The organism is Actinomadura vinacea (genome assembly GCF_039532545.1).
GTDB lineage: Bacteria > Actinomycetota > Actinomycetes > Streptosporangiales > Streptosporangiaceae > Spirillospora > Spirillospora vinacea.
This window is the reverse complement of sequence record NZ_BAAARW010000020.1, coordinates 511127-566442: the sequence shown is the minus strand read 5'-3', so window position 1 is coordinate 566442 and position 55316 is coordinate 511127. Positions and strand designations below refer to the sequence as shown.

At 70.2% G+C, this 55316-nt stretch carries 59 protein-coding genes and 2 pseudogenes (2 of these 61 running past the window's edge); 34 read left to right on the top strand and 27 right to left on the bottom strand.

What is annotated here, in order from left to right; translation table 11 throughout:
- Together ABD340_RS27015 and ABD340_RS27010 are read right to left on the bottom strand one after the other, a co-directional pair.
- Window positions 1-670, bottom strand: partial view of an alpha/beta hydrolase gene (locus ABD340_RS27015; RefSeq protein ID WP_344592605.1) — the 5' portion only. 245 nt of this gene lie to the left of the window's left edge; 670 of the gene's 915 nt are visible here — the first part of the coding sequence; it begins with the start codon at window positions 668-670; the stop codon falls past the left edge of the window.
- Window positions 667-1236, bottom strand: a complete 570-nt coding sequence (locus ABD340_RS27010; RefSeq protein WP_344592603.1) for a hypothetical protein — start codon at window positions 1234-1236, stop codon at window positions 667-669. The genes ABD340_RS27015 and ABD340_RS27010 overlap by 4 nt, the downstream gene beginning before the upstream one ends.
- 95 nt (window positions 1237-1331) lie before the next feature.
- On the opposite strand from ABD340_RS27010, the gene ABD340_RS27005 reads away from it, so the two are divergent.
- Entirely contained in the window at window positions 1332-2303 is a 972-nt protein-coding gene (locus tag ABD340_RS27005; RefSeq protein ID WP_344592601.1) for a GlxA family transcriptional regulator, read from the top strand.
- A 74-nt stretch (window positions 2304-2377) separates the two neighbouring features.
- On the opposite strand, the pseudogene ABD340_RS48080 reads toward ABD340_RS27005, so the two are convergent.
- Window positions 2378-2704 (bottom strand): annotated as a pseudogene (locus ABD340_RS48080) (ATP-binding protein); the annotation flags it as partial.
- 163 nt (window positions 2705-2867) lie between these two features.
- On the opposite strand from ABD340_RS48080, the gene ABD340_RS27000 reads away from it, so the two are divergent.
- The 4 genes from ABD340_RS27000 to ABD340_RS26985 all read left to right on the top strand — a co-directional run bounded on the left by ABD340_RS27000 (window position 2868) and on the right by ABD340_RS26985 (window position 5746).
- On the top strand, window positions 2868-3662 hold the full coding sequence (locus tag ABD340_RS27000; RefSeq protein WP_344592600.1) for a helix-turn-helix domain-containing protein: 795 nt from the start codon (window positions 2868-2870) through the stop codon (window positions 3660-3662).
- Window positions 3599-3832, top strand: coding sequence for a DUF397 domain-containing protein (locus ABD340_RS26995; protein WP_344592599.1), 234 nt, complete (start codon window positions 3599-3601; stop codon window positions 3830-3832). The genes ABD340_RS27000 and ABD340_RS26995 overlap by 64 nt, the downstream gene beginning before the upstream one ends.
- A 128-nt stretch (window positions 3833-3960) precedes the next feature.
- A complete protein-coding gene (locus ABD340_RS26990; RefSeq protein WP_344592598.1) occupies window positions 3961-4146 on the top strand; it encodes a DUF397 domain-containing protein in 186 nt (61 codons plus the stop codon).
- Window positions 4147-4372: 226 nt separating this feature from the next.
- A complete protein-coding gene (locus tag ABD340_RS26985; protein WP_344592597.1) occupies window positions 4373-5746 on the top strand; it encodes an outer membrane protein assembly factor BamB family protein in 1374 nt (457 codons plus the stop codon).
- On the opposite strand, the gene ABD340_RS26980 is transcribed toward ABD340_RS26985, so the two are convergent.
- Window positions 5730-7247 (bottom strand): MFS transporter, encoded by a 1518-nt coding sequence (locus ABD340_RS26980; RefSeq protein WP_344592595.1) that lies wholly within the window; start codon window positions 7245-7247, stop codon window positions 5730-5732. The genes ABD340_RS26985 and ABD340_RS26980 overlap by 17 nt on opposite strands.
- 103 nt (window positions 7248-7350) lie before the next feature.
- Between ABD340_RS26980 and ABD340_RS26975 the strand changes: the two genes are divergently transcribed.
- Both ABD340_RS26975 and ABD340_RS26970 read left to right on the top strand, forming a co-directional pair.
- Window positions 7351-8235, top strand: coding sequence for a helix-turn-helix transcriptional regulator (locus ABD340_RS26975; RefSeq protein WP_344592594.1), 885 nt, complete (start codon window positions 7351-7353; stop codon window positions 8233-8235).
- Window positions 8236-8360: 125 nt separating this feature from the next.
- Window positions 8361-8924 (top strand): dihydrofolate reductase family protein, encoded by a 564-nt coding sequence (locus ABD340_RS26970; protein ID WP_344592593.1) that lies wholly within the window; start codon window positions 8361-8363, stop codon window positions 8922-8924.
- Between the two features lie 66 nt (window positions 8925-8990).
- Here ABD340_RS26970 and ABD340_RS26965 read toward each other — a convergent pair whose 3' ends face one another.
- The 5 genes from ABD340_RS26965 to ABD340_RS26945 all read right to left on the bottom strand — a co-directional run bounded on the left by ABD340_RS26965 (window position 8991) and on the right by ABD340_RS26945 (window position 12582).
- The gene (locus ABD340_RS26965) at window positions 8991-9284 is read right to left on the bottom strand and encodes a VOC family protein (RefSeq protein ID WP_344592592.1); all 294 of its coding nucleotides are present in this window, start codon (window positions 9282-9284) and stop codon (window positions 8991-8993) included.
- A 366-nt stretch (window positions 9285-9650) separates the two neighbouring features.
- Window positions 9651-10511: a glycerophosphodiester phosphodiesterase gene (locus tag ABD340_RS26960; RefSeq protein ID WP_344592591.1), complete on the bottom strand. Its 861-nt coding sequence runs from the start codon at window positions 10509-10511 to the stop codon at window positions 9651-9653.
- 179 nt (window positions 10512-10690) lie between these two features.
- Window positions 10691-11143 (bottom strand): hypothetical protein, encoded by a 453-nt coding sequence (locus ABD340_RS26955; RefSeq protein ID WP_344592589.1) that lies wholly within the window; start codon window positions 11141-11143, stop codon window positions 10691-10693.
- Between the two features lie 131 nt (window positions 11144-11274).
- Entirely contained in the window at window positions 11275-12039 is a 765-nt protein-coding gene (locus ABD340_RS26950) for a peptidoglycan recognition protein family protein (protein WP_344592587.1), read from the bottom strand.
- Between the two features lie 150 nt (window positions 12040-12189).
- Window positions 12190-12582, bottom strand: coding sequence for a nuclear transport factor 2 family protein (locus tag ABD340_RS26945; protein WP_344592586.1), 393 nt, complete (start codon window positions 12580-12582; stop codon window positions 12190-12192).
- A gap of 149 nt (window positions 12583-12731) precedes the next feature.
- On the opposite strand from ABD340_RS26945, the gene ABD340_RS26940 reads away from it, so the two are divergent.
- On the top strand, window positions 12732-14270 hold the full coding sequence (locus tag ABD340_RS26940) for an FAD-binding oxidoreductase (RefSeq protein ID WP_344592584.1): 1539 nt from the start codon (window positions 12732-12734) through the stop codon (window positions 14268-14270).
- A gap of 278 nt (window positions 14271-14548) precedes the next feature.
- On the opposite strand, the gene ABD340_RS26935 is transcribed toward ABD340_RS26940, so the two are convergent.
- Window positions 14549-15112 carry a helix-turn-helix domain-containing protein gene (locus ABD340_RS26935; protein WP_344592583.1) on the bottom strand — a complete coding sequence of 188 codons (564 nt, stop codon included), beginning with the start codon at window positions 15110-15112 and terminating at the stop codon, window positions 14549-14551.
- A 179-nt stretch (window positions 15113-15291) separates the two neighbouring features.
- On the opposite strand from ABD340_RS26935, the gene ABD340_RS26930 reads away from it, so the two are divergent.
- A complete protein-coding gene (locus tag ABD340_RS26930; protein WP_344592582.1) occupies window positions 15292-15528 on the top strand; it encodes a hypothetical protein in 237 nt (78 codons plus the stop codon).
- Between the two features lie 248 nt (window positions 15529-15776).
- Here ABD340_RS26930 and ABD340_RS26925 read toward each other — a convergent pair whose 3' ends face one another.
- From ABD340_RS26925 to ABD340_RS26910, 4 genes are all read right to left on the bottom strand, one after another.
- Window positions 15777-16541 carry a class I SAM-dependent methyltransferase gene (locus tag ABD340_RS26925; RefSeq protein WP_344592581.1) on the bottom strand — a complete coding sequence of 255 codons (765 nt, stop codon included), beginning with the start codon at window positions 16539-16541 and terminating at the stop codon, window positions 15777-15779.
- Between the two features lie 73 nt (window positions 16542-16614).
- The gene (locus ABD340_RS26920; RefSeq protein ID WP_344592579.1) at window positions 16615-17661 is read right to left on the bottom strand and encodes a hypothetical protein; all 1047 of its coding nucleotides are present in this window, start codon (window positions 17659-17661) and stop codon (window positions 16615-16617) included.
- 212 nt (window positions 17662-17873) lie between these two features.
- On the bottom strand, window positions 17874-18674 hold the full coding sequence (locus ABD340_RS26915; protein WP_344592578.1) for an SAM-dependent methyltransferase: 801 nt from the start codon (window positions 18672-18674) through the stop codon (window positions 17874-17876).
- Window positions 18671-19306 carry an ATP-binding protein gene (locus ABD340_RS26910; protein ID WP_344592576.1) on the bottom strand — a complete coding sequence of 212 codons (636 nt, stop codon included), beginning with the start codon at window positions 19304-19306 and terminating at the stop codon, window positions 18671-18673. Before ABD340_RS26910 ends, ABD340_RS26915 begins: the two co-directional genes overlap by 4 nt.
- Before the next feature lie 411 nt (window positions 19307-19717).
- On the opposite strand from ABD340_RS26910, the gene ABD340_RS26905 reads away from it, so the two are divergent.
- The 18 genes from ABD340_RS26905 to ABD340_RS26820 all read left to right on the top strand — a co-directional run bounded on the left by ABD340_RS26905 (window position 19718) and on the right by ABD340_RS26820 (window position 36939).
- Entirely contained in the window at window positions 19718-20281 is a 564-nt protein-coding gene (locus tag ABD340_RS26905; protein WP_344592575.1) for a hypothetical protein, read from the top strand.
- A 257-nt stretch (window positions 20282-20538) separates the two neighbouring features.
- The gene (locus ABD340_RS26900; protein ID WP_344592573.1) at window positions 20539-22173 is read left to right on the top strand and encodes a phytoene desaturase family protein; all 1635 of its coding nucleotides are present in this window, start codon (window positions 20539-20541) and stop codon (window positions 22171-22173) included.
- Window positions 22170-22967, top strand: coding sequence for a fatty acid desaturase family protein (locus ABD340_RS26895; protein ID WP_344592572.1), 798 nt, complete (start codon window positions 22170-22172; stop codon window positions 22965-22967). The genes ABD340_RS26900 and ABD340_RS26895 overlap by 4 nt, the downstream gene beginning before the upstream one ends.
- A gap of 5 nt (window positions 22968-22972) precedes the next feature.
- Window positions 22973-23638, top strand: coding sequence for a TetR family transcriptional regulator (locus ABD340_RS26890; RefSeq protein ID WP_344592571.1), 666 nt, complete (start codon window positions 22973-22975; stop codon window positions 23636-23638).
- 563 nt (window positions 23639-24201) lie between these two features.
- The gene (locus tag ABD340_RS26885) at window positions 24202-24459 is read left to right on the top strand and encodes an acyl carrier protein (protein WP_344592569.1); all 258 of its coding nucleotides are present in this window, start codon (window positions 24202-24204) and stop codon (window positions 24457-24459) included.
- Window positions 24456-25097, top strand: a complete 642-nt coding sequence (locus ABD340_RS26880) for an SGNH/GDSL hydrolase family protein (RefSeq protein WP_344592567.1) — start codon at window positions 24456-24458, stop codon at window positions 25095-25097. The genes ABD340_RS26885 and ABD340_RS26880 overlap by 4 nt, the downstream gene beginning before the upstream one ends.
- Before the next feature lie 17 nt (window positions 25098-25114).
- Window positions 25115-25999 carry an SGNH/GDSL hydrolase family protein gene (locus ABD340_RS26875; protein WP_344592566.1) on the top strand — a complete coding sequence of 295 codons (885 nt, stop codon included), beginning with the start codon at window positions 25115-25117 and terminating at the stop codon, window positions 25997-25999.
- Complete coding sequence (locus ABD340_RS26870; RefSeq protein ID WP_344592564.1) at window positions 25996-26445, top strand: nuclear transport factor 2 family protein; 450 nt, start codon at window positions 25996-25998, stop codon at window positions 26443-26445. The genes ABD340_RS26875 and ABD340_RS26870 overlap by 4 nt, the downstream gene beginning before the upstream one ends.
- 81 nt (window positions 26446-26526) lie before the next feature.
- On the top strand, window positions 26527-28299 hold the full coding sequence (locus ABD340_RS26865) for an acyl-CoA dehydrogenase family protein (RefSeq protein WP_344592563.1): 1773 nt from the start codon (window positions 26527-26529) through the stop codon (window positions 28297-28299).
- Window positions 28300-28304: 5 nt separating this feature from the next.
- Window positions 28305-30158 (top strand): fatty acyl-AMP ligase, encoded by a 1854-nt coding sequence (locus ABD340_RS26860; protein WP_344592562.1) that lies wholly within the window; start codon window positions 28305-28307, stop codon window positions 30156-30158.
- Window positions 30159-30358: 200 nt separating this feature from the next.
- A complete protein-coding gene (locus tag ABD340_RS26855; RefSeq protein WP_344592560.1) occupies window positions 30359-30940 on the top strand; it encodes a PadR family transcriptional regulator in 582 nt (193 codons plus the stop codon).
- A 108-nt stretch (window positions 30941-31048) separates the two neighbouring features.
- On the top strand, window positions 31049-31576 hold the full coding sequence (locus tag ABD340_RS26850; protein WP_344592559.1) for an ATP-binding protein: 528 nt from the start codon (window positions 31049-31051) through the stop codon (window positions 31574-31576).
- Between the two features lie 142 nt (window positions 31577-31718).
- The gene (locus ABD340_RS26845; protein WP_344592558.1) at window positions 31719-32075 is read left to right on the top strand and encodes a hypothetical protein; all 357 of its coding nucleotides are present in this window, start codon (window positions 31719-31721) and stop codon (window positions 32073-32075) included.
- A 75-nt stretch (window positions 32076-32150) separates the two neighbouring features.
- The gene (locus ABD340_RS26840; protein WP_344592556.1) at window positions 32151-34661 is read left to right on the top strand and encodes a sensor histidine kinase; all 2511 of its coding nucleotides are present in this window, start codon (window positions 32151-32153) and stop codon (window positions 34659-34661) included.
- Window positions 34658-35062 carry a roadblock/LC7 domain-containing protein gene (locus ABD340_RS26835; RefSeq protein ID WP_344592554.1) on the top strand — a complete coding sequence of 135 codons (405 nt, stop codon included), beginning with the start codon at window positions 34658-34660 and terminating at the stop codon, window positions 35060-35062. Before ABD340_RS26840 ends, ABD340_RS26835 begins: the two co-directional genes overlap by 4 nt.
- Before the next feature lie 6 nt (window positions 35063-35068).
- Window positions 35069-35473, top strand: coding sequence for a DUF742 domain-containing protein (locus ABD340_RS26830; RefSeq protein WP_344592552.1), 405 nt, complete (start codon window positions 35069-35071; stop codon window positions 35471-35473).
- Entirely contained in the window at window positions 35454-36071 is a 618-nt protein-coding gene (locus tag ABD340_RS26825) for a GTP-binding protein (protein WP_344592550.1), read from the top strand. Before ABD340_RS26830 ends, ABD340_RS26825 begins: the two co-directional genes overlap by 20 nt.
- A 76-nt stretch (window positions 36072-36147) precedes the next feature.
- A complete protein-coding gene (locus ABD340_RS26820) occupies window positions 36148-36939 on the top strand; it encodes an alpha/beta fold hydrolase (protein WP_344592548.1) in 792 nt (263 codons plus the stop codon).
- Window positions 36940-36960: 21 nt separating this feature from the next.
- Here the strand turns inward: ABD340_RS26820 and ABD340_RS26815 are convergent, their stop codons facing one another.
- The 7 genes from ABD340_RS26815 to ABD340_RS26785 all read right to left on the bottom strand — a co-directional run bounded on the left by ABD340_RS26815 (window position 36961) and on the right by ABD340_RS26785 (window position 44777).
- Window positions 36961-37563: a hypothetical protein gene (locus ABD340_RS26815; RefSeq protein WP_344592547.1), complete on the bottom strand. Its 603-nt coding sequence runs from the start codon at window positions 37561-37563 to the stop codon at window positions 36961-36963.
- A 1-nt stretch (window position 37564) separates the two neighbouring features.
- Window positions 37565-38116, bottom strand: a complete 552-nt coding sequence (locus tag ABD340_RS26810) for a hypothetical protein (protein ID WP_344592546.1) — start codon at window positions 38114-38116, stop codon at window positions 37565-37567.
- 290 nt (window positions 38117-38406) lie between these two features.
- Entirely contained in the window at window positions 38407-39642 is a 1236-nt protein-coding gene (locus tag ABD340_RS26805; protein WP_344592544.1) for an aminotransferase class III-fold pyridoxal phosphate-dependent enzyme, read from the bottom strand.
- Window positions 39639-40673: a transketolase family protein gene (locus tag ABD340_RS26800; RefSeq protein ID WP_344592543.1), complete on the bottom strand. Its 1035-nt coding sequence runs from the start codon at window positions 40671-40673 to the stop codon at window positions 39639-39641. Before ABD340_RS26800 ends, ABD340_RS26805 begins: the two co-directional genes overlap by 4 nt.
- Complete coding sequence (locus ABD340_RS26795) at window positions 40670-41539, bottom strand: transketolase (RefSeq protein ID WP_344592542.1); 870 nt, start codon at window positions 41537-41539, stop codon at window positions 40670-40672. The genes ABD340_RS26800 and ABD340_RS26795 overlap by 4 nt, the downstream gene beginning before the upstream one ends.
- A gap of 20 nt (window positions 41540-41559) precedes the next feature.
- Window positions 41560-43731, bottom strand: coding sequence for a N,N-dimethylformamidase beta subunit family domain-containing protein (locus ABD340_RS26790; RefSeq protein ID WP_344592540.1), 2172 nt, complete (start codon window positions 43729-43731; stop codon window positions 41560-41562).
- Window positions 43728-44777: an ABC transporter substrate-binding protein gene (locus ABD340_RS26785; RefSeq protein WP_344592539.1), complete on the bottom strand. Its 1050-nt coding sequence runs from the start codon at window positions 44775-44777 to the stop codon at window positions 43728-43730. The genes ABD340_RS26790 and ABD340_RS26785 overlap by 4 nt, the downstream gene beginning before the upstream one ends.
- Window positions 44778-45067: 290 nt before the next feature.
- Between ABD340_RS26785 and ABD340_RS26780 the strand changes: the two genes are divergently transcribed.
- From ABD340_RS26780 to ABD340_RS26755, 6 genes are read left to right on the top strand one after another with little or no spacing between them, the layout of a single operon-like run.
- Window positions 45068-45985, top strand: coding sequence for an ABC transporter permease (locus tag ABD340_RS26780; protein WP_344592537.1), 918 nt, complete (start codon window positions 45068-45070; stop codon window positions 45983-45985).
- On the top strand, window positions 45982-46773 hold the full coding sequence (locus ABD340_RS26775) for an ABC transporter permease (protein WP_344592535.1): 792 nt from the start codon (window positions 45982-45984) through the stop codon (window positions 46771-46773). The genes ABD340_RS26780 and ABD340_RS26775 overlap by 4 nt, the downstream gene beginning before the upstream one ends.
- Window positions 46766-47902, top strand: coding sequence for an ABC transporter ATP-binding protein (locus ABD340_RS26770; protein WP_344592534.1), 1137 nt, complete (start codon window positions 46766-46768; stop codon window positions 47900-47902). The genes ABD340_RS26775 and ABD340_RS26770 overlap by 8 nt, the downstream gene beginning before the upstream one ends.
- Window positions 47899-48546, top strand: a complete 648-nt coding sequence (locus tag ABD340_RS26765) for a class II aldolase/adducin family protein (protein ID WP_344592533.1) — start codon at window positions 47899-47901, stop codon at window positions 48544-48546. Before ABD340_RS26770 ends, ABD340_RS26765 begins: the two co-directional genes overlap by 4 nt.
- Window positions 48543-49526, top strand: coding sequence for a carbohydrate kinase family protein (locus ABD340_RS26760; RefSeq protein ID WP_344592532.1), 984 nt, complete (start codon window positions 48543-48545; stop codon window positions 49524-49526). The genes ABD340_RS26765 and ABD340_RS26760 overlap by 4 nt, the downstream gene beginning before the upstream one ends.
- An 11-nt stretch (window positions 49527-49537) precedes the next feature.
- The gene (locus ABD340_RS26755) at window positions 49538-50320 is read left to right on the top strand and encodes an IclR family transcriptional regulator (RefSeq protein WP_344592531.1); all 783 of its coding nucleotides are present in this window, start codon (window positions 49538-49540) and stop codon (window positions 50318-50320) included.
- Window positions 50321-50383: 63 nt separating this feature from the next.
- Here the strand turns inward: ABD340_RS26755 and ABD340_RS26750 are convergent, their stop codons facing one another.
- Entirely contained in the window at window positions 50384-51778 is a 1395-nt protein-coding gene (locus ABD340_RS26750; RefSeq protein WP_344592530.1) for an MFS transporter, read from the bottom strand.
- A 79-nt stretch (window positions 51779-51857) separates the two neighbouring features.
- On the opposite strand from ABD340_RS26750, the gene ABD340_RS26745 reads away from it, so the two are divergent.
- On the top strand, window positions 51858-52523 hold the full coding sequence (locus ABD340_RS26745) for a TetR/AcrR family transcriptional regulator (RefSeq protein ID WP_344592529.1): 666 nt from the start codon (window positions 51858-51860) through the stop codon (window positions 52521-52523).
- 215 nt (window positions 52524-52738) lie between these two features.
- Here ABD340_RS26745 and ABD340_RS26740 read toward each other — a convergent pair whose 3' ends face one another.
- The 5 genes and pseudogenes from ABD340_RS26740 to ABD340_RS26720 all read right to left on the bottom strand — a co-directional run.
- On the bottom strand, window positions 52739-53506 hold the full coding sequence (locus tag ABD340_RS26740) for a sulfotransferase family protein (protein ID WP_344592528.1): 768 nt from the start codon (window positions 53504-53506) through the stop codon (window positions 52739-52741).
- A gap of 193 nt (window positions 53507-53699) precedes the next feature.
- The gene (locus ABD340_RS26735) at window positions 53700-54146 is read right to left on the bottom strand and encodes a 2OG-Fe(II) oxygenase (RefSeq protein WP_344592527.1); all 447 of its coding nucleotides are present in this window, start codon (window positions 54144-54146) and stop codon (window positions 53700-53702) included.
- Window positions 54147-54637: 491 nt separating this feature from the next.
- Window positions 54638-54790: a hypothetical protein gene (locus ABD340_RS26730; protein WP_344592525.1), complete on the bottom strand. Its 153-nt coding sequence runs from the start codon at window positions 54788-54790 to the stop codon at window positions 54638-54640.
- Between the two features lie 107 nt (window positions 54791-54897).
- Window positions 54898-55047: pseudogene (locus ABD340_RS26725) on the bottom strand (DUF397 domain-containing protein); the annotation flags it as partial.
- A 197-nt stretch (window positions 55048-55244) separates the two neighbouring features.
- Window positions 55245-55316, bottom strand: the 3' end of a protein-coding gene (locus ABD340_RS26720) for a hypothetical protein (protein ID WP_344592524.1). 285 nt of this gene lie beyond the right edge of the window; the window shows 72 of its 357 coding nt (coding positions 286-357); the start codon falls outside the window, past its right edge; its stop codon occupies window positions 55245-55247.

The following is a 55316-nucleotide window of genomic DNA, read 5'->3' as shown; positions in this document are numbered from 1 at the left end:
TGGTGGACTGGGCGTCCTTATAGGAGGAGAAGAGCGCGGGCGAGGATGCGACGACACCGCTCACGCGCGGTGCCCCCACCGTCTGCGCCAGGACCAGGGCGCCGTAGCCGCCCATCGACCACCCGATCGCCCCGAACCGCCCCGTTCGCGCGCCCTGCCGCCGCAGCCAGGGCAGCAGCTCCTCGACGATCATCGCGATCGGATCATCGCCGCTGCTTCGGGTGTGCCAGTAGGAGCTCGCGCCGCCGTCCACCGCCACCAGCGCGAACGGCCGCACCTTGCGCGCAGCGTCGGTCAGGTACCGATCGAGCGCCAGCCCCGACACCGCCGCTTCGGCCGTCCCGCCGTTCCCGTGCAGGGCGACGACCACCGGCAAGCCCTTCAAAGAATTCACGCCCGCCGGGAGAACCACCACCACGCCGACATCCCGCCCCCGATGCCGAGACCTGAGCGTGCCCGGCCGCACAACGCCCGCCACCGCCGGAGCTGGAGGCACGTCCCCGCACCGTCCCAACGTCTTGTCGAGCCGAACCTTCCCAGGCAGAACGCCTTCCTCGACCAGCGCCAGCCCACCGGCCATCAAGCCGCCCAAACCCGCCAGCCCGCCACCCAGAAAAACCCGCCGCGACACCATAGGCCGTTGGACGCCGTCGGCCCCGAACAGGTTCATCGCATCAGAAGCACGACCAGCAGTCCCACACCGAGCACGAGGTCGAGCACTCCGCACCACTCGGCGAACGAGCGGCTGACGATCTTGTCTGCCCGCCAGTGGACGGCGTCCCACGTGGCGTGACCCAGCAGCCCGGCCGCCACCAAGTAGCCGCCGACCGTGGTGGAGACCGCCGGCACCACCAGGCCGAAGGCCATGAACGCGAGCGCGCCCGGTGCCTGCAGCGCGTACAGGCCGGGCTGCCGCAACCGCCCGCTGATCAGGCCGACGGCGGCGAGCGTGCCCACGACGACCGCCAGGGCAGGCCACGGGTCGATGTCGAGCATGCGCAGGACCACGACCGTCGCCAGCGCCGCGACCACCACCGCCCAGGTGATGCGGGGCAGGTCGACCACCGCGAGGAACAGGTAGCCCGTGGCGGGCAGGACGAACAGGACCATGTACTCCAGGCCGTCGCCGACGTCGTAAAGGCTGATGGCCGCCCAGGCGACCGCCAGCCAGGCCGGCCAGCGCCGTCCCACCGCGCGCAACCACACCGTCCCGCCGGCGCGAGCAGAATCCGTCATGGCCACACCGTGATCCACGTCCGCACGGCGCACCACCATCGCGGAGAGACATGTCCGAACTTCTGCGATACGGGTCCTTTGGCTAGCCTCAGAACGTGGACTGCCGCCCGGTCGCCGTCGTCGGCTACGAGAACGCCGAGCTGCTCGACATCGCGTGCGTCACGACGAGCCTGGACATGGCGAACGGGCTCGGCGAACTGCGGACGCCGTACCGGGTCATGGTCGTCAGCCCGGGGCAACGTGCGATCTCCTGCCGGCCCGGGATGGTGCTGCGGAGCACGCACGCGCTCGAACGACTCACCGGCCCGCTCGACACGATGATCGTCTCCGGCGGGTTCGGGTACGCCGAGGCCGCCGCCGACCCGCTCATCGTCGCCCACATACAGCGGCTGGCCAGGATCAGCCGCCGGGTGGCGTCGGTGTGCACCGGGGCCCGCATCCTGGCCGCGGCGGGATTGCTCGACGGCAAGCGGGCGACGACCCACTGGTGGTTCGCGGACGCACTCGCCGCCCAGTACCCCGGCGTCGACGTCGACCCCGATCCGATCTTCATCCGGGACGGGAAGATCTCCACCGCGGCGGGCATCACCAGCGCCCAGGACCTGACGCTGGCGTTCATCGAGGAGGATCACGGCGTCGAACTCGCCCGGATGGTCTCCCGGATGCTGGTGACCTACCTGCAGCGCCCTGGCAACCAGGCGCAGATGAGCATGTTCACGGCCGCACCGCCGCCCGGCCACGACGCCCTACGCCGCGCCGTCGACCACGTCAACGCCGACCTCGCCGGCGACATCGGCACCACCGCGCTGGCCGCGGTCGCCGGGGTCAGCCCCCGCCACCTCACCCGGCTGTTCCTGACGCACATGGGCCAGACGCCGGGCCGCTTCGTCCGCGAAGTCCGCGTCGCAGCCGCCGCCCACCTCGTCGTCAGCACCTCACTACCGCTGGCCGACGTGGCCGCGCGGTGCGGACTGGCCTCAGCCGAAACCCTCCGCCTGGCCTTCGTACGACGGTACGGAATCCCGCCGTCCCAATACCGCGCCCGCCACCGAAGCGCCCGCAGTTGACGCTCAGTCGCCCGCGAGCTCGGCCCACACGATCTTCCCGCCTCGCTGAGCGGCCGCACTCCCCAGCGGGTGGCCAACTGCTCCATCAACAGCAGCCCCCGTCCCGACTCGGCGGCGTGGTTCTCGGGCCGAATTGCAGGAAGTTCGGTTCCGCGATCCCACACCTCGATCATCGTGTGCGTCTCGTCCCGCCGAAACACCCGAACAATGATGAGGTCGTCCTGCTGCGTTCCATGCCTTATCGCATTGGTCGCGAGTTCCGAGACGACCAGGCGCGCCACGTAATCCTCGAAGCCCCACCCGCCGAACACCAGCGCGACGAATTCCCGCGCCTCCTTGACCGCCTCAAGCCGCGACTTGAGGACGAGTGTCGGCGGTTCGCATGGCGAGTGGTTCGGCATCGAGATCACCTTCCGGTCGTCGTGTGTGGCGATGTGAGGTTCCACACACAATCTCGGCGATCGAGCGCTACGCTCTGTAGCAACCTGACAACTATGGGGAATCTGGTGTGGACGGCGGTCAACCCGCTTGGGGACCGCTTTCGCGCCGGTTGAGGGAGTGAACATGGCCCGGCAGAAGCGCGCGAATGTGTCCCCCATGCTGCTGGCCTTCGGAAAGCAGCTCCGCCGGTACCGGGAGGCGAAGGGCCTCTCGCAGGAGGCCGCAGGCCAGCGCGTCCCCGTGACCGGCCAGTACGTGGGACTCGTCGAGAAGGGCAAGAGCCGGTGTACGCGTGAGTTCGCCGCCACCATGGATCGGGAACTCGGAGCGGACGGCAGGCTCCTGGATCTGTGGGACGACCTCGTCAAAAGCCCCGCCTGGCCGACGTGGTTCGACTGGCACGCGGTCGAGGGCGAGGCCATCATGCTCGTCTCGTACAGCTTGGCACTGGTCCATGGTCTGCTGCAGATTCCCGAGTACGCCGCTGCGATGCTGCACGGCGATCAGGCGGCCGTGGAGGCACGCTTGTCCCGGCAAGGCATCCTGGTGCGGGAGGACCCGCTGCCCCCGGACTGCGTGTTCCTAATCGATTCTTGCGCCCTGCATCGAGAGGTCGGCTCTCCAGCGATCATGCGAGGCCAGCTCGAGCACCTCATTACTATGATCGAAAAGGGTGCCACGATCCAGGTCGTCCCAACAGAGGGCACGCACATGGGGAACATGGGGTCGTTCACCCTCGCGACCTTGGAAGATCTGCAAGAGGTCGCCTACGTAGAGACCGCTGCGAAAGGCTTCACCATGGGTGATCCGGAGGATCTTGTAGCCTTTCGAAAGGCTCTCCAGGAGATCCAGGCATGTGCATTGCCCGTGAGGCAGTCGGTCGACGAGCTGGCGAGGACGGTCGAGCAATGGAAGTAATCAACTGGCGTAAGTCGAGTCACAGCGGCCCCACCGGTGGTGAGTGCATTGAGGTGGCTTCCCTGCCCGGCGTGATCGCCGTTCGTGACAGCAAGGACCCTGACGGTCCCAAGCTTGCGCTGGACCAGGACGCCTTCGGCACGTTCCTGGCCCGGCTCAAGCAGCAGTAGCTCCCCGTCCCCCCAACCAAGCCTCGGCCCCGCGATGCGGGACCGAGGCTTTGTACTCCCCACAGCCGCTAGGAAGCTCTGCCCGGTAGGGCATAGCCGGTCCAGGGAGTTGGCGAGATCGTCGGGAGATGGACGTCAGTGAGACCACGTGGCGCAAGTCCCGTCGCAGTGAAGACGATGGCGGCAATTGCGTGGAGGTTGCTTCCCTGCCCGGTGTGATCGCCGTTCGTGACAGCAAGGACCCTGACGGTCCCAAGCTCGCACTGGATCGGGACGCCTTCGGCACGTTCCTGGCGCGGCTCAAGCAGCACTAGTTTCCCGTCCCCAGCGGGCCTCGGCGCCAATACAAAAACGGGGTTTTGTATTCCCCGCGCAAGTGCGGCGATATGCGGCGCCTTCTGTCCGGCGCGCCCGCACTTGCGGAAACAAGGCAACACCGGACTGATCATGATTGGTGCGAATCAGCCGCGTGAGGTTTGCGGTCTGACCAGCGTCACGCCGGATCGATCTTGATTGCTCCCCCGAATACCGAGGTTGCCGATGACCGATGACGACGAGTCGCCAGGGAGCGGCTCGGCCTCTCCAGTGCGGGTGAAGACCATTCTGACCCGGACGATCGACCCGCCGGTGCGGCCCCGTCGATCGTGGCGTCCGCCTGTGATCGCGCTGGTTGTGATCGGCGTGGTCGCGGCGGGGTGGTGGGGGGCTCCTCGGGTTCCGGAGATGCTGGATGACGGCATGCGAGGTCCCTTCGGGGCGTTCCCGCAGCAGGTGGCGGCGCAACCGCCGCTGCGTTCGGCGGAGAATGTGGCCGGCACGGGGATGACTTATGGCCACACGGTGGTCTATGGCGGGCTCGTGATCAGTGGGGGACACGTATTCACACGCGGTCATGGCGGCGTTCGCGCTGTCAGCATCGCCGACGGCAGGACCTACTGGCGCTATGACAAGGACTCCGCGCCGATCGGGCTGGATCGTGCGACCGGAGACGTGGTCGTCCAGGGGAAGGATCTCCTGAAGATCAATGTGCGTTCGGGGCGGATCCGGTGGTCCCGGCCCGTCCCAGAGGTCGGCGCCGACTCCGTGGTGACCGACGCCAACGAGAAGACACTGGTGGTGCTGGGCCGGCACGGGATAACCGGAGTCGACCGCGAGGACGGCGAGACTCGGTGGACCAAGCGCTGGCCCGAGGGCTGTTCCGACACGGACGAGCTGATCAGCGCTTCGGCCAAGGGGATCGTCGCCGTGGCCTGCAACGATTCCGACGTGCTCGACGAGATGGTCATGGGGTTTGACGCCCGGACCGGAGCCCAGCGGTGGGGCATGCGCATGTCACAGTTGTTTCCGGAAGTCTCCGCCATGCCGGCTGACGAGACTCGCTACCTCTCCTTCACCGGTGTCTGGCAGGACCGGGACCGGTTCGCCGTTGCGGCCAGGGAATCACTCGGCATACTCGATCCGACGACGGGCAACGTGGTCCGTCGCGCGAGGAAGGACTCCCCGGTCGCCTTCAGCGACGGCATCCAGATCAGCGAATGTCGGGAAGGACTGTGCGGCAGTGCCTCCGACACCGGCAAGAGACTGTGGAGCAGCCCGTTCCCTGGGCCGGGGCGACCCGGCTTGGCCACTTACGACGCGGAGAGCGTCGCCGTGGCCGACGGTCGTGCTTACGCCGTGACCCATACTGAGGCGAGCCGCGGGAGAATCAACCAGATGACCGTGTTCGACAGCAGAACCGGGAAGGTCCTTGGCCACATGCCGGTGCCGATGCGGTACATTCAACGCCTCCAAAGCCCCATCGCCGATGGCGTCGTCATTATCCAGGGCAACGCCGCCGAGTCTTCCAGCAGCTATTTCCTTTTCGTCGAACGACCCGATCTTCGCGGTGCCCGCAAGTTCACCCCGTACGGCTGAAGCCACCGCCGCTGCTTTTCTCGTTGGCGTCCTGGGGCATGGGCTGTGTTCGCGGTAGCCAGCGCAGGGTGAGTGCGCCGAGTGCGCCGTGGAGGATGCCTGCGATGAGGACGGCGGTGTGCAGGCCGAGGACGAAGGCGGTCTTCGCGTCGCCGATCACCGCGGGCGCGAGGCCCTGGATCTGGAGTGTCTCGTTGAGGGTGCCGGCGAGGTCAGGCCCCTGGAGGCGGAAGATCAGGGTGGCCAGCGAGCCGAGGAGCGCGATGCCGAGGGCGTTGCCGATCTCGTTGCTGGTCTCGGCGATCGCGGCCGCGGACCCGGCGCGTTCCGCGGGGACCGCGGCGACGGCGGTGTCGGCGACCACGCTGAAGGAGACGCCGTAGCCGATGCCGGCGATGACGGTGGACGCGATGTACCAGCCGATCCCGCCGGAGCCGCTGGTGGGCAGCAGCAGGAGGAGGCCCGCGGCGACGCAGAAGTGGCAGGTGATGAGCGCCGCTCGCGTACCGATGCGCGCGACCAGCGCCGGTGTGACGACGCAGGTGACGGTGAGTACGGCGGCGCCGGGCAGCGCGACGAGAGCCGCGTCCAGGACGGCCAGTCCCAGCACGGACTGGAGGTAGATGCCGCCGAGGTAGGCCGCTGCCGACCATGCGGTCAGCGGCAGCAGCCCGGTGACGACCGCGATCGTGAACACCCGGTCGCGGAAGAGCCGGAAGTCGATCAGCGGATGTTCGAGGCGGAGTTGGCGGCGGGCGAACCACCCCAGGGTGACGATGCCGGCGATCCCCGTGGCCACCGGGGTCGCCGCCACCCCCTCCGCGGCGGCGTGCTTGATCGCGTAGACGGTCAGCAGGATGCCCGCGGCGGAGAGCAGAACGCTCAGGACGTCGATGCGGCCGGTCCCCGTGGTGCGCACCTCGCGGAGCAGGACCGGGGCCAGCAGCAGGAACAGCAGGACGACGGGGAGATTGATCAGGAAGACCGACCCCCACCAGAAGCCGCTCAGCAGCTGTCCGCCGACGACCGGGCCGACCGCGAACCCGGCGGCGAAGGCGGCTGCGAAGATCCCGATCGCCTTCGCCCGCCGGCGCGGGTCGGTGAACAGCTCGCTGAGCACCGCCAGCGCCGACGGCAGCAGCGTGGCCCCGGCCACTCCCATCAGTGCCCGGAAGGCGACCAGCAGCTCCGGTCCCGGGGCGAACGCCGCCCCTGCCGAGGCGACGCCGAACACCGCCGTACCGGTCATCAACAGCTTCAGCCGGCCGTACCGGTCGCCGATGTTGCCGAACGCGATGAGCAAGGACCCGACGGCGAATCCGTAGATGTCCAGGATCCACAACGCCTGATCGGCGGTCGGGGACAGCGCCTCGGTGACCTTGGGCATCGCCAGGAACAGGACCGAGCCGTCCATCGCGACCAGCAGTACCGGGCCGAGGATCACCAGCAGGCCGAGCCACGCCCGCGGCTCGGATGAGTGAGGAACACGCTGTTCAGTCATGCCCCCGACGGTGCGGCGCCGGCTGCTCGGCAGCCAGACCCGCGCCATGGGTACACCGATCAGGGACACCCAGCCACGCACCGTGGCGCCTACGCTCGGAGCCATGGAGTTGGAGAGCCTCGGGGCCTATCTCAAGACGCGCCGCGACCGGGTCACGCCCGCGGACGCCGGGCTGCGCACCTTCGGCACCGCCCGCCGCGTACCGGGCCTGCGCCGCGAGGAGCTCGCCCAGCTCGCGGGCGTGAGCGCCGGCTACTACACGCGGCTGGAACAGGGGCAGGCCGGTACAGCCTCCCGACAGGTCCTCGAGGCGCTCGCCGATGTGCTCCACCTCGATCCGGTCGAGAAAGCACACCTGCACAACCTCGCCCGTCAGCCCACCACATCACGCCTGCTCCGTCCCCGCCCTGAATGGCCGCACCCGCGAGTGCTGGCGCTCCTGGCGTCCCTGGGGGAGAGCACGCCGGCCGTGGTGCTCGGCCGCCGCGGAGACGTGCTGGCTTGGAACCGCACCGGACACGCACTCGTCGCAGAACACGTCGACTTCGACGCGCCCAACGATCTCTCGCGACGGCCGTCCATCCCTAGAATGTTCTTCCTCGACTCCCTCACCCGCGACCTGCACCGCAACTGGGATGAACTGGCCCGAACCCATGTCGCTTACCTGCGGCTCACCGCCGGCCGGTACCCCACCGACGCCCGACTGGCGGAACTGATCGGCGAACTCGCCATGAAGAGCGGCGACTTCGCCACGCTGTGGGCCAACGGCGACGTCGCGGACTGCACCGTGGGCACCATGCGCCTGCGACACCCGACCGTCGGACGGGTCGACGTCGACTACCAGGTGTGGCTCCAGCCCGACAGCACCGACCACCGGCTTGAGGTCTACACACCCAACGACAACGCTTCGGCCGACGCGCTGCGACTGTTGTCCGGCCAAGTCGCCGATCAGCAGGAACACGGGGTTTCGCGGAGGGGCGTCGGCTAGGCCGTCTCTGTCTCGGTCATTGAATCCCAACGAGGTGATTCGGCCCAGGGGATCCCGCGAGCCGCGATGAGTCCTGCGGCGTCCGGCGGTCATACTGTCGAACCCGTTACCGAGGAGGACCTCTGATGCGCAGCGTGACCTATTCGATGAACGTCTCACTCGACGGCTACATCGTCGGGCCGGACGGCGAGTTCAACTGGACGGCGCCCGACGAGGAGGTCTTTCGCTCCTGGATCGACGAGATACGAGAGGTCGGCGTCCACCTGCTGGGACGACGGCTGTACGAGACGATGCTGTACTGGGAGACCGCCGACCAGGATCCATCGCTCGACGACTCAAGGCTCGAGTGGGCCGCGCTCTGGAAGGCGCTCCCGAAGGTGGTGTTCTCCACCACGCTGTCGGCGGTGCAGGGCAATGCCCGCCTGGCCTCCGGCGGCCTGGCGGAGGAGATCGAGCGGTTGCGGGCCGAGCCGGGGGAGGGCGACATCGCGATCGGCGGCGCGACTCTCGCCGCCGAGGCCGCCGCGCTGGGCCTGATCGACGAGTACCGGGCCAGGGTCCTCCCGGTGCTGGTCGGCGGTGGCATTCCGTTCTTCCCCCAGCGCGAGCGCCGGGTGGATCTCGAACTCGTGGAGACCCGCACCTTCAGCTCAAAGGTCGTCTACCTCCGCTACCGCGTGGCACGCTAGCCGGCTCGTCCGCCGCGGGCCGGCCGGTGAGGTTTTCCCAACAGAGATCATTTCGCTGAGAGAACCTCATTGTCCCTTGACGGTCAGTTCGACGGTCCGGTCGTCGGGATCGTGCAGGATGTGGCGTCCCGGCGGGAACGCCGAGGATCGGTCGACGGAGAATCCCAGGCGGAGCCGTCCCGTCGGTTCACGCGAGCCGGCTGGGTACAGCTCGAACACCGCGTCGTCCTTGAGGACGGCGGCGTAGTGGTGCGGTCCGGAGCCGTGACGCTCGGGGCGCAGGTCCAGGCCGAGCCGCTGGTAGAACTCGCGGCAGTCCTCCAGCCGGTGCGTGTAGAGCACTGTCAATGTGGTGTGCATGGGATCTCCCGGGTAGCCGCTGACGCCTCGGTTGGACGCCAGGGCAGTGGCGTGTGCGTTGAGGTCGGAACGCCACGCTACGGATCGGGGCGGGTTCGGTGCTTCCCCCCCCCGTCCAACCGCCGGCGGGGACCGGAGAACGGGCCGTCGCCGAGGCCATGGGCCACGGTCTTGGGGACGGCCGGACCAGCATGCGGCTTGCCGGGCCGGGCTGGATCCGCGTCCTGCTCGATGAAGGCGGCTCCTGGTCACTGGATGTGAAGCCGAGGGCCCGCCGTGCAAGCTGAACGAATGCCACCGTGCCGCGTGCGGTCGGGTCGCACGGCGGCACGGTGGTCTCCGGGGTGATCGCCGCCGGACGGCGGCTCAGCCGCGCTGGAGGATGTCGTGCAGCACCTGCGGGTAGTTGGTGATGATGCCGTCGACCTGCCAGTCGATCGCCCGGCGCATGTCCGCCCCGCCGTTCACGGTCCACACGTGGATCTCCATGCGCTGAGCGTGGACCTGCTTGACGGTCGCCTCGTCGATCGCGCCCAGGGCCGGGTTGACCTGCTGCGCCCACTTCGCCGCGCCGGCGATGTCGGCCTCGGTCGGCTTGCTGCCGTACAGCAGCCCGACCGGGACGTCGGGAGCGAGGTCCTTGTAGGTGCGCAGCCACGCGTGGTTGAAGGACTGGACGACGACGCGGTCGGCCTTGAGGGCGCGGTTGAACGCCGGCAGCGACCGCAGCTCCTTGTCGAGGTCGGTCTCGATGCCCGGGTAGAGCTCTGGCGCCTTCGGCTCCAGCAGCATGCCGGCCTGCTCCCCGACGGCGTTGACCCACTCGGCGAGCGTGGGCACTCGTTCGCCCGCGTACTTGGGAGCGAACCACGAACCCGCGTCGAGCCGCTTGATCTCGGCAAGGGTGAAGTCGCCGACGTTCCAGGGAGCGCGGGTGGGGAAGAGCTGCTCGACGTCGGTGGTCCGGGCGAGCGTGGTGTCGTGCATGATCACCAGCTCACCGTCCTTGGTGCGCTGGATGTCGTTCTCGACGACGTCGGACCGGTGCGCGATGGCCAGCCGGATGGCGGCGACGGTGTTCTCCGGAGCGGCGCCGGACGAGCCGCGGTGGGCGATGTTCTCGACCGCCGGACGGGGAGCGGCGACGGCGGGGGTGGCCGGCGCGAGTGCGACCAACGGTACGAGCGTGGCGAGCACGGCGCCGAAAGCGCGCGCGGTGCGAGACATGGGGGGTCCCTCTCGGTAGCGGACGGCCCTGATCAGCCGTCCGAGCGATCACCGACACTGGCCTGTGGGTGCGAACGGGTGGTGACGCCAGGCCCAATCCCGCATGACGCCTTGGACGTCAGCCGATCGGCCTCGCAGGTCGATGGCCGTGGACGTTCACCTACCGGCCCGTGCCGATGTCACCCGGCCATCCAGCGCCGCGCCGTCGCCATGAGGTCGGGCTCCGGGATCGAGGCATTGCGGGCGTCCCCGAGCCACACCGGTTGACCATCCGGCTCGCTCGACGACCACGCCGCGAGCAGCCCGCGCCGCCCGCCGTCGGCTTCGCGGATCTCACAGCGCTCCACATCCGCCCAGGCGATCTCGCGGACGCCCAGGAACGTCGGTACGCGAATGCCGTCCGGTGACAGCGTGGCGGGGCGGTCACCGCGCCGGACGAGCGCCGCGAAGGCCCCCGACGCGAGGACCAGCGACCCGCCCGCGGCGACCATCGAGAGGGCCAGGGCTCCGGTCGCCCCTGTCCCGGTGACGCCCGAGCCTCCGGCCACCGCGACCACCAGCCCGAAGGCGGCGGCCACCATGAGGAACCGCGACATCGGCCGCTGAGGCCCGCCGGAATGACCCAGGACCACTGGCCGATCGTCAGGCGGCTCGACATCGTCCACGGATCTCACTCCCGGTCCGCAAGCAGGCGTCAAACGGCTCGGAGCCTAACAACCGCGACCGGGTGCGAACAGGTGGTTACGCCGTGCGCCTAACACAGCTAGCGGAGCTCGCCGGGGGCTCGGGCCGGGCCGTGGTCGAACGTGTGGCGGGGACCGGGGTAGGGGGACGGGGTCGGGCGGGCCTTGCTGCGGCGGGCCGGGGCCTTGCCGAGCTTGGCTCCGACCGCGTCGCGCAGTTCGGGCAGCCTGGCGTACAGGACGTCTCCCGGGCAGGCGGTGGCGACGTAGTCGCGGTGGCCGACGATCGCCACGACGGGGTCGAGGCTGTAGTTGTCGCACAACCACGCGCACGTCTCGACGAGCCTGTCCCACAGGGCGACCGTGGGCCCCTCGGTCATGTAGAGGCCCTCGTTCTCGATGCCGATCGTGTGGTCGTTCTGGCCGGAGGTCTGCGCGCCCATGACGTGGTCGCCGGCCGCGATGGCCTCGAGGCTGCGGTTGCGGCCCTCCATCAGGTGGCCGCCGCGGCTGATCGTGAGCTGCTGCCCGGTGTCGTCCCAGCCGTTGCTGTCCATGTGGAAGTTCTGGATCGAGCGCGACAGCGCGAACGCGGCGTCCAGCGAGTAGTCGGTCTGGTTCGCGGACGCGGTGTGGTGGACGATGATGCGGTCCGGGGCTCGGTCGAGGACGACCGCCGTGGACTTGGGCGGCCGGGCGTTCCATTCGGCCCGGGTGTACACGCGGGGCGCGGCCAGGGCCGATGCGGGAAGGGCGGTCGCCGTCACGCCGAGCAGCGAGCCCCCGGTGACGGCGGCGGCGCCTCTGAGCAGCGTGCGGCGGTCGAGCGGGCTGTCTCCGAACATGAGCGGGTGCTCCTCGTGAGATGCGTCGATCAGTTGATCTTGAGGCGCACCGTAATCGAGAAGCGTGTCGATCAGTAGATGTTCGGGGGATCTTTGGGGTTTCTGGTTTATGAATGGACTGGGTTTTGGCGGATCCTGCCCGTGTCCCCGTCAGACCAGGCCGGTCTCCCGGGCGATCCGCTCGAACTGGGCGCCCATCGCCTCGGCGAGCGCGTTGGCGGCCGAGAGCGGGCGGACCATGACGCGGAGCTCGTCGATCAGTCCGTTGTCGTCGTGGTGCACGAAGTCGCAGCCGTTGATCTCGCGGTCGCCGATTCGGGCCTGGAAGACCAGGGCGTGGTCGCGGCCCTCGGGATCGGCGAGCTCCTTGACGTAGCGCAGGTCCTCGAAGACCTGGGAGGCGCCGCGCAGGATCTCTGTGACCAGGGGGCGCCCGGTGTACGGCGCGAACGCCACCGGGCTGACGAAGGTCACGTCCTCGGCCAGCAGTGCGAACACCGACTCCAGATCGCCTTTCTCGATGGCCTGGCGGAACGGATGCATCTTGCTGGCCTCCTAGTCAAATTATTGAATAGGTGTGCACGTTAGTAGGGTGCCGGGGGGTTGTCCAGGGACCTTGATCACCTTACCTTCGCGTTAACCCTTCGCGACTGATCGCTTACCTTTGGTGATCGTCGGGCAGATGTAGTCGCATGAACGACCCACACGCGCATATCACCACGACCATCAGGCCCGGCGACAAGCGCTATCCGGCGCTCAGCCGCGGCTTCAACCAGCGGTGGATCGCCAAGCCCGACTACGTCCGGCTGGTGCGGAGCGGCGAGGAGGTCTGCGCGGCGCTCACCGAGGCGCTGGCCGATCACCCGGCGGACGACCTCAGACGGATCACGGTCAGATCCGGCGGCCACTGCTACGAGGACTTCGTCTGCGGAGACGACGTGCGGGTCATCCTCGACATCAGCCCGATGTGCGGGATCTCCTATGACACCGAGGTGAAGGCGTACTGCGTCGAGGCCGGTGCCACAAACTGGCACACCTACAGCCATCTCTATCCGCTCAGCGGCAGGGCGCTGCCGGGCGGTTCGTGCTATTCGGTGGGCCTGGGCGGACATATCCCGGGGGGCGGCTTCGGGCTTCTGTCGCGGCAGTTCGGGTTGACCGTCGACTACCTGTACGCCGTCGAGGTGGCGGTCGTCCAGGAAGACCGGACGGTGAAACTCGTCCTCGCCAAGCGCGATTCCGATGAGAAGGAGCTGCGCGACCTTCTCTGGGCCCACACGGGCGGCGGGGGAGGCAATTTCGGGGTCGTCACCAAGTTCTGGTTCCGGTTCATGCCCAAGCCTCCCAAGCAGGTGCTCCTGACGGGTCTCGCCTGGGACTGGTCCGACGTCGACAAGAAGGCGTTCACCGATCTGGTCACCGCCTACGGCGAGTACTTCCAGCAGCATCAGGACCCGGACACGTCTGCGGGCAAGCTCTTCGCGATGCTCAAACTCAACCATGTCAGCAACGGCCAGATCGGTCTGCTGGCCCAGGTCGACGCCGACGACTCCGATGCGGCCGAGGTCATGCAGGACTTCCTGAACACCGTCAAAGGCGGGATCGGTATCGAGGCCAGGGCCATGACGGCGCCGATGGGCGAGCACCAGCCCCTCACCCACATGGCGATCCCACGCGTGATGCCCTGGCTGACGGCCACGCAGGCACTGAACGGCAGCGGCGAGAACCGCTGCGGCAAGTACAAGTCGGCCTACCTCCGCAAGCCTTTCACCAAAGACCAGATCGACGCGATGTGGGCCTACCTCGGCAAGGAGAAGTACAAGGATTACGAGAACAAACAGGCCCTGATCCAGGTCGACTCGTACGGCAGCGCCATCAACCGTCCGCCGCGCGAGACCGCGGCGCCGCAGCGCGACTCGATCCTCAAATTGCAGTACCAGGTCTACTGGACGAGCCAGGACCCCCAAGAGAAGGACCACATCGCCTGGATCCGCGACATCTACAAGGCCACGTTCGCCAAGACCCACGGCGTCCCCATCATCGGCGACCAGACCGACGGCTGCTACATCTGCTATCCCGACGCCGACCTGAACGACCCCGAATGGAACGGCTCCGACCAGCCGTACTGGACGCTCTACTACAAGGACGCCTACACCAAGCTGCAAGAGGTCAAGCGGCGCTGGGACCCCCATGACATCTTCCGGCACCGCCAATCCATCAAGCTGAAGTGAGGGCCGGTCAGCTTCTTCCTGAGGGGGCGACCCCTCACACTCCCCGGCAAGGGCGACTGACCGTCGCCCTCCGCTCCGGGCGCCGGTCAGCTTCTTCCTGAGGGGGCGACCCCTCAGACTCCCCGGCAAGAGCAGACTGACCGTCGCCCTCCGCTCCGCTAGCGCTCCGCTCCGGGCGCCGGTCAGCTTCTTCCTGAGGGGGCGACCCCTCAGACTCCCCGGCAAGAGCAGACTGACCGTCGCCCTCCGCTCCGCTAGCGCTCCGCTCCGGGCGCCGGTCAGTCCTCGTCCGCCGTAAGCGTGAAAAGGCGGATGTAGACGGGACGGGCGTCCGGCGGGGCTTCTTCCGGGGCGAGTCCGTGCTCTCGCAGTAGGCGGATGTAGCCCTCGAAGAACTCCGCCAGCCCTTCGCGCGTCATGTGGGTGAAGCCGCGGGAGAGCCGCGCCCAGTCGGGGTCCCGCTCGTACGCCTCGGGGAGCCGGCTGAACAAGGCCATGTCCTCGGCGTGCCCGAGGCGCAGGACCTCGGCGAGGGCCGGACGGTCTTCGGGGGCCAGCGCCTCGGGCGCGGGCATCCGGACGTCGCGCGGGCCCCGGGTGGGGCGCCACCAGCGCTCGCGGCCCGCCGAGCGTTCCGGGATCTCCTCGATGAACCCGTATTTCTCCAGTTGCCGCAGGTGGTAGCTGGTCGTGCCGGTGTTCTCGCCGAGCGCCTCGGCGATGGTGGTGGACGTCGCGGTGCCATGGCCGCGGAGGTGCCGCAGGATCCGGCGCCGAAGGGGATGGCTCAGCGCCTTGAGGTGTTCGGGATCGGCCGTGACGGCAGGTTCCACAGGTTCCATGGGTGGGAGTCTAGCCCTTTGCAAAGAAATCTCTGCAATCGTTCGTGATGTTCGGGCGGGTTGTCCAGTACGGCGGGAACCTTGGTGGTCTCGTTGCCTTAGGGGCGCGTTCTGCGGGGATCGTGATCAATGTCGATGACCTTGTGAAAGGTCCCGAACCGCGCAGAAAGGAACGTGGGATGGCCAAGTCGAGCGGGGGCGGCAAGAAGGCGCGTCGCAACGGGGCGCCGTCGCCCGGTGACAAGATGCGGTGGCAGGCGCAGGACGCCGGCGCGGCGGGCGCCGAGGGGGCCGAGGCCGCGGGGCGCCGGACCACCGCGACCCGGGAGAACCAGGACCCCGCGCGCGGCGACCGGAACGCCAAGGACTCCGCGCACCGGCCGGCGGCCCCGAAGAACATGAGGAAGAGCCGGTGATGATCGACGGCGGCCGCTGACGGCCGCCCCGTCCGGGCCCTCTCGCGACAACGCCGTCCGAGGGGGCCCGGATCTATGCCCGGCGGCGGCCCGCCGACCATGCGGCCGCCTTCGCCGCCACCCCTCCGCGCCGGTCGCAGCGACCGCATCGTGCCGAGCCCGTCGCCGTTCGCCTTCCTTGAGGCGACGCTGTGCTGATACGCGGCCGGGGTATGCGCCCGTCCCGCGGGCGCATACCCCGGGCGGGGTCAGCGGCGTTCGGCGATCAGGAGCATGAACAGGGCGGTCGGGAAGCCCTGCCGCCACCAGGGGTCGGCGCGCAGCTGCTCCTCGGACGGATGCGGCTCGCGCAGGTCCGCGATCACGAAGCCGGCGTCTCGGAGCGTTCCAGAGTAGTACTCGAGCGGACGGAGCCAGGAGGTGATCTCCGACGGCGACTCCAGCCCGTCCACCAGGAAGCGCTGGTCGATGCCGCGCCGGCTGAAATACCGCGAGGCGGGCACGCTGGTGCTCGCGCCCTGTTCGGCGTCGGCGGTGTAGAAGCACGGGTGCAGGGTCAGCACGACCAGCCGCCCGCCGCTCTTCAGCACCCGGGCGAACTCGCCGACCGCGTCCGCCGGGTCCTGCAGGTGGCTGAACAGGTGGTTGCAGACGACCAGGTCGAAGGACGCGTCCTCGACCGGCAGCGCGTCGACGCCGGCCCGGTGGAACGACACCGGGCCGCCCGGCCCGGCCGGATGGCTCCGGGCCGCGTCGATCAGGCCCTGGCAGGCGTCGATCCCGACGACCTCGGCGCCCATCGACGCCAGCGTCCGGGACAGGTAGCCCTCGCCGCAGCCCGCGTCCAGGACGCGCAGCCCGGCGCACGGGCCGATCGCGTCCAGCACGGCCCGGTCGGTGAGCTCGGTGCGGTACCGGTCACGGCCCTCCCGGATGATCTTCACCCAGTAATCGGTGTTGGCCTCCCATCTCTCCCGTGTCAGCTCCGCGACCGTCCGCGTTGCCTCGTCCACCGGCCCCCCAATCCTTCGCGCGCCGCCATCAGGGCGCGCCATACCGCGTGTTCCACGAAAGTCAGGTCATGGCTCAGGCCATGCCCCTGATCTGTTTCACCAGGGCCCCGCAGGCGTCCCGGATCCTCTTGTCTCCGACTCCGGCGCCGCGCTTTTCCAGCGCGCGCGCCAGATCGCCCAGCCGCCCGCCGAACGTCGCGTCGCGCTGCAACGCCAGCGGGATGTAGGTCGAGACCAGGTAATACAGGTAGGCGTCGTTGTAGCTCTCGATCTCGCGGAGCACCTCGCGCGCGGTGTTGCGCAGCAGCAGGGAGTTCGGCAGCGTGAAATCGGAACTGATCCGCCCGTCCCGCGTGTAGGTGGGGAACGACCATTCCTCCAGCGCCGCGTAAACCGGCGTCCGTTCGAGTTCGCGACGGTAGCGTTCGGCCAGGTCCAGATCGTTGGAGCCGATGAGCGAGCCCATCACCACGCCGCGCATCATGAAGGCGCTCTGCCGTCCGGGGACCGGTGGTTCGAGTTCCGTGCTGAGCGCCCCCGTCACCTTGCTGACCTGGTGCGTCAGGATGTTCAGCGCGAGGATCGAATGGAAGGAGTAGGTCTTGCGGTTCAGCCGGGGAGCCAGCTCGACCGACGACTCGAAAAGCCGGTTGGGATTGTCGAGGAGGCCCTGTTCGGAATCCAGCGAATAGAGCGCCTCCAGCGCGCGGTCCTGATCCCGCCCCCAGAACCGGGCGATATAGGACGACACCCGCTGGGTGGCGTTCCCGCGCACGATGTGCAACGCGGCTTCGAGCGCGTTCAGGAGATGCTGCTGGGGGACGGTGGATTCCCGCAGCGCCCGCAGGTTGACCGCGAGCCCCTCGTCGTGCAGATCGCCGACCAGGGCGTCCCGGCGCCGCCGCAGGGAATGCGCCATGGAGTACTCGGCGATTCCCGGTATCGAGGAAATGAGGCTCTGCAGCGAGCGGCCGCTGATGCGGTCGAGCCACGCGGAATTGTCCCAGAGCCGGGACACCGTGCTCTCGTCCAGACCGGAGAACATCGCCACGTCGGACATGTTCAGGCCGAGGTCACTGGTGATCTCGGAAAGCGACTTCGGCTCGTTGTCCGCGGTCATGACTCGCCCTAGGAGTGGCACATGCTGGCGAGTCGATCGTAGCGAGGCGAACGGGTGCGGCAACGTCCGCTGGCGCGATCCTCGGCGGTCGAGCGCGGCCGCGGTGGAAGCGGTCGTGCTCGCGGCCGCCGGCGTCCGGAACCGGCCCGACGCGGGCGTCCCCGCCGCGGCCCGGGCGGCCGGGCGGAACATACCGGTCGTCTCGGCCGCGCTCATCGGGACGTGCGGCCGACGAAGCAGGCGAGGGGCACCTGGGCGCCCATGCCCGGAGGGTGCACCGCGCACGGGACCGGTTCCAGGTCCCGGTACAGCTCGGCGATCGCCTCCGGGGCCCTGGGGGTGAACGGGACGTCGGCCTCCCGGTAGAGGGCGGCCACCGCGTCCTGCTCGGGGGTCCGGACCGAGTGGGAGATCACCACATGGCTGCCCGGCGGCAGGCCCGCCAGCAGCCCGTCCATGATCGCCCAGGGGTTCTCGGCGTCGGTGACGAAGTGCAGCACGCTCATCAGCAGCACCGCCACCGGCTCGTCGAAGTCGATCAGGCGCCGCAGCGCCGGATGCGCGAGCAGCGCCGCCGGATCGCGCAGGTCCGCCTCGAAGGCGTCGGTGTTGCCGTCCACCGCCAGCAGCGCGCGGGCGTGGCTGAGCACCAGCGGGTCGTTGTCGGCGTAGGCCACCCGGCAGGACGGATCGACCCGGCGGACGATGTCGTCCAGGTTCTCCGGCGCGGGCAGCCCGCAGCCGATGTCGAGGAACTGCCGCATCCCGGCCCGTTCGGCGAGGAAACGGGCGGCGTGGCGGAGGAACGCCCGGTTGGCGCGCACCAGCCGCGGCAGGAACGGCGCCGTGGCCAGCACCCGGTCGGCCAGCTCGCGGTCCGGGGCGTAGTTGTCCTTGCCGCCGAGGTAGTAGTCGTACATCCGGGCGGCGCTGGGCGCCGGAACGGCCTCCGCCCCCCGGTCCTCGACGAGGAGGGGAGCGGTCCCCGTGCCCAGTACCGATACCGGGGTCACGGCGCCTCCAGGCCGTCGAACCACCGTTCTCCGGCCGGATCCGCGAACCGCGCCCCGGGCCCGCCGCCCGCACCGGGCGGCGGGCCGTGCTCCGGCCCGAGGCCCCCGTAGCCGGGCCGGTCGTCGTCGACCGCCATCTCGAACCAGAACGTGGCGGTGCCGTCGGGGTTGTGCTGCCGGCCGTGTTCGAGCGCCAGCGCCTCGATCAGCCGCATGCCCCGCCCGCGCGGGGCGAGCGGGTCGCCGGTCGGGCCGGGCCGGTCGGGGCGCGGCCCGCCGTCGGTGACCTCGACCCGCACCCGCCGGTCGGCGTGCAGGGCGGCCACCAGGACCGTGCCGTCGCGCAGCGGCGCCGCGTGCAGCACGGCGTTCGTCACGGCCTCGCTGGCCAGCAGTTCGAGATCGTCCAGCGCCGCGGTGCGCGCGCCGAAGAAGTCGCCGGCCAGCTCCCGCACGTAGGAGCGGGCGAGCCGGACGGCGGCCGGGGTGGAGGCGATGTCGATCTCGCCGAGCAGGCCCTCGGCGGACGGGCCCGCGCTCCAGTCGGCGGGCGTGCCGAGTTCCAGCGAGGGCTCGACGAACGGGCCTGAGACGAAGGCCGGCGATCCGGTCCAAGCGTCGAGTGCGTCCATGGCTCCGGCGGTTCCACGTATCCGTGTTGGGCTGTAACCGAACATTCGCGTGTGCCAAGGGGAGTCGAAGTGGCGGGCTGCTGCGAGCGCGACGGGAGGCCCGCCGCACAGCACACTCTGACGGCAAGCGGGGGCGGCGTCACCGACGCTTGCACGCATGCAAACCCCTTGCGGCACGCTGGGAAAAGTCAGTCCAGCGCGGTCTCCGGGACGCCGAGAGCGGTGATGAAAGCGGTGACGGCCGGGGATGGCCGGATGCGGCCCCAGACCAGATGCTCCACGCGGGCGGGGGCGTCCCGGACCTCGGCGGCACGCCGGCCACCGCGAGCTTCGCCCTCTGGGCCCTGGAACGGGCCCGCACCAGATGGACAGAACTCCCCAAGTGTCGGTGCGGCGGTGTAGGCATGGGGGATGAAGGGCTTCGCACGGCGGGAGTTCCAGCTCGTCCTGCTGCGCAGGATGGCCGACTTCCAGCCCGACCTGGTGATGGAGGCCGTCCGCGCACTGGACTCCTCGCGCACCGAGATGCGCGAGGTGAACGCCCGCTGGCAGCGCATGGTGCGGTCGCGGGCGTTCCCGTCCGGACGGCAACGGCTCGGCGCGGTGCTCGGGCCGCCGGCCGAAGCCGAGGAACGGCGGTTCGGCTCGGTCGAGTGCCTGGTCGAGCGGTGGCCGCTGACGCTGTGGCCGGACCTGCGTTACGAGACCCTGACCGCCCCCGACGACATGATCGTGCAGGAGTGGCTGGTCCGGGCCGCGGACTCGCCCGTCCCCGAACTGCCGACCGTGGACGACCTGGCGCCGTGGTCATGCGTCGTCGGCGACCTGGACCGGCGCTTCGGCGGTGACCGCCCCCTCCGGCACCAGGCGGGTGACGCGCCGAGCCGATGGCACGTGACCTTCTCCACCGCGGACGACGGCAGGTACGTGGCCCACTTCGTATGGGGCCTCCTCCAGACGGTCATGGCCGTCTAGACGTGTTGACCGGACTCGGCCAGCCCGGGCGCGTGCCGCCGGGACCAGTCGCCTGACCAGGCATATTGACATAAACCTGACTCTTGTCCGAGGTCATGGCCCCGTTAGTGTCGGTGTGATCGCCATGTTTTGACCCGGTCACGCTGTACTGAGCGTGCCGGTGTGAGGCCATAACGGCAGCGTGATGGCTGCCGTTATGGCCAGATTGGCCTTACCTCCGTCTTGACGTGCCCTCGTCGCGCACCGAATTTGAACTTATGTTCAGACCAAACGTTCAGAATGAACTCAACGTTCAGAGTGAACTCACTGTTCAGGATGAACTCACTGTTCAGGAGGAGGAGCCCCGCGCCGCGCGGGCCGGACGGGTGGGGCGGGGGCGGCGGGCGGCGCGGTTTCCTGTGTCGTGCCAGGTCGCTGTGCTCGGTGGCGGGCTTGCCGGGATGGCGACGGCGGCGCGGCTCCAGGCGGCTGGGGTGTCCACAGCGGTGATCGAGGCGCACGGGCACGTGGGCGGCTGCGCCGGGTACTACCGGCGGCGCGGGTTCTCGTTCGACGTGGGCGCCACGACCATGGTCGACTTCGAGCCGGGTGGAGTCGGGGCCGAACTCCTCGACAGCATCGGGATGGACCCTGTCCCTGGCGAGCCCCTGCCCGGGTATGTCGGATGGCTCCCCGACCGCAACGTTACCCTGTACCGCGATGCCCGAGCATGGCATGAGGAACGGTTGCGCGCGCTCGGGGACACCCCACGGCACAGAGCGTTCTGGGCCCGACTCGACCGGATCGCGCAGGTGTTCTGGGACGCGAGTCGCGCCGGTGTACGACTGCCTATGCGGCGCCCGTCGGACGCTGTGCAGAACCTCAGGGCGTTGGGGCCGCGCAACCTTCCCCTCGTCCGGCATATGAACGCCACGCTCGGAGACGCCCTTGCCTGGCATGGCCTACGTGACGACGACCCAGTCGTGGGCCTGCTGTCGATGCTGGTGGAGGACACGGTGCACAGCACGGTCGACAGGGCACCGCTCATCAACGCGGCTCTCGGGGCGACCATCCGTGGCGCGGGGCTCACCCGGACGGCGGGCGGCATGCGTGGCTTCTGGCGCCGCTTCATCGCCCACTACCGGAGCTTGGGCGGGCAGTTGCGCGTCGGCTGCCAAGCGGAACGCGTGCGCGGCCAAGCGGGGGCGTTCCAAGTCCATACGAGGCGCGGGGTCGTCCATGCGGAGCAGGTGGTGAGCGCCTTGCCCGCCGAGACGACCATGCGCGTCGTCCCTGCTTTGGCGGGACGGCTGCGCCCCTATGTCGAACGTGACGAACAGGACCTTGGCGGTGCGATCGTCATATTTCTCGGCGTTTCAGAGGAAGAGGTGGCGGGCCAGGAGTTCACCCACCATCAGTTGTTGCAGAGCTATCGGCGTCCTCTGGGGGACGGCAACAACATGTTCGTTTCGGTGTCCGCGCCGGGAGATACCGAAAGCGCCCCGCCCGGATGCCGCGCCGTGATGATTTCCACGCACACCGAGCTCGCCGCTTGGGAGGGCCTGACGGCCGCCGCGTACGAGGTGCGCAAGCGGGAGATCGGCGAGCGGCTCGTGGGGCTGGCGCGCCGCGTCCACCCGAACCTGGGGGAACGGGCCATGGTCTGGGACGTGGGCACGCCCCGCTCGTACGAGCGTTTCGCGTTCCGTCCGCGCGGTGCGGTCGGGGGCGCGCGGCAGACGCCCGCCAACGCTAACCAGAACGCCATTCCTCACTCGCTCGGCGTCCCCGGCCTATGGCTGGTGGGTGACTCGACCTGGCCAGGGCTCGGCACCGTGGCCTGCGCGCTCGGTAGCCGGATCGTGGCAGAGGAAGCACTGCGAACGGCCCGCAAGCGGAAGGTCATGCGGTGAAGGCGGCCACGCGCACGCCGCCGAGGCTGTCCGAACTGGGCTCCGATCTGCTCGTGACGACCCGTCGCCGCCGGATCCTCGCGCTCTCCCTGCCCTACCTGGGCATCGCGCTGTTCGCCGGGGCCGCGACGGCGGGCTGGTGGTGGGCCACGCCGCCGATCGCGTTCGGGATCTTCGTCGCGGTCGTCACGGCCACGCACGATGTCGTCCACCGGTCTCTCGGCCTGGGCCGCGCCGCGACCGAGTGGGCGCTGTTCCTGCTCGGCGCGGTGCTGCTGGAGAGCGGGCACGCCTACCGGGCCACCCACCTCCAGCATCATCGGACGTTCCCTAGCGAGGACGACCCGGAGGGGCACCCGGCCGACCTGAGCATGCTCGGCGCCGTCCTGTACGGCCCCGTCTTCCTCGTGCGCCTGTGGTGGTGGGGGTATCGCAGGAGTTCCGGACGGCAGCGCGCGTGGCTGCTCGCGGAGGCCGCGGTGCCGTTCGCGGCGGTCGCCGCCGGCGCGCTCTTCTGGCGGGGGCTGCTCGTCTACGCCACGATGATGATCGTTGGCAGCTGGGTCTATCCGCTGCTGACCGTCCACCTGCCGCACCGCCACTACGGGGAGGACCCGCTGACGCAGACGCACACGCTGCGCGGGCGTGTGATCCCCGCGCTGTTCCTGGAGCTGACCTACCACCTGGAGCACCACCTTTATCCCCAGGTGCCGAGCCACAACCTGGCCCGGCTGGCGCGGCGGCTCGCCCCGTTCCTGGACGAGGCCGGCGTGTCCCCGCGGAGAGTGATCTGACCCCGATGCCCCCATCCCGTCCCAGGCCCCGGCGCGAGGAAGCGCGGGAGCGGCTTCTCCAGGCGGCCGTCCGCACGCTGGCCACCGAGGGGTACGGCGGGACGACCGCGCGCTCGATCGCCCGTACCGGGGGCTTCGCACCGGGTGTCATCTACTACCACTTCGAGGACCTGGAGGACCTGCTGCTGGCGGCGCTGCGGCACACGAGCCGGCAGCGGATGGCCGCCTACCGGGAGGCGCTGGGGGAGTGCGACAGCGCCGCCGAACTGCTGGACCGGTTGCGCGAGCTGTACGCCGAGGACATGCGCGAGGAGGGGCATATCGCGGCGGTGCAGGAGCTGTTCACCGCCGCGGCGACGGCCCCGCGGCTGCGTGCGGAGCTGCTCGCGCATATCGGGCCGTGGGCGGAGTTCGCCGCCGCGGCCGTCCGCCGCCTGGTCGCGGGGACCGCGCTGGAGGACGTGGTCCCCGACCGCGAGCTGGGCTCGATCGCGATCGCGACGTTCCTCGGCCTGCAAACCCTCACGCACCTGGACGGCGACCGCTCGCGCGTGGAGGAACTGTTCCAGGTCGCGGGCCCCGCCGCACTTCTATGGGACGCCTTCGCGGGCCGCACGCCCCCGCCCGGCCCCGAGTGGACGGGGGAAGGGGAGACTGGCGTGTCCGGATAGTGTCGCGCGGCGGCGGCTGCGGGCGGGGGCGGCGACGGGCTGAGGTCGTGGACCGTTACACGGCGCGCCGACCGTCACCGAGAGCGACGATCGGCCGCCGTCGCACGCGTGAGGTACCGCGGGCGGCTGCCGGTGAGCGGCCGGTCATTTTCGTGTTCCACACTGTCCCAAATTCACCGGGTGGCGCCCCGTCCCCCGGCCGTCGCGGTCGACCCCGGCGTGCCCGGTCCATCCGGCGCCTCATATTCCCTGCGGTATCCGGGCAGGTAGGCGGAGGGAATGGGGGTTCCCGCGGGGGAATTTGATCTACCGCGGCCAGGCCGTGTCAATTTTTCACCCACCGGTTCTGATCACGGTGTGCCAGGACTTAGGTACGCCCCATTTGCCGTCGAACGCTGCAATTTACAGTGCAGAAAATAGATTGTTTCCGGTCGTTCACAGGGTGCTGTGTCGTCTGGTACGGTCACGGCGGTAATCTTCGTTGCGGCCGATACGGGAACAAAAAGCGTTAATCTCGGGGGGCTCCACTCGGTAAAAAGATCACCTCTACAGAAGGGGACGCGGTGAACGAAACGGAGACCATATCGCGCGGTGGGCTGCAAACCTGGCTCCTCGACCGGATCGCGTTCTATCTCGACAAGCCGGCGGAGGGCATCGACCCCGCCGTCGAGCTGGCCCGTTACGGCGTGGACTCCGTCTACGCCATCAGCATCATCAGCGACATCGAGGACCACTTGCAGGTCGAGGTCGACGTGGTGGAGGCGCGCCGCCGCGGGACGGTCGACGCCCTCACCGACTACCTGCTCGAACTGGTCCGTTGACGGGTGCGGTGCCCGGCCCGCCGCCGATCCGGCTGGTGGTGCTCGGGGACAGCCTGGCCGAGGGGCGGGACGACCCCGATCCGTCCGGCGGCTGGCTCGGGTGGGCGGGCCGGCTGGCCGGCAACCTCGACCTTTCCCGCGACCGCGTCGCCAATCTCGGCGGCGCGGGCGCGACCGTGGCGCGGGTGGCCGGGGCGCAGTTGCCCCAGGTCCGCGCCCTGACGCCGAGGCTGGTGGTGCTGAACTGCGGAATGAACGACGTCGTCAACGGATTCGACAGAACGGAGGTGGCCGCGCAGCTGGCGGAGATATTCGGCTGGGCCCGGTCGGCCGGCGCGGTGGGCGTGGCGGCACCGGTTCCCCGGCCACCGCTGCTGGAACGATCTATCATCTCCAACTTCCGGAGAAAACGGATACTAGAACGTCTTCTAGAGTTCAACGCGGAACTGCGTCGTAGTGCACGTGCATATGCAGTTGAATTTGTCGAGCCCGATGCCGTGCCACGCGTGTCCGACCCGTCGTTGTGGGCCTTCGACGGGATCCATCTGAACTCGGACGGACACGCCTACGTCGCCGACGTAATCACACAAATCACCAGGAATCTTCTCGGGGAGCACGTCCTCTCATCATCGGGATAGCCAAGTCTGGGGTAGAGATGCAGAGACCACTCTCTTTTACCCGCGCCACCCGTATTCCCCGCACCACCGACACGACGGCGGGCGCCGCGCGCGTCCCGCGCGTCCTGGCGGGCGCCCCGCAGGCGGCCATGATGCTGCTGCTCTCGCCCGTCCTGCTCGTCCAAGCCCGGCGGACCGCCCGCCGGACGCCGCGGCTCGACCCCGCCTCCGGGGCCGACCGGGGCACCGTCGCCGGCGCTGTCCCGCTGCTGCGGCTCGTCGTCATCGGCGAGTCCACGGCCGCGGGCGTGGGCGCCGACGAGCACGAACGGGCGCTGCCCGGCTTCCTCGCCGGAGCGCTCCAACAGCGGCTGCGCCGCGGCGTGGCCTGGGTCGCGTCCGGCAAGAACGGCGCCACGGCCCGCAGGGTCGGCACCGATCTGGTCCCGGCCCTGAACGGCGCGGCGCCGCCCGACATCGTGGTCGTCACCGTGGGGATCAACGACCTGATCAGGCGGCGGCCGCTGAAGGTCTGGACCGCCGACCTGACCGAACTGATCGGCGCGCTGCGCGGCCGGTACCGCGACGCCGAGGTGATCGTCGCCGGGATGCCCCCGGTGCACCGGTTCCCGGCGCTGCCCCAGCCGCTGCGCCTGGTCATGGGCGGCCGCGCCCGCGCGATGGACCGGATCATGCGGGAGGTGGCCCGCGCCAACGGCGCGATCCACGTGCCCATGGACCCGGGCATGGCCGCCGACCGGACGCTGTTCGCCTCCGACGGGTTCCATCCCTCGCCGGACGGCTACCGCGTCTGGGCGAACGACCTGGCCGAGGCCGTGCCGTCCACCGCCACCACCGGAACCGGAACGGCGACCGTGCGGGTCGACGACCGGGTGCCCGTCGAAGTGGAGCCGCGCGCGTGAACGTCCCCGGATCGTTCCGTGCCGCCGTGGAGTCCAAGGACCTCGACGCGATCACCGCGACCCTGGCCCCGGACATCACGTTCCACAGCCCGGTCATGGTGAAGCCGTACCAGGGCCGGGACGCGGTCGCCGCGTTGCTGAGCGTGCTCTTGGAGGTCTTCGAAGACTTCCACTACACGCACGAGCTGGCCGGCCGCGGCCCGCAGGGCAACGGCGGCTCGCCGCCGGCCCAGGCGCTGGTCTTCGCCGCCCGGGTGATGGGCAAACCCGTCCAGGGCCTGGACCTGATCACCTTCGACGGGGCCGGCCTGGTCGGCGACCTGACCGTCATGGTCCGGCCGCTGCCCGCCGCGATGACCCTCGCCCGCGCGGTCGGGCGGCGGGTCGAGGAACTCGGCGGGCCGCAGGCCGACCCCACCGGCGACGGCCGGAAGCCGGCGGCCTGAGAGCGGCGCCCCGCGATACCCCCGCTACCGCCTTGCCATGCGAACAAGACGCGCCATGCGAGGAATAGGGAACCAGAAACGATGCATAGTCAAGTCTCCCCGCACGCAGTGCTCTCCCCGGCGCACCGGATCGCCGCCGATCTGGACGCCCGTCTCGGCGACCCCCTGGACGAGGCCGCCGGGCCCTTCTCCTACAAGTCCATCGTCGAGGCCGAGGAACGCGACGAACTGCCCGCCGGCGCGGTCGAGACCGTCCGCGCCTGGGGCTTCCCGGACTACCTGGTGCCGTGCCACCTCGGCGGACGGCTCGCCAGCCTGGAGGAACTGTTCTTCGTCACCCGCGGCATCTCGCGGCGCAGCCTCACCGTCGCGGTCATGTACGGCTCCGGCCTGCTGGCCGTGAACCCGGTGTGGCTGTGGGGCGACCCGCGCCAGCAGAAGACCGTGGCGGAGGGCGTCCTGGACGGCGACCTGGCCTGCTTCGGCGTCTCGGAGGCCGACCACGGCAGCGACGTGATGTCCTGCGAGGCCCGGGCCGACGCCGACACCGGCTCGGACACGGGCTCCGGGGCCGGCGACCTGGTGCTGACCGGCACCAAGTGGCCGGTCGGCAACGCCACCCGCGGCCGGTTCGTCACCGCCTACGCCAAGACCGGGCCGCGGGACTTCTCGCTGATCCTGGTGGACAAGCAGGACCTGGCGGACGGCACCTGGTCGGTGCTGCCGCCGGTCCGGACGGTCGGGCTGCGCGGCCACGACCTGTCCGGGATCGTGTTCGAGGGCGCCCGGGTGCCCGCCGAGTGCGTCATCGGGCGGCCCGGGTCCGGGCTCGTCCAGACGCTGAAGACGCTGCAGATCACCCGTACCGCGATCGCGGCGCTGTCGATCGGCACGATGGACGCGGTGGTGCGGATCGGGATGGAGTACGCGCGGCAGCGCACGCTCTACGGCGCCGGGATCTACCAGATCCCGGTGATCCGCGACCATCTCGTCAAGGCGCACCTGGACCTGCTGATCGCCGAGTGCGTGGCGGTGCCGGTGGCGCGGACGCTGACGGTGGCGCCCGGACGGCTGAGCCTGTGGTCGTCCATCGTGAAGTACTTCGTGCCGGTGCAGGGCGAGGAGGTGGTGGCCAGCATCGGCGCGGTGCTGGCGGCCCGCGGCTATCTGCGGGAGGGCGTGGCGCACGGGGTGTTCCAGAAGCTCCAGCGCGACCACGCCATCGCGAGCATCTTCGAGGGCACCACGCACGTGAACCTGGCCAACGTCGCGGCGCAGCTGCCGTTCCTGGTGCACGATCAGCCGCGGGCGGAGGCGGAGGCGTCCGGCGAGCTGCTGGCCGACCTGTTCTGCTGGACGCGGACGCCGCCCGAGTGGCGCCCGGACGGGCGGCTGCTCCAGCTGACCAACGAGGGCCAGGACGAGATCGGCCGCCAGTACGAGACGACGGTCGAGACGCTGCTGGCCACGGCGCGGGTGTTCGCGGCCCCGGACGTGGCCGCCGATCTGGCGGAACTGGTGACGCGGATCGGCGATCTGCGGTCCGAGCTGAACGCGCAGGTGCGGGCGGATCCGTCCGACACCACCTCGGCGGAGGCGCTGCGGCGGGCGCAGCGGCACTGCGAGATCCACGCGATGGTCTCGTGCATGCTGACCTGGATCCACAACCACGCGGCGTTCGGCGGATCGTTCGCCGACGGGGCGTGGCTGGTGCTGTGCCTGCAGCGGCTGCTGCAGCGGGCGCAGCCCGACACGCCGCTGTCGGAGCAGTATCTGGCGCCGCTGGAGAGCGTGATGTTCCGCAGCTTCGGCGAAGGCGAATGGTTCTCGCTGCTTTCGCTGGCCGACGGGTGATGCGCGTGGAACCGTCATGGGACACGGCCGGCGCGAACGACTTCGTGTCGGTCGTGCGCGCGAACGTCCGCGAGTACGGCGACACCCGCTCGTTCACCTTCGTGAGCGAGGAGCGCGGGCCGGGGCGCCGCTACCGGGAGGACGTGCTCGGGTTCGCCGAGCTCGACCGGCGGGCGCGGGCGGTGGCCGTGCGGCTCCAGGCGCTCGGGCTGCGCGACCGGGCGGTGCTCCTGCTCTACCCCGAGGGCCTGGAGTTCCTGGTCGGCTTCCTCGGCTGCGCGTACGCGCGGGCGATCGCCGTCCCGTCGCCGCTGCCCGCGCTGGACGCCGGACGGGCGGACCGAACCTACCGCATCGTCGGCGACGCCGACATCGGCTGGATCCTCACCGACGGCGCGCGCCGCGGCCTGGTCGGGGACTGGCTGGCCGCGGCCGGGCTGGACGGCCGGGTCCGCTGCCTGGCCACCGACACCGACGTCCGGGACGACCCCGGCGCCTGGTCGGCGCCGGGGTTCGAGCGCGACACCCCCGCCTTCCTCCAGTACACCTCGGGTTCGACCAGCGACCCCAAGGGCGTGATCGTCTCGCACGGCAACCTGCTCTGCAACGGCGAGGAGATCAAGCGGCGGATTGACGGGTCGCCGGACACGGTCGGCGTCGGGTGGGTGCCGCATTACCACGACATGGGGCTGATCGGGCAGTTCATGGAGCCGCTGTACCTGGGCTGCCGGTACGTGTTCACCTCGCCGATCACGTTCATCAAGCGCCCGGTGCTGTGGCTGGAGCTGATCAGCCGCCATCGCGGGACGATCACGGTGGCGCCCGACTTCGGCTACGAGCTGTGCCTGCGCCGCGTCACCGACGCCCAGCTGGCCGGGCTCGACCTGTCCTGCCTGCGCACCGCCAAGAACGGGGCCGAGCCGGTGCGGGCGGAGACGCTGGAGCGGATGGTCGAGCGGTTCGGCCGGGTCGGGTTCCGTCCGGAGACATGGATGCCGTGTTACGGCATGGCCGAGACGACGCTGCTGGTCACGGGCGCGCCGGTCGGCACCGGGGCGGTGATCCGCGAATTCGACGCCGAAGCGCTGACCCGTAACGAGGCCGTCCCGCGTACTAACGTGCACAGCAACTTGCATGGCGAGGGGAGCGCCCCCGTGCGGCGGCTGGTCAGCAGCGGCCGGCCGGTCACGCTGGACGTCCGCGTCGTCGATCCCCGTACCCGGGCCGTGCTGCCGGACGGCCGGGTCGGCGAGATCTGGGTCGCCGGCGGCAGCGTCGCGCGGGGCTACTGGCGGCGGCCGGAGCTGACCCGGGAGGTCTTCGGGGCCCGTACCGCCGACGGCCGCGGGCCCTATCTGCGGACCGGCGACCTGGGGTTCCGGGCCGGCGGGGAACTGTACATCACCGGGAGGATCAAGGATCTGATCATCGTCAACGGGCACAACATCTACGCGCACGACCTGGAGGAGGCCGCCCGGTCGGCGCATCCGGCCGCCCGCACGACCGCCGCGTTCGCCCTGGACGCCGACCTGGACGCCGGCTTGGACGCTGGCTTGGACGGGGGCGGGCGCGGGAGCGGCGGCCGCGAGCAGGTGGTGATCGTGCAGGAGATCAGCACCGCCGCGGCGGGGGAGCGCACGCCGGACGAGCTGGCCGCGCTGACCCGGGACGCGGTCGCGCGCGAGTTCGGGCTGCCCGCGGTGAGCGTGGTGCTGTCCGGCCGCGGCGCGGTCCGCCGCACCACCAGCGGAAAGATCCAGCGCCCGCTGACCCGCGAGGACTTCCTGGAGGGGAGGATCAAGCAGCTGGCCGGGGATCTGGAACCCGCGGTCGCCGCGCTGTGCCGCGCCCGCGCCTGACCACCGGAGGGTCCTGACAGGAAAAGGGCGCCGGCCGTAAAGCCTGTCCTGGGCGAGTAGCCGTCTCCATCGCGAGAGGGGCCGCTCGTTCGTTCGATGCTGCGATGATTTCGCCTAATCTAGTTAAAGTCCTTACTAGTCATGTCTTTGACTAGTAAGCTCTGGGACTACCCTGAACCAACCCGGGGAGAGGGCGATTCATGGCACTTCGCCACGCGGTGCTCGCGGCACTGCTCGACGGTGAGTACAGCGGATACCAGCTGGCCAAGATCTTCGATGTGGCGGTGTCCAACTTCTGGCACGCGGTCCCGCAGCAGCTCTACACCGAGCTGAACAGGCTGGAGTCGGAAGGGCTCATCTCCGGGAAGCAGGTCATCCAGCACGACCGGCCGAACAAGCGGGTCTACACCGTCACCCCGGCCGGGATCGAGGAACTGGAACGGTTCGCCACCGTGCCCGCCAAGCCCGGCATCATCCGCGAGGATCTGCTGGTCATGGTGCAGGCCGTCGACCACATCCCGGCCGCCGCGGTGATCGCCCAGCTGGAGGAGCGGGCGCTCGCCGCGGCGGCCAAGGTCGCGTTGTTCGACCGTACGCTGGAACGGCTGCGCGGAGATCTCGACGAGGAGACCTTCCTGCGCGAAGGCGGCCCGATCGGCCCGTACCTGACCTGCATGCGCGGGCGCAGGTTCGAGCAGGAGAACCACGACTGGTTCAGGAGCACCGCACAGCTGCTGCGCGAACGCGCGGCCGCGCACGCCGAGGAGCCGGAGCGGTCATGAGATCCCTCATGACGCGTCCCGCCCGCTCGGCTCCCCCCTCACCGATCACCTTCCCGCCGCACGTCCACGCGGCATCGGTGCCTCGCCCCAGCCGAGGAGGCATCCTCCATGTCGGCAGACCCTCCCACCATCGAGAGAACTGACCAGACGCCGGCCGCCGCCCCCACGGCACCGGTCACCGCCCCCCTGACCCCGACCCCGACCCCCACCCCCGCGCCCGCGGCGAGCAAACCCAGGACGCTCGGCGAACTGGAACTGCCCGCGGTGCACGCCTCCGTCCCACGGGCCCGCGCCTTCATGCGGACGCTCGTGATCGCACGCGCCGTCCACCACGTCCGCGACGACGCCGAGATCCTGGTCTCCGAGCTGGTCACCAACGCCGTCCGGCACGCCGCCACCCCCGCGTCCACGCTCCGCCTCACCGCGCTGCGCGCCGGGCACCGGCTGCGCATCGAGGTGCACGACCCGAGCCCGTTCCCGCCGCGGGTCAGGCGCGTCGACCTGCTGGACGAGACCGGCCGCGGCTGGTTCCTGGTGGCCGCGATCGCCGACCGGCACGGCACCGAGCAGACCGCGTCCGGCAAGTCGGTGTGGTGCGAGCTGGCCGCCTGGCCGCCGCCCGGCCCCGGCCCCTGACGCCGTCCCCTGCCCCCTCCCCGCACTCCCGTCGACCCCCAACACCCTCACCTCCTTACTCCTCCTTGGGAGGAACCATGCGGGTTCACATGCCGATGTACGCGTCGTCGGAACGCCCCCGCAGACGGACAGACCGGCGCCGATGGGGATTGTCATGGCCGTGGACTGGTACGGAGCAGACGGACAACCCGCCACTTCGGATGAGGCCCAGCGACTCCTGCTCGCCATAGGGGAGCGCCTGCTCGCGCAGGACGTCATCCATGTCGGCACAGAGGTGGTCGTGGTCTCCACCTGGTTCACGGTGATCGATCAGGGATTCGCCCAGAACGGAAGGCCCTTGCTATGGCAGACCATCGTCTCCGACCTGACGACGCACGCCGACATCGGGCAGTACACGACCCGCGAGCAGGCCAAGCGGGGCCACGCGGAGGCGGTCGTGCTGATCTCCAAGCGGCTGCGCCATCTCGCCACCCGGCCGCGTGGCGAGGAGGACCCGTGATGACCAACGGCGCCGACACCAGGCACGGCGGGCACCGCTGGGCGTGCCGCCGTACCGCCCCGAGGACGTGATGAGATGGCCAGCCGACGTCACCAAGACGGAGCCGGCGCGGGCGTCGCCGCGCAGGGCAAGCGGCCGCGCCGGCGCCCGATCCGGCTGCGGATCACGGCGCTGCTGCTGGTGCCGCTGCTGTCGCTGATCGGCCTGTGGGGGTTCGCCGCGAGCATCACGCTCGGCGAGGCCCTCGACAAGTACGACTTCTCCGCCACCTACGAGAAGATGGCCCTGCCCGGCATCTACCTGGTGAACCAGCTCCAGACGGAACGGCAGCTGAGCGTGGTGGCGCTGAGCGCCGGGCAGCTGAACAACGGCGACGGGCAGGAACGGCAGCGGCTGGAAGCCCAGCGCAAGCGGGCCGACGGCGTGCAGGCCGCCTTCCGCCGCTCGGCGCTGTCGGCCGACGCCCGGGACGCCGCCGACGCCAAGAGCGAGCAGCGGCTCGCCACCGCGATCCGGCGGCTGGACGGGCTGCCCGCGCTGCGCGCCCAGGTCGACTCCGGACGGGTCGAGACGCTCCAGGTCATCGACGCCTACAGCGTCATGCTCGACAACATCATCCAGGTCTTCAGCGGCCTGGTGATCGTCAACGATCTGGCCATCTTCGAGCAGGGCCGCGCGCTGATCAGCCTGGGCAACGCCCGCGCGTTCATGCTGCGCGAGGACGCGCTGGTCACCGCGGCGCTGGCCAAGAACGGCCGGCTCACCCCGGCCGAGCACCTGGCGTTCGTGCAGTCCGTCGCGCTGGGCCGGCGCGAGTTCCAGGCCGGGATGAACGACCTGGACCCCGACCTGCGCGCCCCGCTGGAACGGCTCTCCGCGTCCCAGGGCTACAAGGACTTCCGCGCCATGGAGGGCGCGATCGCCGCCGCCCCCGGCAACCGGCTGCCGGGCGCGGCCGCGGACTGGCCGTCGATCACGCCGCGGCTGTCGCAGGCGTGGGAGCAGGCCGTCACGCAGACCAGCCTGGCGCTGAACGAGCTGGCCAAGCCGATCGGTGAGCGGATCGTGCTGCGGCTGGCGCTGGCCGGCGGGTTCGGGCTGCTGGCCGTGGTCGCGTCGGTCATCCTGTCGCTGCTGGCCGCCCGCAGCCTGTCCCGCGAGCTGCGCGGGCTGCAGCGGGCCGCGCTGAACCTGGCCGAGGACCGGCTGCCCTCCGTCGTCGCCCGGCTGCGCCGCGGCGAGGAAGTGGACGTGCAGGCCGAGGCGCCGCCGCTGGCCGTCGGGAAGACGACGGAGGTGGCACGGGTCGGCGAGGCGTTCAACCGCGTCCAGCGCACCGCGGTGGAGACCGCGGTCAGCGAGTCGCACCTGCGCCAGGGCATCAGCCGGGTGTTCCTCAACGTCGCCTGGCGCAGCCAGTCGCTGCTGCACCGCCAGCTCAGCATGCTGGACGAGATGGAGCGCGGCACGTCCGACCCCAAGGCGCTGGGCGACCTGTTCCGGCTGGACCACCTGACCACCCGCATGCGCCGGCACGCGGAGGGCCTGGTCATCCTGTCCGGGGCGTCGCCGGGCCGCGGGTGGAGCCGCCCGGTGCACGTCGACGACGTGCTGCGCGCGGCCGTCGCCGAGGTGGAGGACTACACCCGGGTCGAGGTCGTGGTGGTCTCCGCGCAGGCCGCGCTGATCGGCGAGGTGGTCGCCGACGTCATCCACCTGCTGGCCGAGCTGATCGAGAACGCCACGGTGTTCTCGCCGCCGCCGACCGAGGTGCTGGTGCGCGGTGAGATGGGCGCCAACGGGTTCGCGGTCGACATCATCGACCGCGGCATCGGCCTCGACCCCGCCGAGCTGGACGCGCTCAACCTGCGGCTGGCCCGTCCACCGGAGTTCGACCTGGCCGACAGCGATCGGCTGGGCCTGTTCGTGGTCTCCCGGCTCGCCTCCCGGCACGGCATCAAGGTCGCGTTGCAGCCGTCGCTGTACGGCGGCGTCAGCGCGGTCGTCCTGGTGCCCCGCGAACTGATCGTGGACGCCGACGACGACGGCGAGGCGCGGCCGCAGCCCGCGGAGCGCGCGCCGATCGCCCGTCCGGCGGAGCCCGCCCCCGCGATCCAGGCGCCGAACGGCGGCCCCGCGCAGGCGATCCAGGCCGAGATCTGGCGCAACCCCGCGCCCGGCCCCGGTAACAACGCCGAGCTGTCCGCGCCGGTCCCGGCCGCGCCGCCGGCCCCCGAGTGGTCGCCGGAGTCGTGGACCAGGCCGCAGCCGGAGGACCTGCACCCGAACGTGCCGCCGCCGATGTCGCCGCCGCAGGTGTCCGGCACGGGCTCGGGCCGCGCCCCGCTGCCGCGCCGGGTGCGGCAGGCGAGCCTGGCGCCCGAGCTGCGCACCGTGACCCCGCCGCCGCCCGCCGACCCGACCCCGCCTGAGGGCACGCCGATGGCGTCCTGGGGCGAGGACCGTTCGGCGGAGGCGTCCCGGGACCTGTTCGCCTCCCTGCAGGCGGGCTGGCTGCGCGGACGCGAGGAGGACGAGGGCCCGGCCGGCCAGGCCGGATTCAACGGAGAGGGGAGAACCTCATGACCCACCCAGACGGCGGGGCCGACCTGGGCTGGCTCCTGGACGACCTGGTCGGCCGGGTGCCGCAGGTCCGCAAGGTCGTGGTCCTGTCCCGGGACGGCCTGGTGATGGGGGCCTCCAGGGACGTCGGCCGGGAGGACGCCGAGTACCTGGCCGCGCTGGCCGCCGGATTCCACAGCCTGGCGATCGGGGCGCAGCCGCACCTGGACTCGGGGGAGATCCGGCAGACCATCGTCGAGATGGAGAAGGGCCTGTTCTTCGTGGTCGCGGCCGGGAACAACAGCTGCCTGGCCCTGCTGAGCGACATCGGCGCCAACGCGGGACTGGTGGCGTACGAGATGACGATGCTCGTCAAGCGGGTGCACAGGCGGTTGTCGACCGGGCTGAGATCGGAATCCGGGTGAGCCCGGATGGACGCGAGCGCCGCCGGCGGTCCCCACGGTCCGGGCCGGGAGCGGTGGATCGACGAGGCCGCCGGTCCCATCGTCCGCCCCTACGCGATGACGCGCGGCCGGACCGTCCCGACCGGGGAACCGCTGGACATCGTGGCGATCATCGTGGCGACCGGCCGCGCGCACGCCGATCCCACCCGGCTGTCGCGCGAGCAGCGGCGGATGCTGGCGGTGTGCCGGCGCCCGCACACCATCGCGGACCTGGCCTCCGAACTCGAACTGCCGCTCGGCGTGATCCGGGTGCTGGCCGGGGACCTGCTCGAACAGGGCCTGCTCGGCGTGCAGCAGTGGGAGCCGCCGACCGCGCAGGTCGTCGACCAGAACCTGCTGAGAAGGGTGCTCGATGAGCTACGCGCGCTCTGAACCGGACACCGAGGCCGACGACGGGCCGAGGGTGGCGCTGAAGATCCTCGTCGCCGGCGGCTTCGGGGTCGGCAAGACCACACTGGTCGGCGCGGTCAGCGAGATCCGTCCGCTGCGCACCGAGGAGTCCCTCACCGGCGCGAGCGTCGGCGTGGACGACATCGAGGGCGTGGCCGCCAAGCGCACCACGACCGTCGCGATGGACTTCGGCCGCATCACGCTCCGCGACGGCGTGGCGATCTACCTGTTCGGCACGCCGGGCCAGGAACGCTTCTGGTTCATGTGGAACGAGCTGTCACGCGGCGCGCTGGGCGCGGTGGTGCTGGCGGACACGCGGCGGCTGCCCGCCAGCTTCGCCTCGATCGACTACTTCGAGCGGCGCGGGACGCCGTTCGTGATCGCGGTGAACTGCTTCGACGACGCCGAGCGCTACGACCCCCCGGAGATCCGCGCCGCCCTGGACGTGGATCCGCGGGTACCGATCATCCTGTGCGACGCCCGCCGCCAGGGCTCGGCGAAGGAGGTCCTGGTAGGTCTGATCGAACACGCCCTGCGCTCGGCGTCCCACACGAGAACCGGCGCTCCCGCCACCCGCTAGCCATTGTCGCGCCTTCCTCGCGAGGAGTACTCTGACCCCCTCATTCATCATGATGAAATTGTGAAGAGGGGTCGACATGCCGTTCGCCGATCTGGACGAGGTCAAGCTCTTCTACTCCGACGACGGCGCCGGCGAGACGGCGTTGCTGCTCGTGCACGGGCTGGGCGCGGACTCCCACGACTGGATCTTCACCATCCCGGCGCTGTCGGCGTCCCACCGCGTCGTCGCCGTCGACCTCCGAGGGCACGGGCACTCGACGACCCCGGCTTCGGGCTATGCCGTCGACGACTACGTCGCCGACCTCGTCGGCCTGCTGGACCATCTCGGCATCGAGCGCGTGGTCGCCGTCGGCCACTCGCTCGGCGGCACCATCGTGGCCCACCTGGCCGTGGAGCATCCCGGCCGCGTCCTCGGCGTGGTGGAGGTGGACCCCGCCTACGGATATGACGCGGCCTGGCCCGCGGCCTTCCAGCAGGTCGCGGACGCCATCGACGAGCAGGGCGCGGCGGCGACCGTCCCGGGCCTGGCGGCCTTCTGGACGGACGAGACCCCGCCGGCCCTGCGCTGCTGGCACGCACGCAAGACACTGACCGTCCCCGCGCACGTGCTGGCCGACTCGATGCGCGAGTGGGGCCTGCGGCACCCCGCGACCGTCCTGAACGAGGACGCGAGGCTCTGGCTCACCCGCAGGAATGCTCCCGTCCTGGCGTTCTATGCCGACCCGACCCGGACCGCCTGGGAAGAGAAGACCTTCACCACGACCAACAGCAGCGCGATCGGCTACCCAGGCGCGGGGCACTGGCTGCACCAAGAACGCCCCGAGGCGTTCAACGAACACCTCACCACCTGGCTCGACAACATCCACTAGTGGAGCTTCACGGCTTCACCGCTACTGGGTCTGTTCGGCGAGCCCGATCGAACCGTCATAGATGGTGATCTTGACGGCCACGGTGCGAGCGCCGTTGCCCGAATCGCGGCCGAACGCGCGGTCGCGCAGCGTCGGCTTGAAGTAGCAGCGCTGCGGCAGCACGGTCTTCGGCGCCACCCGCTGCCGTTCGGGAAGTGTTTCGCACCTGATGGCGGTTGCCCGCGGGGAGTACTTGCGCCACAGCGCCGCCTGGATCCCCGCGCGCGTGGCCACCATCGTGTCCGCCTGGGCACGCCACTCGAACGAGCCCGTCCCCCGGGGCTTCGTCGTCACCCGGTAGGCCACGACCTCGTCCAGGAACGTGACGCGGCAGGTGAACGACGGCAGGGCCACGGTGGTGTCGCACTCGGACTTGACCGGCCGTGCCACCCCGGCCGCCGCCGCCACGCGTCCCTCCAGCGCGAGACGCAACTCGCCCATGCCCACGACCGAGAAGCCTGGCGAACGGCTCGGCGCGGGTTCGTTGGCGACGGGCACCGGCGCCCCGCGCGTGGCCCAGGCGTCCTCGTCACCGCCCCCGCAACCGGCCAGCATGAGGGGGACGGCGCAGACGAGCCACCTCAAGTCAGATCCTTTCAAGGACGCCCCGCAGCAGCGGGACGAGCTTGTCCCTGGGCTCGCCTGGGAGCCTGCACATGAAGGTGACCGTCCGCATCTGGGGCCCCTCCGCCCGGCTGACCACCATGATCTGGCCGCCCTGCCCGTTGGAGTAGTACGCGGCGTCCCCGAGGTCGGGCACCTTCTCCAGAGTCCCGCTGTAGCGCTGGATCACCCGCGCGGCCATCTGGTCGGCGCTGCCGCCGGCGGGCTCGGTCGCGACGATGAGCGTCATCCCGCCGCTGGCGGACACGTACCGGCAGATGCGCGCGGCGGGACCGCCCGGGTCCTCGTTCGGGACGGGCTTGCGGGCACCGAGCACCGAGACGAGCCGCGACGGGGGCAGCAACGGGCACGCCGCCTTGATCGCGGGCCCCGGTGTGCGGGTGCTCGACGGCGGCGGGGGAGCCTTACTGACCTCCGACAACGGCGGAGCCTCGGACTCGGCCGCGTCAGGCGAACCGCCCCCGCACGCGGTGAGCAGGGACACGGCCAGGATGGCGGCAAGGGACCGGAGCACGCTACGAGCCTCCGTCCGACTGGAGGGACACCTGAGCCCCCGATCGAGATGCCAACTTAGCGCCGGCGCCCCGCTGCCGGAAGCCGAACGTCTGCGTTGAAACGTGCGGGTACGGCCACGTCTGGCCGCCTGTTGCAGGTGGACTAAACGTGCAATAAGTTCATGGCGCGTTAATCAAGACCAATTTCCGCCCGTGCGGCGATGCAACCCCCCGACCGATGAGCCGCCGTCTTCACCCGCGTCCCGGACGTCCACAAGGACCACCGGCTCGGCCGATCAAAACCCGCCGGTCACATGCGGGCCACCGTTGCGAAGGCGGCTTCGGTGCGAGTGAGGATCTCCTCTATGTCGTCATCGGTGTGGGCGGCGGAGAGGAACCAGTTGTGCCAGGGGTGCAGGTAGACGCCGTTCTCGACGGCGGCCTCCGCCCAGGCGGTGCCCAGCCGGACGTCGTCGTCTCCGGCGAAGTACAGCACCGGCATCTGCACCGGCCCGGTCTGGCGGATCTGGAAGCCGTGCGAAAGGGCCTGCGCGGCGAGCCCTTCACGCAGGCGGGTGCCGGTACGGGCCATGTCCGGCAGCGCCGTTCCCTTGCGCAGTTCGGTCAGGGTCGCCAGACCGGCGGCCAAGGGGACGGCGGCGTACCAGAACGATCCGGTCACATAGACCGAGCGGGCGGCGTCGCGCAGTGCCTCGATTCCGGTGACGGCGCCGAGGGCCTGGCCGTTCGCGATGGCCTTCGACCAGGCCGCCAGGTCGGGGCGGACACCGAGCGGCTCCCAGCTGCCGCCGAGGTCCAGCCGGTAGCCGCAGCGGACATCGTCGAGGATCAGGACGGCGCCGGTGCGGTCGGCGAGCGCGCGCAGGCCCCGGGCGAACGCGGGGTCGGCGAGCTCCTGGTCGCGGCGGATGTCGTGGCGCATGGGGCAGACGATGATCGCGGCCAGGTCGCCTTCGGCCGCGGCCGCGGCGGCCTCCGCGGAGGCGAGGTCGTTGTACTCGAAATGGACGAGGTGGGCCTGGTCCTCGTCGGTGACGCCCGCGCCGCGGAGCGAGCACCATGGCACGGCACCGTGGTAGGCGCCGTTCGCGACCATGACCTTCCGCCGGCCGGTGGCGGCGCGGGCGATGGTCACGCAGGTGGTGGTGGCGTCGGTGCCGTTCTTGCAGAACATCGCCCAGTCCGCGGACGGGACCGTGTCGACCAGCAGTTCCGCCAGTTCGACGGCGAGGGGACTGGTCCCGTCGAGGCAGTCGCCGCGGCTCAGCTGGTCGGCCACGGCGGCGGCGACGCCGGGGTGGCGGTGCCCGAGGACGACCGGGCCCCAGCCGCACATCAGGTCGAAGTACTCGCGGCCGTCGGCGTCGGTGACGCGGCAGCCGTCACCGGAGACCATGAACTGGGGGTGTGCCGTGCTGAACGCCTCGACGGCCATATGGCCGTACATTCCGCCGGGGATGACACGGCGGGCGCGGGTGCGCAGCGCGAGTTCGCGCTCGCCGAGGGTGGGACGCAGGGTGGTCATTCGGGCCTCTCGCAGGTGAGCAGCTCGCGGGCGACGCCGGCGATGCCGGGCCCGTCGAGGCGGTAATGGGCGTACAGCGCGGCGGGCGGGCCGACGGGCACGTGTTCGTCGGGGACGCCGTGCCGGCGGAAGGGGATCCTGATCCCGGCCTCGAACAGGCACTCCGCCACCGCGGTGCCCAGGCCGTTGGTCAGGTTGCCCTCCTCGACGGTGAGGATCGCGCCGGTGGACCGGGCGGCGTGCAGGACGGCGTCGCGGTCGATCGGCGACACGGTGAACATGTCGACGACCCGGGTGGAGAACCCGTCGGCGGCGAGGCTCTCGGCCGCCTGGAGGGCGGGGTGGACCTCGGAACCGGTGGCGATGACCGTCAGGTCGGAACCGTCGCGGACGGTCAGGGCGCGGCCGATCTCGATGTCCGGGACCGCGTCGTGGACCTGCGGGTCCCGGCCCCGGCCGAGCCGGATGTACATCGCGCCCGGGTGGTCGAGCGAGGCGCGCAGCAGCGCGCGGAGGTGGTTGGCGTCGGTGGCGCAGACGACGGTGAGGTCGGCGATGCACCGCATCATCCCGATGTCTTCCAGGCTGTGGTGGCTGGTGCCGTAGAAGCCCATGGAGATGCCGGAGTGGTGCCCGACGATCCGGACGGGCATGTTCGGGTACGCGCAGTCGGTGCGGATCTGCTCGGCACCCAGCAGGGCGGCGAAGGATCCGAACGTCGCCGCGAACGGCAGTCGGCCGCACGACGCCATCCCGGCCGCCACAGTGATCATGTTCTTCTCGGCGATGCCGACGTTGAAGAACCGGTCGGGGTGCCGTGCGGCGAAGTCGGTGGCGCGGTTGGAGCGGCCGAGGTCGGCGGTCAGCACCACGATCCGCGGGTCGTGCTCGGCGAGGTCGGCCAGTTCCTCGCCGAACACGAAGGCGGGGATCGCGCGGGTGTCGGTGCCGTCGACGGAGCGGTGGTCCTTCAGCCCCACGTTCGCGGTGCCGTTGAAGATCTCGGACTGGTCCTGGGCGTCGGTGCTCATGTCGCCTTCCGGGGGGCGAGGCCGGCCTCGAGCTCGGCCATCACGTCGTCGTAGTCGGCGCCGACGAGATTGCCGACGTGCCAGTCCGGGTTCAGTTCCATCCGGGCACTGCCACGGCCTTTGACGGTGTCGGCGACGATCAGCTGCGGGGGTCCGTCCGGTGCGTGCGGGAGGGTCGCGAACAGGTCGAGCAGGGCCGCGACGTCGTGCCCGTCGACCCGGTGGGTCTGCCAGCCGAAGGCGGCGAAGCGCCGCTCGATCGGCTCGGCGGCCATGATGTCGCGGACGAACCCGTCGATGCCGAGCTGGTTGGCGTCGACGATCGCGACGAGGTTCCCGAGGCGGTAGTGGCCGGCGGAGTTCGCCGCCTCCCAGATCTGGCCTTCGGCGAGTTCGCCGTCACCGAGCAGGCAGTGGCTGCGGTAGTCCAGCCCGGACAGCCGGCCGGCCAGGGCCATGCCGACGCAGATCGACAGCCCGTGCCCCAGCGAGCCGGACGAGAAGTCGACGCCGGGGATCTTCTTCATGTCCGGGTGGTCGCCGAACGGGCTGCCCAGCCGGGTGTAGGTGTCCAGCCGGGCCGCCGGGAAGTAGCCGAGGTCGGCGAGCACCGGGTAGAGGCCGATGGCGGCGTGTCCCTTGCTCATCACGAACCGGTCGCGCTCGGGCCAGTCCGGTCGCTTCGGATCGAGGCGCAGCTGCGAGTAGTAGAGGACGGCGAGCAGTTCGGCGCAGGAGAACACCGCGCTGTAGTGGCCGGCGCCGGCGATGCGGGTGAGCCGGACGGTCTCGGTGCGCACGAACTTCGCTTTGCCGGTGAGGTCCGCGACCTGTCGCTCCCTCGCGGGAGCGGTACTGGTGGGCACGGCTGCTCCTTCCTTGTCTTTCAGAGGATCGGGCCGGTCTCGTCGCGGAAGCGGTCGAGCACGTTGGCCGTCACCCGTGCGGTGTCGTTGTCGCCGCCGGCGTGGGTCATCGCGGTCGACCAGGCGATCGACCCGACGGAGAACACGGCCCCGCCTCCGGGGCGGCCGAGCAGGACGATGTCGGCGCGGATCTTGGGGTGGACGCCGGCCGGGGGAGCGGCGAAGGAGTGGTCGGCCTCCTCGGGTACCAGGACGATCCGCTCCGAGTGGCCCGTGGACGAGGCGAGGACGACGGCGTCGGCGGGGGTGCCGAGGGTGACGTCGGCGCGGTCGAGCTCGTCGCCGGCGGCGCCGCCGAGCCCGGGGCCCGCGTCGCCGAACACCTCGCCGGCGCCGGCCTTGACGCCGTCGAACACCCAGGAGACGGCGGGGTCCGTGCTCGCCTCGGTGCGCGCGTAGCCGCAGGCCCGGTCATGTCCCTGTGCGGTGAAGCCGACGCCGACGAGCACGTTCGGGGCGCGTCCGCGCATCCGCCAGAGCCCTCCCGGCTCGCCGGTCGCGGACAGGTTCTCCTCGCCGGGGTCGGACACCCAGGTGGCGACGCCGGCGTGCCCGCGGCGGATCTCCAGCGCGTCCGGGTGCCCCGGGTGCCGGGCGGTGACCTGGTAGAAGCCGTTGCCGCCGAGGTACATCAACCGTCCGCCGGCATGGGTGTAGGCGAGGTAGGAGTCGAGCATTCCGGCCGAGCAGTACTCGGGATGCGAGCCGGTCAGCACGACCCGGTAGCGCGACAGCAGCTCGGTGCCCGCCCGTTCCACCTCGTCGTCGGTGACCACGGCGTAGTGCTCGCCGCGGCCGTCGAGCCAGTCGAGCAGCAGCAGGTCCTGGGCGAAATGCCGGAATCCGCGGGTGCTCGGGGTGAAGTAGTCGGGGCGGATGTTCACGATCGGCCGCAGCCTCGTCGAGAAGAAGACACCGCTGCCGTCGGTGTGCACGTCGTAGAGCGAGCGGCCGAACTCCGGGTGCTCGGCCAGCCACCGGTCGCGGCCGTCGATCGGGCGGCTCTCCCCGTAGAGCGTCAACCGCTCGGCCCGGTGTTCGGCGTAGGTTCGCCAGTTCGCGTAGGCGAGGTAGGTCCAGGTCGGCAGGACCACCAGGACCGGGGCCCGGTGGACGGCGGGGGTGACGATGAACGGGATCCGGTCGGCGTCGTCTCCGGCGGAGACTTTGAGCGCGTAGACGCCGCTCGGCAGGTCCGCCGGGACCGTCCAGGTCAGGTCCGCGTCCCAGCCCGCGTCCGCGAGGTCGTCGTCGTGGAGGTGCAGGGCGTCGAATTCGGTCGGCGCCCGGCGGAAATCGGTCTCCGCTCCGGTCCAGAACGGCCCGGGGACGCCCCGCCCCGGCAGGTGGCGCACCTCGGCGCCGGCGGTGAGCCCGCCCAGGTCCGGGACCCTGGTCCCGCCCGGGTGCGCGGCGAGGTCCAGCACGCTGGTCGACGCTGCGCCGAGCAGGCCGAGCGGGTCGGCGCCGCCGGCGAGCGCCGTGGTCGTCGACTCCGGCCAGTCTGTCGCGGACACGACCGGACGGGCCACCTTCCCGTTGAACGTGCGTCCGACGCCGCCGCCGGAGGAGGCGCCGTCGGATCCGATCAGCAGCCGCCCCGGGCCGATTCGCACCGCGGGGGCCTGCGCGGAGACCGACGCCTGGGGCCGGCCGGGCCGGTGCAGGCTGAGTCGCACGGTGCCCGACCCGTCGACCGTGGCGGCCGCGAACGCCCATGCCCGCTTGACCACGGGTACGTCCAAGGTGGCGAGTGCCTGCTCGCGGTGGCGCAGGACCAGCCCGGCCGTCGACACCGCGAGGACCAGGTCGCCCACCGCCAGCAGCGGGCGTGCGTCCGGACCGGGCAGGGTCGGCAGGAACCACACCGCGAGCCCGGCCGTGGAGAGACCCGTTTCCAGGCTCGCCTCCACGTAGGAACCGGAGGTGGTGACCTGCACTCGTCCCGGCATGCTCGCTGGAAGCCGGGCCGGTACCCGCACCTCGGTCAGCGGCGACCCGTGCCCCGCCGAACCGGGCCGCCGCAGCCGGACGATCTCCGGCCGGCAGGCGGCGTGCTCGGAACTGACATGGAACGTGACGGCCTCGCCCGCGCGGACGGAGAGCCGGTCGGCGTAGCCGACGATCCTCATCGATTGACCCACGCCGTCCAGCGCCGCGTGGCCTCGTCGAGGTTCTGCGACCACCAGGCGTTGTCGCGCACCACGGTCGTGCCGCGGGACTGCGGGCCGTCGACGAACGCGGCGATGCCCGCGTCGGTCGGGGCGCCGGCCTGGGAGTTCGCCGGGAGGTAGGGCAGCCGCCCGGCGATCGCGCGCTGGGTCTTCGTCCCGATGAGCGCGTTGATCAGTTCGTAGGCCTGGTCCCGGTGCGGGGCGCCCTTGACGATCGTCAGGGTGTCGAAGTACTTCAGCGGCTGCTTCCATGCCACGCCGAGATTCGCTCCGCTCTTCGCGGCGTCGTAGGCCCGTCCCGGCCAAGCGAGCATCATGTCGACCTCGCCGGACTGGAGCGCCTGGGTCTGCTGGGCGCCGGTGTCGAAGAAGCGCACCGACGGACGGATCTTGTCGAGCGTCTTGAACGCCCGGTCGTAGTCGAGCGGGTAGAGCCTGCCGCCCGGCACGCCAGAGGCCAGCAGTGCGGTCTCCATGCCGGCGTCCTTGGCGTAATTCATGATCCCGCGCTTGCCGGGGAACTTCACCGGGTCGTAGAAGTCCGCCCAGCTCTTCGGCGGTTTCGCGCCGTACTTGTCCTTGTTGTAGACGAGCACGAAGGACGCGTTGAGGACCGGGACCCCGCAGTCCGACCGCTGCGACGAGTCCAGGCCGGAGGTGTCGATCTTGCTGTAGTCGATTTTCTCGAAGAGCTTGCCGCACTTCGCCATCGCCGCGTACGGAGGGGAGTAGTACACGTCCCAGGTGGGCTTCCCGCCCTGGACCATCGCCGTCAGCTTCGCCTCGTTGTTGGGCGATTCCTCGGCGACGGGGATCCCCTTGGCGGCCAGATCGGCGTAGGCGTTCTGCTTGAAGACCTCCGCCAGCGCCCCGCCGGTGTTCGCGAAGACCACGCTCTTCCCGCCGCCGCCGGTGCCGGCGGTCGAACTGAAGCATGCCGTCGCGGTCGGGCCGACGAGGCCGGCGAGTGCCAACGTCGTGGCAGCACCTCTTCTGAGTCGCATGGGAACCACCTTCATGCTGAGCCGGGAGGCCGAAAGCGTTTCGCATTATGAAACGCAGTCCGTAATGCACAAAGGATGTAGTCGCCAAGTCGATCGTGTCAACCCCTCAATTGCGGCCAGATCGACAGGTTTCTGGCGCGTTACGGCGCGTTCTCACTGTTGACAGGCGAGGGATCCGAAGGCACTGTGTCACTTCACATAGTGAAACGCGTCCCGAAAAAGCACGGTGTGAACTCCACGCGGTCGCACCGTCGCCGAACGGAAGGGCCTCTCTCATGCCCTTGACCTCAGTGCCTCAAGCGTCAGCCCGCACGGCTCACCACGGCACGTCCCCACCGACATCCCGCCGGCGCCGACGATGGAAACAGGCCGCCCTGTTCCTCGCCGTCCCCGCGCTCGTGGTGATGCTCGTCTTCTTCGTGGTGCCCGCGCTGCGACTGCTGTGGCTTTCGGTGACCAGCCCCGAACCGGGGCCGGGCAACTACACCGCGATCGTCACCGACGACGTCGCCGTCACGGTGGTGCTGCGCACCCTCGGCATGGCCGCGATCGTGACCGTGGTCTGCCTGCTCATCGCCTATCCCTACGCCTACCTGATGACCATCGCGTCGGGGCGATGGCGGGCCGTCCTGCTCGGCATCGTGCTCATCCCGTTCTGGACCTCGCTCATGGCACGCACCTTCGCCTGGGTCGTCCTGCTGCAGGACAGCGGTGTCGTCAACCGGCTGCTCGGCGCGCTCGGGTTCGGTTCGGTGCGGCTGCTGGGCACCACGGGCGGAGTCACGATGGCCATGGCGCAGGTGATGCTCCCGTTCGTCGTCCTGCCCATCTACACGACCCTGCGCGGCATCGACCGCCGGCTCGTCGACGCGGCGCTGTCCCTGGGCGCGCGGCCGGTGTCGGCGTTCCTGCGCGTCTACCTGCCGCTCTCGTTCCCCGGCGTCGCGGCCGGCGCCACCCTGGTGATGGTGCTGTCGCTCGGCTTCTACGTGACGCCCTCGCTCATCGGGTCGCCGCAGCAGTCGATGCTGTCGCAGTTCATCTCCGTGCAGGTCAACCAGCTGGTGAACTTCGGCGGCGCGGGAGCGCTGGCCGTGGTGCTGCTCGCGGTGACCCTGGTGCTCGTCGGCGGCGTCCAGTTCGCCACCCGGACCAGGGGCGGCCGGCGCGCGGCGGGCGCCGGACTGGCGGGAGGAACGCTCGCATGAGCACCGGAAAAGGCCTGCGCCGTGCGCTGATCGCGCTCGGTGTCCTGGTCGGCGCCTGGCTCGTCGTGCCGACCCTGGTCGTCATACCGATCAGCTTCTCCGGCCAGGACACCTTCGCCTTCCCGCCGAGTTCGTGGAGCCTGCGGCACTACGTCTCCTTCTTCACCGAGCCGAGCTGGCTCACCTCGCTGCTGGTGTCGCTGCAGCTCGCCCTGATCGTCACGGCGATCGCCACGGTGCTCGGCACCATGGCGGCGTTCGCGCTCGCGCGCACCCGATTCCCCGGCAAGGGCGCGATCGACGGCCTGTTCCTCGCGCCGCTGATCGTGCCCGGCATCGTGGTCGCCGTCGCGATGTACGCCGCGTTCCTGGGCTGGGGCCTGATCGGCACCCCGACCGGCTTCATCATCGCGCACACCGTGCTGGCCCTGCCCTTCGTCACCGTCAACGTGACCGCCGCCCTGACCGGCTTCGACGGGACGCTGGAGAAGGCGTCGGCCAGCCTCGGCGCCACGCCCTGGACGACCTTCCGATCCGTGACGTTCCCGCTGATCAGACCCGGGATCATGGCCGGTGCGCTGTTCGCCTTCGTCACATCGTTCGACGAGGTGGTGGTCTCCCTGTTCATCCAGTCCCCGAACTTGCAGACGCTCCCGGTCCGCATGTTCACCTCGGTCACCAACGAAGTCGACCCCACCATCGCGGCGGCGTCCAGCGTTGTGCTGGTGGTCTCCACGAGCCTGCTGGGGCTCGCCGGCCTCACGAGGAGGAAGCGCGGCCATGGCTGACCCCGCAAGCGATTCATCCGCAGGCGCCCGGATCGAGGCCGAGGCACTCACCAAGATCTTCCGAGGAGCCGCCGGGCCGGCCGTCGACGGTGTCGACCTCGCCATCCACGCCGGCGAGTTCATGACGCTGCTGGGCCCCAGCGGCTCGGGCAAGACGACGACGCTCAACATGATCGCCGGCTTCGAGGAGGTGACATCGGGCCGGATCCTGCTCGACGGGTCCGACCTGGTGCGGCTCCCGTCATACCGCCGCAACCTCGGCATGGTCTTCCAGAACTACGCCCTGTTCCCGCACATGACCGCGGCGGACAACATCGCCTTCCCGCTGAGGCAGCGCAAGGTGGGGAAGAAGGAGATCGCACGGCGGGTGGGCGACGCCCTCGAACTCGTCCACCTGGGCGAACACGGGAACCGGCTGCCGTCGCAGCTCTCGGGCGGCCAGCAGCAGCGCGTCGCACTGGCCCGCGCCGTGGTCTTCGCCCCGCGCGCCCTGCTCCTGGACGAGCCGCTGGGCGCGCTCGACAAGAAGCTGCGCGAGTCTCTGCAACTGGAGATCGCACGGCTGCACCGGGAACTGGGGATCACCTTCGTGTTCGTCACCCACGACCAGGAGGAGGCGCTCGCCCTGTCCGACCGGATCGCGGTCTTCCGCAACGGCCGGATCGAGCAGGTGGGGACTCCCGCCGAGCTCTACGAGACACCGGCGTCCCACTTCGTGGCGACATTCCTGGGCGACTCCAACATATTCACCGGGCAGGTCCGGGGAGGTCTCGTCGACACCGGCTGGTGCGAACTGCACGCCCGAGCCGCCGCGGACACCGACGGCACCGGGCCGGTCGCGCTGGTCGTGCGACCCGAGCGTCTGCGCCTGGGAAAACCCGGCGGGCCCGGGGCGAACGTTCTGTCGGCGACCGTCACGCACGTCGTGTACCAGGGCGCCTTCCGCAGGGTGTTCGTCCGCTTCGACGGAGGCGTGACCGGTCAGATCCGCGACACCGCGACCGGCGAAGGCCGCACCGTCGCCGCCGGCGAGCGGGTCGAGGTCCACTGGGCGGCGGACGCGGGGATCCTCGTGCCGGACGACGCGACGGCCGGACACGACCCGCAGGCCCTGGCCGTGACGTCATGATCGCGGGCGACATCGGCTCCGCCCGCGCCTCGGTGGCCGCGGCCGGCCGCCGGATGGTCGACGACGGACTGGTGCTGGGAACGGCGGGCAACATCAGCCTGCGGGTCGGGGACCTGCTCGCGATCTCGCCCTCCGGCATCCCCTATCACCTCGTCGAGGCCGAGGACGTCTGTGTCGTCGACCTGTCCGGCGAACCCCTCCCGGGCCTCGACACCCCGCGGCCGTCCTCGGAGATGCCGATGCACCTGTCGATCTATGCCGACACCGGCGCCACCGCCGTGGTCCACCATCACGGCCTGCACAGCACGGCCGTCTCCGCGGTGCTCGACGAACTGCCGCCCATCCACTACTACGCGCTGCAGCTCGGCGGACCGACCCGTGTCGCGCCGTACGCGACCTTCGGCACGGCCGAGCTCGCCCGGTCGGTCCGCGCGGCACTCGCGGACCGGACGGCGGCGCTGATGCAGAACCACGGCGCCGTCGCTTACGGCGACACCCTCGACTCGGCCTACGACCGGGCGCGCCTCCTGGAATGGTTGTGCACGCTCCACATCCGCGCGAACGGACTCGGGAGCCCGCGCGTCCTCTCCACGGAGGAACTCGCCGACGTGACGCGGCGCAAGTCCGAGAGGGCCTCGCGATGAAGCCGAAGGTGGTCTGCATCGGCGCGCACATCCTCGATGTGCTCGGCCACCCGGTCACCGACATTCCGCCCGGCCAGGGCAGGCGAACCCTTGAACAGATCAGGGTGACGGCGGCCGGAACCGCGGGCGGCACGGCCATGGACCTGGCGAAGCTGGGCGCCGAGGTGACGAGCATCGGACCGGTGGGCGACGACGCGGCCGGCCGGATGCTGCTCGGCCTCCTGTCGGAGCAGGGCGTGGGCACCGGTCGCATGGCTCACCGGCCGGGCAGGGCCACACCCGCCACGATCCTGCCGATCAGGCCGAACGGTGAGCGGCCCTCGCTCCACGCCCCGGGGGCGATGGACACCCTCACCGCCGACGACGTCGATTGGCGCGGGGTCGCGGAGGCGGACGTGCTCCACATCGGCGGCCCGGACGCCCTCGGTGCCTTCACCGTCGACGTGCTCCCCGAACTCCTCCGGTTCGCCAGGGAGCACGACACGGTCACGACGATGGACCTGCTCAGAACCGCGGTCACCCCCGAACTGGCCGAGGCATTGCGCCCGTCGTGGACATATACCGACCATTTTCTGCCGAATGACGACCAGATCCGAGCGATCACGGGACTGGACGATGTGCGCGCGGCGGCGAACGCCGTTCGAGAACGCGGCGTCGGCACGGTCGTCGTCACGCTGGGAGGTGCGGGGTCGATGCTCGTCGGCGACGGCGTCACCGAGCAGATCCCCGCGTTCGACGTCCCGGTGATCGACACGACCGGTTGCGGCGATGGATACTGTGCCGGATTCATCATCGGGCTGTGCCGCGGCTGGAACACCTCCACCGCGGCCCGCCTCGGTACGGCCGCGGCGGCGCTGGTCGCTCAGGGACTAGGCTCGGACGCCGGAATCGTCGATCTTCCAGGAACGATCGAGTTCTGGTCGCAGCGAGCGGGCGGTGATGTTCCCCCTCGAACCCCGCCCGCACGGAGAAGTGGATAGGAGGCGGAGCGATGGCCGAGAAGGCCGACGGAACGGGCGAGCCGGTCCGTGTCCTGGTGAAGGCGATGGCCGTGCTCGAGCTGCTCGCCGAGGCGCCCGACGAGCTGAGCCTCAGTGAGATAGCCGGGCGGCTCGACCTCAACAAGAGCACCTGCCACCGCATTCTGACCACGCTCGCGGCCGGTGATTTCGTGGAGCGCCCTTCACCGGGCTCGTACCGGCTGGGCATCGGCGCGTTCCGGATCGGCAGCGCCATGGCGCGCCGGCTCAACCTGCGCGACCGCGTACTGCCGGCGATGCGCGAACTGTTCCGGGCCACCGGCGAGACCGTTTTCCTGCTGGTGCTGAGGGAACACGAAGCGGTCTGCATCGAGCGACTCGACGGGCGCTACGCCGCGACGCACACGCTGCGGGTCGGCGGGACGCTGCCCCTGCACCTGGGAGCCGGACCACAGCTGCTCCTGGCCTTTCTTCCCGACGAGGAAGCCGCAAGCCGCATCCGCCGCATCTCACCCCAACCCAACGAATCCCAACTCCGTGAGCACATCCGGCGGATCCGCCACGAGGGTTATTCGATCGGCTGTGACGACGTCGAGCCCGGTGTGACCGCACTGAGCGTCCCCCTCCGAGACCACGTGGGCGACGTCGTCGCGGCACTGAGCATCAGCGGCCTGACGGCACATCTCCCCGAATCCGAGAGAGACCACCATTTGCGGCTGCTTAGGAACGCCGCGACCGAGGCCTCCCGGGCACTCGGATGGCGGGACCCCGTTCCGGAACGACCTGCGATGTGACCGCGGCGAACCCTCCGGGCCTGGGTAGGGGTCAACTCCACTCCGGCTGGGCATCGGCGGTCTCTACCGGTGCTGGGGGTTGTGCGTTTCGCGGGTGGCGGCTGTGACGGCGAGTGCGGCGAAGGCCAGGGCGGCGAAGGCCGCGAATCCCATGGTGTAGCCGGATTCGGTGGGAAGCGCCTTGCCCGCGGGGGTGCGGGCGGCGAGGATCGCCGCGGCGGTCTGCGCTCCGACGGCACCGCCGACGGTGCGCACGATCGTGTTGATCGCGGTGGCGACGCCGGTCTGGTGGACCGGGGCGGCCTGGACGATCACGATGCCGATCGCGGCGAAGGCCAGACCGTATCCGGCGCCGAGTAGCAGGCCGGTGAGGTAGAAGTCGGCGATGCGCCCATGGGCGGCGGCGAGGACGGCGAGCGAAACGGCGGCGCACACGATGCCGGTCCGGAGGGGCAGGAGGGCGCCGCGGCTTCGGCCGAGTCGTGCGGCGGCCGGGCCGGCGATCACCATGACCAGGGCGACCGGCAGCATCGTGAGCCCGGCCTGTGACGGCGATGCGCCGAGACCGTGGGCGGCGGCGGGAGTCTGTACCAACCGCGGGACCAGCGTGATCGCGCCGAACATCGCCACGGCGAGGACGAACGTGGCCAGGTTCGCAGCGGCCGGTCCCCGGTGGCGCAGCAGGCGCAGGTCCACCAGCGGCTCGTCCGCGCGCAGCTCCGCGGCGGTGAAAGCGGCCAGCAGGAGCGCGCTCGCGCCGAACAGGGCGGCGGCCGGGCCCCAGCCCCAGGACCTCGCCTGGCTGATCGCCAGCAGGAGGCAGATCAGGCCGCCCGACAGCAGGAACGCTCCGGCGAGGTCGACGCGTCCGCCTTGGCCGGGCCGGTCGGCGGGCAGGACGGGTGCGGCGGCCAGGGCGATCCCGGCCAGGACGAGCGTGCCCCAGAACAGCCACGGTGTGCCGAGCGTGTCGGTGATCGGCCCGGCGGCCACCATGCCCGCCGCGCCGCCGATCCCGAGCATGGCGCTCAGCAGCGCGATGACCCCGGGGAGGCGAGCGGGTGCGAGGCCGGCCCTGGCGATGCCGAAGGCCAGTGGGAAGACGCCTCCCGCGACGCCCTGCAGTGCCCGTCCGGCGATCAGCCCGCCGAAGAAGCCGGCCTCGGTGGCCAGCGCGCACATCAGGGTGCCCGCGGTGAAACAGCCCAGGCAGGCCACCAGCACCCGGCGGTAGCCGAACAGGTCGCCCAGCCGTCCGGCGATGGGTGTCGCCACCGTGCCGGCGAGCATGAAGGCGGTCAGCGCCCATGTCGCGTCGGCGGGGGGCACCGCGAGGTCGCGGGCGAAGGCCGGCAGAGCCACGATCACGATGGTCTGCGCCGAGCTCGCCGCCAGCGCGGCCGTCAGCAGTGCCGCGACCAGCAGACCATCCGTTCGCGGACGGGACGGTACCAACACGGCCTCCTCAGATTAAGTTAGGTAAACCTAAGTCTTGAGGACAAGTGTCCGCAAGTGCGTCGCGGCTACTGTTCGTCTCGTGAACCCGTCCATCGAGCGATCCGAGTCCGGCCGTCGCGCCTGGGGGAGTCTCAGCCGCGCGCAGATCGTCGAAGCCGCGCTGCGGATCGCCCGGACCGAGGGAATGCGGGCGCTGACCATCCGCCGGCTGGCCGCCGACCTCCACGCGTCACGGATGAGCCTGTACCGGCACGTCGCCGATAAGGACGCGCTGGTGGACCTGGTCATGGACGCCATCGCCGCGCACGAGTTCGTCCCGCCCGGCCTGGACGACAAGCCGTGGCCCGAGCGGCTGCGGCTGCTGGCCGAGGGCATCCGTCGAGAACTGTCCGCCTATCCCGGCCTGGCGGAGATCATGGCGACCCGCGTCCACCACGGCCCCGGCGCGCTGCGCACCGTCGAGACGACCCTGCAGATCTTCTCCGAGGCCGGGCTGGACGAGCGCCAGGCCGCGCTCTACTACATGGTCTTCCTGGACCTCGTGCTGGGACGGACCCACCGGGAGTTGCACGGCGACCCGGCCACACTGCACCGCAACGCCAGCCTGGACGTCCCGGTCCGCGAGGAGTATCCGCGGCTCCACGCCGTCGAGACGCACCTCGGCGCCGTCACCGCCGACCAGATCTTCGACGCCGAACTCGACATGCTCATCCATGCCATCGACTCCGCCGCCGAAACCAACTGAGACCGGTCACCTGGACGAATGTTCGTCCAGGCCGCGCCTGGGCCGCACCGGCGGCCTGGAAGTCCTCGTGCCGGGTCGATCACGACACGGTCATCATGACCAAGTAACCGCCCGCGGGATACGGAACGGTCCTTGGTGCGTGTTGAAGAACCGGTGTCTCGCTGCGTGGGCGGCCGGGTATGTACACGATCTTCTTCGCGCTGGTCAGCGGGTCGTCAGCAACAGCGCAGGGGGAGGTGGTCGATGCTCGGCCACAGTGTGGTGTCGATTTCGGGGAAGTCGCGCAGGAGCTGGGTGATGTCGGGTGCAATTGCCCGGCAGAATGCCTCGCGGGTGGCCTGGTTGAGTTCGGGTTTGGGAAACGATGGGCCGACCTGGCGGCGGGCCGCGAGGTCCGGCTGCCAGGCTTCGGGCTCCACCCCCAGGAACTCGAAAGTGCGCCGCGCCTGCCCTTGCGGGTCGGCGACGCACTGTTCGTACTGCAGTACCAGGATTTGCTCTCGAGGAAAACTGTCCTGCAGTCTGTGCAGTTGCTGTCCATACAGCGCGTGGTGGAATTGGTGGTTGATGGCAGTGGCCGGGTGCTGGTGCGGGGACAAGGCCCGGTGGAATCCCAGGGCCGAGGCCAGTCGCTCCAGCGGATCGCGCAGCAGTACCAGCAGCTTGGCTTGTGCGGCGACGGCCTTGAGCATCGGCGGTGTCCACCAGTCGTAGATGTATCGCGGCGTCCACTCACCAGCGATCGTGTGGTCTGGGCGAGGGAAGTAGCGGTGATAGTCGGCGGGGTTGATGTCTTCGACCGCGCCGAAGTGGTTGAAGAAGTCGATCTCCTTGGCGCGGTAGATCTGCCGTTGCTGTGTACGCGGGTCGTGGGAGCGGGGCTGAGCGGCTGCTTGCGCCTCGCGGGGAGAGACGATGGCGGGGTGTCCGGTCAGCAAGGTCCACCACCAGGTGGTTCCTGACTTCATGGTTCCGACTCCCACGAAGTCAGGTGGTGCGATGCGCCATCCGGGTGGTACGGCCGGCGGTGGTGAGGGCTCTGTGATCCGTTCGAAGACACCCGGCGAGGGCTGTGGCTCATCGTTGTGTTGACGTGGCCGCGTTGCTCCCACGCGTCCCTCCCATGATCATCGCGCTAGGTGTCCGACTACGGCCTGGGATATTGGGCGGCGCGAGCTACTCTTCCCCGAAGAGGTACTGATTGATCTCGGCCGGACGAGAGCTTTCCGGGACTGTTTCTGTGTAATAGTTCATTGCGGCCACGATCCGGATGTCGTCATTGTTCTTGAGGAAGCGGACGTAGTGCGGATTATCGCTCCCGCGGAAGAAAAGTGCATGCCCGGCGACCGGAATAATGGTTGAGCAGTCCGCATCGACCTCCGCGGCACTTCGGGCTTCTGGGTTGTGCCCGATGACCAGTTCTCCGCCGGCCTGCCGTGGGTGGTCCGTCAGGAACAGCAGGCCTTCGACCGGGTTGGAGTCTACGTGGCACTCCAGCCGCATGTCGGTGCCGATGGCCACGTTGAGGACGACGCCGTAGCGTACGTCTTCGGCGGGGGACACCGGCTCACCGGCGAGGTGTTCTGCCATATCCAGGAAGGTCGTGCGGTAGAGCTTGTCCAACCAGGGAAGTTCATCCCGCACGGCAGTCCCCGGCACCCGGCCGCGTCGCAGTTTGCCAACGTCATCGGATTCTCGGGAGGTCGAAGCCCGGCCCCTGTCCAGGTGCCTGACACGCGACAATGTCACAGACCGTACCTGGTCCTCCCAGTCATCCGGCAGTAGGGTTCGCGTGTCATGGCCGTGCCAGAAGAATTTGTCCACGGAACCCAGTCCCCTTCAATTCGGTTATATCACGAGCAGCGACCAATCAAGCCTATGCGGCATCTTGGGTGAATGGGATGTCTACTGTCAAGTGCGTGGCCGGAATGCCTGGATCACGGGTTCGCGAACGATAATGACAGCAGCAATTGACCGGCTACCGCCTCGTCGCCAGGTTGATCTGCTTGCCGCTGACGGTCGAGGTCGCGATATCTGGATCGGCAGCCTGCTGGGCCGGCGGCTCGGCGCCGCCGCCCCCCGCCATGCGGGTCAGCGGGCTGTACGCGTGTCGCTTAGCTCGCGTAGAGCGAGCCGAGCACCACGATCGCCGCGAGGAGCGTCACCACGATGAGAACCCGTCCGACGGGGTTCCTCCAGTTGAAGACGTAGTTGTTTGCGCCCCACTTGGAGCGGACGAAGACCGGCTCGCCTGGATCGTCTCTCATCCAAAGATCCTAAACATCCAGCGCGGCGAGCAGCGACCCGCAGGTGTGCCGGGTCCCGTGCACCCGAGTAGACCCGAGGTCCGGCTGGAGCCGGGGCCTCCACGCCGCTAGACCCGTTTGATCGCCTCGGTCGGGCGCCGGAACTCCGACCGGCGTAGGAGGAACCAAGGCCCGTGCGGATCCTTGCTGTCGCGGATCAGGACGGTCCGGGGCGCCGAGGCCACCTCGACGCAGTGCCCGCCGTTCTCCGAACTGCGCGTGGCTTTGTGTCACTGCACCTTGCTCAGTCCATTCCTTCTCCTGGGGACGCTGTCCCCTGAGAGATGGTGGCGAGATAGCACACAGAGAAGGCGTTCTCCGAGGGCTGTCGACAATTGCGGGCATCTGCGACGCATGGGGTGTACGGCCGGTGGAAGGGGGTGGGAAATTCGTTTGGGCGCGGCTCAGACTCTGATTATTTCTTGCTCGGCAGCCGCACAGAGACCGCCTGCGCCGCCTGGACGGCCAGTGCCTGGGCCTGCTCGAC

What these genes read in the sequence shown, in the direction of transcription:
- ABD340_RS27010 (WP_344592603.1), bottom strand. Translation starts at nt 1,236, where the DNA reads ATGACGGATTCTGCTCGCGCCGGCGGGACGGTGTGGTTGCGCGCGGTG.
- ABD340_RS27000 (WP_344592600.1), top strand. Translation starts at nt 2,868, where the DNA reads ATGGCCCGGCAGAAGCGCGCGAATGTGTCCCCCATGCTGCTGGCCTTC.
- ABD340_RS26995 (WP_344592599.1), top strand. Translation starts at nt 3,599, where the DNA reads ATGTGCATTGCCCGTGAGGCAGTCGGTCGACGAGCTGGCGAGGACGGT.
- ABD340_RS26990 (WP_344592598.1), top strand. Translation starts at nt 3,961, where the DNA reads ATGGACGTCAGTGAGACCACGTGGCGCAAGTCCCGTCGCAGTGAAGAC.
- ABD340_RS26985 (WP_344592597.1), top strand. Translation starts at nt 4,373, where the DNA reads ATGACCGATGACGACGAGTCGCCAGGGAGCGGCTCGGCCTCTCCAGTG.
- ABD340_RS26980 (WP_344592595.1), bottom strand. Translation starts at nt 7,247, where the DNA reads ATGACTGAACAGCGTGTTCCTCACTCATCCGAGCCGCGGGCGTGGCTC.
- ABD340_RS26975 (WP_344592594.1), top strand. Translation starts at nt 7,351, where the DNA reads ATGGAGTTGGAGAGCCTCGGGGCCTATCTCAAGACGCGCCGCGACCGG.
- ABD340_RS26970 (WP_344592593.1), top strand. Translation starts at nt 8,361, where the DNA reads ATGCGCAGCGTGACCTATTCGATGAACGTCTCACTCGACGGCTACATC.
- ABD340_RS26965 (WP_344592592.1), bottom strand. Translation starts at nt 9,284, where the DNA reads ATGCACACCACATTGACAGTGCTCTACACGCACCGGCTGGAGGACTGC.
- ABD340_RS26960 (WP_344592591.1), bottom strand. Translation starts at nt 10,511, where the DNA reads ATGTCTCGCACCGCGCGCGCTTTCGGCGCCGTGCTCGCCACGCTCGTA.
- ABD340_RS26950 (WP_344592587.1), bottom strand. Translation starts at nt 12,039, where the DNA reads ATGTTCGGAGACAGCCCGCTCGACCGCCGCACGCTGCTCAGAGGCGCC.
- ABD340_RS26945 (WP_344592586.1), bottom strand. Translation starts at nt 12,582, where the DNA reads ATGCATCCGTTCCGCCAGGCCATCGAGAAAGGCGATCTGGAGTCGGTG.
- ABD340_RS26940 (WP_344592584.1), top strand. Translation starts at nt 12,732, where the DNA reads ATGAACGACCCACACGCGCATATCACCACGACCATCAGGCCCGGCGAC.
- ABD340_RS26935 (WP_344592583.1), bottom strand. Translation starts at nt 15,112, where the DNA reads ATGGAACCTGTGGAACCTGCCGTCACGGCCGATCCCGAACACCTCAAG.
- ABD340_RS26930 (WP_344592582.1), top strand. Translation starts at nt 15,292, where the DNA reads ATGGCCAAGTCGAGCGGGGGCGGCAAGAAGGCGCGTCGCAACGGGGCG.
- ABD340_RS26920 (WP_344592579.1), bottom strand. Translation starts at nt 17,661, where the DNA reads ATGACCGCGGACAACGAGCCGAAGTCGCTTTCCGAGATCACCAGTGAC.
- ABD340_RS26910 (WP_344592576.1), bottom strand. Translation starts at nt 19,306, where the DNA reads ATGGACGCACTCGACGCTTGGACCGGATCGCCGGCCTTCGTCTCAGGC.
- ABD340_RS26905 (WP_344592575.1), top strand. Translation starts at nt 19,718, where the DNA reads ATGAAGGGCTTCGCACGGCGGGAGTTCCAGCTCGTCCTGCTGCGCAGG.
- ABD340_RS26900 (WP_344592573.1), top strand. Translation starts at nt 20,539, where the DNA reads ATGTTCAGACCAAACGTTCAGAATGAACTCAACGTTCAGAGTGAACTC.
- ABD340_RS26890 (WP_344592571.1), top strand. Translation starts at nt 22,973, where the DNA reads ATGCCCCCATCCCGTCCCAGGCCCCGGCGCGAGGAAGCGCGGGAGCGG.
- ABD340_RS26875 (WP_344592566.1), top strand. Translation starts at nt 25,115, where the DNA reads ATGCAGAGACCACTCTCTTTTACCCGCGCCACCCGTATTCCCCGCACC.
- ABD340_RS26865 (WP_344592563.1), top strand. Translation starts at nt 26,527, where the DNA reads ATGCATAGTCAAGTCTCCCCGCACGCAGTGCTCTCCCCGGCGCACCGG.
- ABD340_RS26855 (WP_344592560.1), top strand. Translation starts at nt 30,359, where the DNA reads ATGGCACTTCGCCACGCGGTGCTCGCGGCACTGCTCGACGGTGAGTAC.
- ABD340_RS26850 (WP_344592559.1), top strand. Translation starts at nt 31,049, where the DNA reads ATGTCGGCAGACCCTCCCACCATCGAGAGAACTGACCAGACGCCGGCC.
- ABD340_RS26845 (WP_344592558.1), top strand. Translation starts at nt 31,719, where the DNA reads ATGGGGATTGTCATGGCCGTGGACTGGTACGGAGCAGACGGACAACCC.
- ABD340_RS26840 (WP_344592556.1), top strand. Translation starts at nt 32,151, where the DNA reads ATGGCCAGCCGACGTCACCAAGACGGAGCCGGCGCGGGCGTCGCCGCG.
- ABD340_RS26835 (WP_344592554.1), top strand. Translation starts at nt 34,658, where the DNA reads ATGACCCACCCAGACGGCGGGGCCGACCTGGGCTGGCTCCTGGACGAC.
- ABD340_RS26830 (WP_344592552.1), top strand. Translation starts at nt 35,069, where the DNA reads ATGGACGCGAGCGCCGCCGGCGGTCCCCACGGTCCGGGCCGGGAGCGG.
- ABD340_RS26825 (WP_344592550.1), top strand. Translation starts at nt 35,454, where the DNA reads ATGAGCTACGCGCGCTCTGAACCGGACACCGAGGCCGACGACGGGCCG.
- ABD340_RS26820 (WP_344592548.1), top strand. Translation starts at nt 36,148, where the DNA reads ATGCCGTTCGCCGATCTGGACGAGGTCAAGCTCTTCTACTCCGACGAC.
- ABD340_RS26805 (WP_344592544.1), bottom strand. Translation starts at nt 39,642, where the DNA reads ATGACCACCCTGCGTCCCACCCTCGGCGAGCGCGAACTCGCGCTGCGC.
- ABD340_RS26800 (WP_344592543.1), bottom strand. Translation starts at nt 40,673, where the DNA reads ATGAGCACCGACGCCCAGGACCAGTCCGAGATCTTCAACGGCACCGCG.
- ABD340_RS26790 (WP_344592540.1), bottom strand. Translation starts at nt 43,731, where the DNA reads ATGAGGATCGTCGGCTACGCCGACCGGCTCTCCGTCCGCGCGGGCGAG.
- ABD340_RS26785 (WP_344592539.1), bottom strand. Translation starts at nt 44,777, where the DNA reads ATGCGACTCAGAAGAGGTGCTGCCACGACGTTGGCACTCGCCGGCCTC.
- ABD340_RS26775 (WP_344592535.1), top strand. Translation starts at nt 45,982, where the DNA reads ATGAGCACCGGAAAAGGCCTGCGCCGTGCGCTGATCGCGCTCGGTGTC.
- ABD340_RS26770 (WP_344592534.1), top strand. Translation starts at nt 46,766, where the DNA reads ATGGCTGACCCCGCAAGCGATTCATCCGCAGGCGCCCGGATCGAGGCC.
- ABD340_RS26765 (WP_344592533.1), top strand. Translation starts at nt 47,899, where the DNA reads ATGATCGCGGGCGACATCGGCTCCGCCCGCGCCTCGGTGGCCGCGGCC.
- ABD340_RS26760 (WP_344592532.1), top strand. Translation starts at nt 48,543, where the DNA reads ATGAAGCCGAAGGTGGTCTGCATCGGCGCGCACATCCTCGATGTGCTC.
- ABD340_RS26755 (WP_344592531.1), top strand. Translation starts at nt 49,538, where the DNA reads ATGGCCGAGAAGGCCGACGGAACGGGCGAGCCGGTCCGTGTCCTGGTG.
- ABD340_RS26730 (WP_344592525.1), bottom strand. Translation starts at nt 54,790, where the DNA reads ATGAGAGACGATCCAGGCGAGCCGGTCTTCGTCCGCTCCAAGTGGGGC.